Origin of the sequence: Catenulispora sp. GAS73 (assembly GCF_041262085.1) — a bacterium.
Lineage (GTDB): Bacteria > Actinomycetota > Actinomycetes > Streptomycetales > Catenulisporaceae > Catenulispora.
On the sequence record NZ_JBGCCM010000006.1, the window covers coordinates 57,672 to 114,635 of the forward strand.

At 70.4% G+C, this 56,964-nt stretch carries 48 protein-coding genes and 2 pseudogenes (2 of these 50 running past the window's edge); 31 read left to right on the forward strand and 19 right to left on the reverse strand.

Features of this window, described 5'->3' with window-relative positions; all coding sequences use genetic code 11:
• From ABH935_RS10655 to ABH935_RS10670, 4 genes are all read left to right on the forward strand, one after another.
• A protein-coding gene (locus ABH935_RS10655; RefSeq protein ID WP_370377667.1) for a carbohydrate ABC transporter permease crosses the window boundary here: on the forward strand, positions 1–432 show its end. The gene continues 507 nt to the left of window position 1, outside the view; the window shows 432 of its 939 coding nt (coding positions 508–939); its start codon lies off the left edge, out of view; it ends in the stop codon at positions 430–432.
• A complete protein-coding gene (locus ABH935_RS10660) occupies positions 429–1,322 on the forward strand; it encodes a carbohydrate ABC transporter permease (RefSeq protein WP_370377668.1) in 894 nt (297 codons plus the stop codon). The genes ABH935_RS10655 and ABH935_RS10660 overlap by 4 nt, the downstream gene beginning before the upstream one ends.
• 139 nt (positions 1,323–1,461) lie before the next feature.
• Positions 1,462–2,070, forward strand: a complete 609-nt coding sequence (locus tag ABH935_RS10665; protein ID WP_370377669.1) for a Crp/Fnr family transcriptional regulator — start codon at positions 1,462–1,464, stop codon at positions 2,068–2,070.
• 45 nt (positions 2,071–2,115) lie between these two features.
• Positions 2,116–3,000, forward strand: a complete 885-nt coding sequence (locus ABH935_RS10670) for an NADP-dependent oxidoreductase (protein WP_370377670.1) — start codon at positions 2,116–2,118, stop codon at positions 2,998–3,000.
• A gap of 1,208 nt (positions 3,001–4,208) precedes the next feature.
• Here the strand turns inward: ABH935_RS10670 and ABH935_RS10675 are convergent.
• The 4 genes from ABH935_RS10675 to ABH935_RS10690 all read right to left on the reverse strand — a co-directional run bounded on the left by ABH935_RS10675 (position 4,209) and on the right by ABH935_RS10690 (position 9,340).
• Positions 4,209–5,189 (reverse strand): acyl-ACP desaturase, encoded by a 981-nt coding sequence (locus tag ABH935_RS10675; protein ID WP_370377671.1) that lies wholly within the window; start codon positions 5,187–5,189, stop codon positions 4,209–4,211.
• A 193-nt stretch (positions 5,190–5,382) separates the two neighbouring features.
• Positions 5,383–7,005 carry an acyl-CoA synthetase gene (locus tag ABH935_RS10680; RefSeq protein ID WP_370377672.1) on the reverse strand — a complete coding sequence of 541 codons (1,623 nt, stop codon included), beginning with the start codon at positions 7,003–7,005 and terminating at the stop codon, positions 5,383–5,385.
• Between the two features lie 13 nt (positions 7,006–7,018).
• The gene (locus ABH935_RS10685) at positions 7,019–8,140 is read right to left on the reverse strand and encodes an acyl-CoA dehydrogenase family protein (RefSeq protein ID WP_370377673.1); all 1,122 of its coding nucleotides are present in this window, start codon (positions 8,138–8,140) and stop codon (positions 7,019–7,021) included.
• A 9-nt stretch (positions 8,141–8,149) separates the two neighbouring features.
• Complete coding sequence (locus tag ABH935_RS10690; RefSeq protein ID WP_370377674.1) at positions 8,150–9,340, reverse strand: acyl-CoA dehydrogenase family protein; 1,191 nt, start codon at positions 9,338–9,340, stop codon at positions 8,150–8,152.
• Between the two features lie 588 nt (positions 9,341–9,928).
• Between ABH935_RS10690 and ABH935_RS10695 the strand changes: the two genes are divergently transcribed.
• Positions 9,929–10,393 carry a DUF5336 domain-containing protein gene (locus tag ABH935_RS10695; RefSeq protein WP_370377675.1) on the forward strand — a complete coding sequence of 155 codons (465 nt, stop codon included), beginning with the start codon at positions 9,929–9,931 and terminating at the stop codon, positions 10,391–10,393.
• Between the two features lie 8 nt (positions 10,394–10,401).
• Here the strand turns inward: ABH935_RS10695 and ABH935_RS10700 are convergent, their stop codons facing one another.
• Complete coding sequence (locus ABH935_RS10700; RefSeq protein ID WP_370377676.1) at positions 10,402–10,857, reverse strand: pyridoxamine 5'-phosphate oxidase family protein; 456 nt, start codon at positions 10,855–10,857, stop codon at positions 10,402–10,404.
• A 27-nt stretch (positions 10,858–10,884) separates the two neighbouring features.
• On the opposite strand from ABH935_RS10700, the gene ABH935_RS10705 reads away from it, so the two are divergent.
• The gene (locus ABH935_RS10705; protein WP_370377677.1) at positions 10,885–11,862 is read left to right on the forward strand and encodes an oxygenase MpaB family protein; all 978 of its coding nucleotides are present in this window, start codon (positions 10,885–10,887) and stop codon (positions 11,860–11,862) included.
• 50 nt (positions 11,863–11,912) lie between these two features.
• Here ABH935_RS10705 and ABH935_RS10710 read toward each other — a convergent pair whose 3' ends face one another.
• Positions 11,913–12,917, reverse strand: a complete 1,005-nt coding sequence (locus ABH935_RS10710) for a sigma-70 family RNA polymerase sigma factor (protein ID WP_370377965.1) — start codon at positions 12,915–12,917, stop codon at positions 11,913–11,915.
• A gap of 141 nt (positions 12,918–13,058) precedes the next feature.
• On the opposite strand from ABH935_RS10710, the gene ABH935_RS10715 reads away from it, so the two are divergent.
• A complete protein-coding gene (locus ABH935_RS10715; RefSeq protein ID WP_370377678.1) occupies positions 13,059–13,781 on the forward strand; it encodes an SDR family NAD(P)-dependent oxidoreductase in 723 nt (240 codons plus the stop codon).
• Between the two features lie 175 nt (positions 13,782–13,956).
• On the opposite strand, the gene ABH935_RS10720 is transcribed toward ABH935_RS10715, so the two are convergent.
• The gene (locus ABH935_RS10720) at positions 13,957–14,841 is read right to left on the reverse strand and encodes a TIGR03619 family F420-dependent LLM class oxidoreductase (RefSeq protein ID WP_370377679.1); all 885 of its coding nucleotides are present in this window, start codon (positions 14,839–14,841) and stop codon (positions 13,957–13,959) included.
• Between the two features lie 87 nt (positions 14,842–14,928).
• The gene (locus ABH935_RS10725) at positions 14,929–16,551 is read right to left on the reverse strand and encodes a Rieske 2Fe-2S domain-containing protein (RefSeq protein WP_370377680.1); all 1,623 of its coding nucleotides are present in this window, start codon (positions 16,549–16,551) and stop codon (positions 14,929–14,931) included.
• Positions 16,552–16,656: 105 nt separating this feature from the next.
• On the opposite strand from ABH935_RS10725, the gene ABH935_RS10730 reads away from it, so the two are divergent.
• The 3 genes from ABH935_RS10730 to ABH935_RS10740 all read left to right on the forward strand — a co-directional run bounded on the left by ABH935_RS10730 (position 16,657) and on the right by ABH935_RS10740 (position 20,537).
• Positions 16,657–17,730: an LLM class F420-dependent oxidoreductase gene (locus ABH935_RS10730; protein ID WP_370377681.1), complete on the forward strand. Its 1,074-nt coding sequence runs from the start codon at positions 16,657–16,659 to the stop codon at positions 17,728–17,730.
• Positions 17,731–17,808: 78 nt separating this feature from the next.
• A complete protein-coding gene (locus tag ABH935_RS10735) occupies positions 17,809–19,365 on the forward strand; it encodes an acyl-CoA carboxylase subunit beta (RefSeq protein ID WP_370377682.1) in 1,557 nt (518 codons plus the stop codon).
• A gap of 14 nt (positions 19,366–19,379) precedes the next feature.
• Positions 19,380–20,537 (forward strand): acyl-CoA dehydrogenase family protein, encoded by a 1,158-nt coding sequence (locus tag ABH935_RS10740; protein ID WP_370377683.1) that lies wholly within the window; start codon positions 19,380–19,382, stop codon positions 20,535–20,537.
• Between the two features lie 87 nt (positions 20,538–20,624).
• Here the strand turns inward: ABH935_RS10740 and ABH935_RS10745 are convergent, their stop codons facing one another.
• Positions 20,625–21,914, reverse strand: coding sequence for a hypothetical protein (locus tag ABH935_RS10745; protein WP_370377684.1), 1,290 nt, complete (start codon positions 21,912–21,914; stop codon positions 20,625–20,627).
• Positions 21,915–22,167: 253 nt separating this feature from the next.
• Between ABH935_RS10745 and ABH935_RS10750 the strand changes: the two genes are divergently transcribed.
• The 3 genes from ABH935_RS10750 to ABH935_RS10760 all read left to right on the forward strand — a co-directional run bounded on the left by ABH935_RS10750 (position 22,168) and on the right by ABH935_RS10760 (position 27,040).
• Positions 22,168–23,295: an FAD-dependent monooxygenase gene (locus ABH935_RS10750; RefSeq protein WP_370377685.1), complete on the forward strand. Its 1,128-nt coding sequence runs from the start codon at positions 22,168–22,170 to the stop codon at positions 23,293–23,295.
• Between the two features lie 212 nt (positions 23,296–23,507).
• On the forward strand, positions 23,508–25,781 hold the full coding sequence (locus tag ABH935_RS10755) for a BTAD domain-containing putative transcriptional regulator (protein WP_370377686.1): 2,274 nt from the start codon (positions 23,508–23,510) through the stop codon (positions 25,779–25,781).
• 35 nt (positions 25,782–25,816) lie between these two features.
• Positions 25,817–27,040: a cytochrome P450 gene (locus ABH935_RS10760; RefSeq protein ID WP_370377687.1), complete on the forward strand. Its 1,224-nt coding sequence runs from the start codon at positions 25,817–25,819 to the stop codon at positions 27,038–27,040.
• 275 nt (positions 27,041–27,315) lie between these two features.
• Here ABH935_RS10760 and ABH935_RS10765 read toward each other — a convergent pair whose 3' ends face one another.
• A complete protein-coding gene (locus ABH935_RS10765; RefSeq protein WP_370377688.1) occupies positions 27,316–27,861 on the reverse strand; it encodes a MarR family winged helix-turn-helix transcriptional regulator in 546 nt (181 codons plus the stop codon).
• 155 nt (positions 27,862–28,016) lie between these two features.
• Here ABH935_RS10765 and ABH935_RS10770 point away from each other — a divergent pair, with 155 nt between their 5' ends.
• The 3 genes from ABH935_RS10770 to ABH935_RS10780 all read left to right on the forward strand — a co-directional run bounded on the left by ABH935_RS10770 (position 28,017) and on the right by ABH935_RS10780 (position 30,619).
• Entirely contained in the window at positions 28,017–28,955 is a 939-nt protein-coding gene (locus ABH935_RS10770) for an NADP-dependent oxidoreductase (protein WP_370377689.1), read from the forward strand.
• A 118-nt stretch (positions 28,956–29,073) separates the two neighbouring features.
• Complete coding sequence (locus ABH935_RS10775; protein WP_370377690.1) at positions 29,074–29,754, forward strand: O-methyltransferase; 681 nt, start codon at positions 29,074–29,076, stop codon at positions 29,752–29,754.
• A 1-nt stretch (position 29,755) separates the two neighbouring features.
• Complete coding sequence (locus ABH935_RS10780) at positions 29,756–30,619, forward strand: BTAD domain-containing putative transcriptional regulator (RefSeq protein WP_370377691.1); 864 nt, start codon at positions 29,756–29,758, stop codon at positions 30,617–30,619.
• Positions 30,620–30,640: 21 nt separating this feature from the next.
• Here the strand turns inward: ABH935_RS10780 and ABH935_RS10785 are convergent, their stop codons facing one another.
• Complete coding sequence (locus ABH935_RS10785) at positions 30,641–31,981, reverse strand: hypothetical protein (RefSeq protein ID WP_370377692.1); 1,341 nt, start codon at positions 31,979–31,981, stop codon at positions 30,641–30,643.
• Positions 31,982–32,273: 292 nt separating this feature from the next.
• Here ABH935_RS10785 and ABH935_RS10790 point away from each other — a divergent pair, with 292 nt between their 5' ends.
• Entirely contained in the window at positions 32,274–33,536 is a 1,263-nt protein-coding gene (locus tag ABH935_RS10790; protein WP_370377693.1) for a cytochrome P450, read from the forward strand.
• A 77-nt stretch (positions 33,537–33,613) separates the two neighbouring features.
• Here ABH935_RS10790 and ABH935_RS10795 read toward each other — a convergent pair whose 3' ends face one another.
• A complete protein-coding gene (locus ABH935_RS10795; protein ID WP_370377694.1) occupies positions 33,614–35,035 on the reverse strand; it encodes an FAD-binding oxidoreductase in 1,422 nt (473 codons plus the stop codon).
• A gap of 177 nt (positions 35,036–35,212) precedes the next feature.
• Here ABH935_RS10795 and ABH935_RS10800 point away from each other — a divergent pair, with 177 nt between their 5' ends.
• The 4 genes from ABH935_RS10800 to ABH935_RS10815 all read left to right on the forward strand — a co-directional run bounded on the left by ABH935_RS10800 (position 35,213) and on the right by ABH935_RS10815 (position 39,089).
• The gene (locus ABH935_RS10800) at positions 35,213–35,803 is read left to right on the forward strand and encodes a MarR family winged helix-turn-helix transcriptional regulator (protein ID WP_370377695.1); all 591 of its coding nucleotides are present in this window, start codon (positions 35,213–35,215) and stop codon (positions 35,801–35,803) included.
• A gap of 67 nt (positions 35,804–35,870) precedes the next feature.
• Positions 35,871–37,070 (forward strand): type III polyketide synthase, encoded by a 1,200-nt coding sequence (locus tag ABH935_RS10805; RefSeq protein WP_370377696.1) that lies wholly within the window; start codon positions 35,871–35,873, stop codon positions 37,068–37,070.
• Positions 37,067–38,059 (forward strand): methyltransferase dimerization domain-containing protein, encoded by a 993-nt coding sequence (locus tag ABH935_RS10810; protein WP_370377697.1) that lies wholly within the window; start codon positions 37,067–37,069, stop codon positions 38,057–38,059. Before ABH935_RS10805 ends, ABH935_RS10810 begins: the two co-directional genes overlap by 4 nt.
• A gap of 100 nt (positions 38,060–38,159) precedes the next feature.
• On the forward strand, positions 38,160–39,089 hold the full coding sequence (locus ABH935_RS10815; RefSeq protein ID WP_370377698.1) for a BTAD domain-containing putative transcriptional regulator: 930 nt from the start codon (positions 38,160–38,162) through the stop codon (positions 39,087–39,089).
• Between the two features lie 44 nt (positions 39,090–39,133).
• On the opposite strand, the pseudogene ABH935_RS10820 reads toward ABH935_RS10815, so the two are convergent.
• Positions 39,134–39,823, reverse strand: a pseudogene (locus ABH935_RS10820) (BTAD domain-containing putative transcriptional regulator); the annotation flags it as partial.
• Between the two features lie 364 nt (positions 39,824–40,187).
• Here ABH935_RS10820 and ABH935_RS10825 point away from each other — a divergent pair.
• The 6 genes from ABH935_RS10825 to ABH935_RS10850 all read left to right on the forward strand — a co-directional run bounded on the left by ABH935_RS10825 (position 40,188) and on the right by ABH935_RS10850 (position 47,139).
• Complete coding sequence (locus ABH935_RS10825) at positions 40,188–41,252, forward strand: methyltransferase (RefSeq protein WP_370377699.1); 1,065 nt, start codon at positions 40,188–40,190, stop codon at positions 41,250–41,252.
• Between the two features lie 71 nt (positions 41,253–41,323).
• Positions 41,324–42,373, forward strand: a complete 1,050-nt coding sequence (locus tag ABH935_RS10830; RefSeq protein WP_370377700.1) for a methyltransferase — start codon at positions 41,324–41,326, stop codon at positions 42,371–42,373.
• A gap of 6 nt (positions 42,374–42,379) precedes the next feature.
• Positions 42,380–43,591 carry a methionine adenosyltransferase gene (gene metK, locus ABH935_RS10835; RefSeq protein ID WP_370377701.1) on the forward strand — a complete coding sequence of 404 codons (1,212 nt, stop codon included), beginning with the start codon at positions 42,380–42,382 and terminating at the stop codon, positions 43,589–43,591.
• 21 nt (positions 43,592–43,612) lie between these two features.
• Positions 43,613–44,647: a carbohydrate kinase family protein gene (locus ABH935_RS10840; RefSeq protein WP_370377702.1), complete on the forward strand. Its 1,035-nt coding sequence runs from the start codon at positions 43,613–43,615 to the stop codon at positions 44,645–44,647.
• 174 nt (positions 44,648–44,821) lie between these two features.
• Positions 44,822–45,985, forward strand: a complete 1,164-nt coding sequence (locus ABH935_RS10845) for a damage-control phosphatase ARMT1 family protein (RefSeq protein ID WP_370377703.1) — start codon at positions 44,822–44,824, stop codon at positions 45,983–45,985.
• A gap of 47 nt (positions 45,986–46,032) precedes the next feature.
• Positions 46,033–47,139, forward strand: coding sequence for a pentapeptide repeat-containing protein (locus ABH935_RS10850; protein ID WP_370377704.1), 1,107 nt, complete (start codon positions 46,033–46,035; stop codon positions 47,137–47,139).
• 65 nt (positions 47,140–47,204) lie between these two features.
• Here the strand turns inward: ABH935_RS10850 and ABH935_RS10855 are convergent, their stop codons facing one another.
• Complete coding sequence (locus ABH935_RS10855; RefSeq protein WP_370377705.1) at positions 47,205–47,774, reverse strand: NADPH-dependent FMN reductase; 570 nt, start codon at positions 47,772–47,774, stop codon at positions 47,205–47,207.
• Positions 47,775–47,958: 184 nt separating this feature from the next.
• Between ABH935_RS10855 and ABH935_RS10860 the strand changes: the two genes are divergently transcribed.
• Positions 47,959–48,363, forward strand: a complete 405-nt coding sequence (locus ABH935_RS10860) for a winged helix-turn-helix transcriptional regulator (RefSeq protein ID WP_370377706.1) — start codon at positions 47,959–47,961, stop codon at positions 48,361–48,363.
• 75 nt (positions 48,364–48,438) lie between these two features.
• Positions 48,439–50,448, forward strand: a complete 2,010-nt coding sequence (locus ABH935_RS10865; protein ID WP_370377707.1) for an acetoacetate--CoA ligase — start codon at positions 48,439–48,441, stop codon at positions 50,446–50,448.
• Between the two features lie 309 nt (positions 50,449–50,757).
• Here ABH935_RS10865 and ABH935_RS10870 read toward each other — a convergent pair whose 3' ends face one another.
• Both ABH935_RS10870 and ABH935_RS10875 read right to left on the reverse strand, forming a co-directional pair.
• Positions 50,758–50,919 (reverse strand): hypothetical protein, encoded by a 162-nt coding sequence (locus tag ABH935_RS10870; protein ID WP_370377708.1) that lies wholly within the window; start codon positions 50,917–50,919, stop codon positions 50,758–50,760.
• Between the two features lie 119 nt (positions 50,920–51,038).
• On the reverse strand, positions 51,039–51,818 hold the full coding sequence (locus ABH935_RS10875; protein WP_370353621.1) for an HAD-IIA family hydrolase: 780 nt from the start codon (positions 51,816–51,818) through the stop codon (positions 51,039–51,041).
• Between the two features lie 388 nt (positions 51,819–52,206).
• Here ABH935_RS10875 and ABH935_RS10880 point away from each other — a divergent pair, with 388 nt between their 5' ends.
• Positions 52,207–52,434 carry a hypothetical protein gene (locus ABH935_RS10880; RefSeq protein WP_370377709.1) on the forward strand — a complete coding sequence of 76 codons (228 nt, stop codon included), beginning with the start codon at positions 52,207–52,209 and terminating at the stop codon, positions 52,432–52,434.
• Positions 52,435–52,569: 135 nt separating this feature from the next.
• On the opposite strand, the gene ABH935_RS10885 is transcribed toward ABH935_RS10880, so the two are convergent.
• Positions 52,570–53,304, reverse strand: coding sequence for an MgtC/SapB family protein (locus ABH935_RS10885; protein WP_370377710.1), 735 nt, complete (start codon positions 53,302–53,304; stop codon positions 52,570–52,572).
• A gap of 174 nt (positions 53,305–53,478) precedes the next feature.
• Here ABH935_RS10885 and ABH935_RS10890 point away from each other — a divergent pair, with 174 nt between their 5' ends.
• Positions 53,479–54,141 carry an acyltransferase gene (locus tag ABH935_RS10890; RefSeq protein WP_370377711.1) on the forward strand — a complete coding sequence of 221 codons (663 nt, stop codon included), beginning with the start codon at positions 53,479–53,481 and terminating at the stop codon, positions 54,139–54,141.
• Positions 54,142–54,335: 194 nt separating this feature from the next.
• On the opposite strand, the pseudogene ABH935_RS10895 reads toward ABH935_RS10890, so the two are convergent.
• Together ABH935_RS10895 and ABH935_RS10900 are read right to left on the reverse strand one after the other, a co-directional pair.
• A pseudogene (locus ABH935_RS10895) lies at positions 54,336–55,148 on the reverse strand (glycosyltransferase 87 family protein); the annotation flags it as partial.
• A gap of 153 nt (positions 55,149–55,301) precedes the next feature.
• A protein-coding gene (locus tag ABH935_RS10900) for a GMC oxidoreductase (RefSeq protein WP_370377712.1) crosses the window boundary here: on the reverse strand, positions 55,302–56,964 show its 3' portion. Its footprint extends 62 nt past the window's final position; 1,663 of the gene's 1,725 nt are visible here — the last part of the coding sequence; the start codon falls outside the window, past its right edge — the gene reads right to left on this strand; it ends in the stop codon at positions 55,302–55,304.

Consider the following 56,964-nt stretch of genomic DNA (forward strand, 5'->3'; position numbering starts at 1 on the left):
CTGGGGCATTCCACCTCCGGGTTCATCTGGGAGATGGGCGTCGCGGTCTTCGTGTCGATCCCGTTCGCCAGCTACACGGTGATCGCCGGCCTGCAGACCGTCCCGGCCGAGGTCTACGAGGCGGCCAGGGTCGACGGCGCGTCGAAGGTGCGCACGTACTTCTCGGTCACGCTGCCGCTGCTGCGGCCGGCGCTGCTGGTGGCCACCGTCATCAACGTGATGAACGTGTTCAACAGCTTCCCGATCATCTGGGAGATGACGCACGGCGGACCGGGCTACGACACCGCGACGACCACGGTCTTCATGTGGATCCTCAAGCGCCAGAACATCGGCGAGTCCGCGGCCCTGTCGGTGGTGAACTTCGCGCTGGTGATCGTGATCGTCTTCGCCTTCCTGAAGGTGAGCAAGTGGAACAGTGAGGTCGACGCATGACCGCAGTCACGACCTCGTCGCCGACCGCGCGCCGGGACCGCGTGCCGGGCGCGCCGAAGCCGCCGCGCGGCCTGCCCGGCGTGCGCAAGATCGCGCTGATCGGCGGCGCGTACCTGATCGCGCTGATCTTCATCACCCCCTACATCGAGATGTTCCTGACCGCGCTGCGGCCGGTGAACGAGACCTCCGATCCGACGATCATCCCGAAGCACCTGCAGTGGTCGAACTTCACCACGGTGTTCTCCGGCGACTCCAGCTTCGGCACCAACATGCGCATCACCCTGGAGGTCGCCTTCGGCGCGACGTTCCTGGTGCTGCTGGTGGCGCTGCCGGCGGCGTACTACACGGCCCGTAAGAAGTTCCGCGGCCGTAAGGCGTTCCTGCTGCTGGTGCTGGTCACGCAGATGTTCCAGCCCACCGCGATGGTGGTCGGCATCTACGGCGAGATGCGCGACCTGGGCGGGATCAACTCGGTCTGGGCGCTGGTGGTCGTGGACGCGGGCTTCAACCTGGCGTTCGCGGTGTGGATCCTGTCGGCGTACTTCGCGGCCATCCCGGTCGAACTGGAGCAGGCCGCGATGATCGACGGGGCCACGCGCCTCGGCGCGTTCCGGCGGGTGACGATCCCGCTGGCGATGCCGGGGATCGTGACCGCGTTGATCTTCACGTTCATCGCGGCGTGGAACGAGTTCATCGTGGCCCTGACACTGACGACGAGTCCGGACAAGGCCCCGTTCTCGGTGGCGGTGGACAACTACATCGGGCAGTACACCGTCGACTACGGACATCTGTTCGCGAGCACGCTGATCGCGACGATCCCGGTGATCGTGCTGTTCGGGCTGATCGAGCGCAGGGTCGTCGACGGGCTGACCGCGGGGTCGATCAAGTAGCTCCCCGCGCCTGTCGTTATCCGGTGGGAGCCCGCCGACGCGTCCTGAGCTGCGTCGGCGGGCTTTCTGCTGTGCGGTGGGAATCGCGGGCGGTCGGCAGGGCCTTCTTAGTGGGGAAGTTGTCACGGAGGAGGCTTGGATGTCTGGTGCGCCGGTCACGTCTGCCGCGTTCGAGCAGTTCGCCGCCTTCGCCCGGCGGTGGGCTCCGGGGATGACCGACGCCGAGCTGGAGCCGGCGCGGCGCTTCCGGGTGGCCGAGGCCGCCAAGGGCGAGTACCTGGCGCGGATCGGGGACTCGGACTCGCGGTCGAGCTTCATCCTGCGGGGGCTGGTGCGGCAGGTGTTCGTCGGCCCGGACGGACGCGAGCGCGTCAACACGTTCGCCTCCGACGACGCGCTGGTGTGCACGTACCGCGCGCTGCTGACGGTGGAGATCTCCGACCTGGCGATCCAGGCCCTGGAACCGACGCGGTACCTCGCGATGCCGCCGGGCGCGATCCCGGAGCTCATCGAACGCCACGCGGGCTGGCGGGAACTCACCGCACGGCTGACGGAGCACAAGTTCGTCGCCGCGGAGCTCCGCAACCGCACGCTGCTGCTCGACGACGCCGCCGAGCGCTACCGCACCTTCCTCGACGACTTCGCGGCGATCGCGCCCCGCGTGCCGCTGTCGCAGGTCGCGGCGTACATCGGCGTGACGCCGGAGGCACTGAGCCGCATCCGTCGCAGGCTTCTGGTCACCGCTTGATCCAGGTCAAGGCGGCCCCGGCCGATCGACCATAGCGTCAGTCCCATGACGACGATGAACGCCATGGCGGTCCACGAGTTCGGGCCCGCCGAGAACCTGATCCCGACGAAGCTCGCCATCCGCGACCCCGCCCCCGGCGAGGTCCTGATCCGCGTGCGCGCCGCCGCCGTGAACCCCGCCGACATCGGCATGCGCGAGGGGCGCTACGTGTGGCCGGAACCGCTGCGCATGCCGATGGTGCCGGGGTACGACGTGGCCGGGGTGGTGGAGGTCGGCACCGAGGCCTTCCCGGCGGGAACGGCGGTGATCGGCTACACGGCGCACTCGCGGACGCAGATCGGCGGCTACGCGGAGTACGTGATCCTGCCGGAGCGCCTGGTCGCGGCGGCCCCGACGAAGCTGGACTGGGCCGAGGCAGCAGCGCTGCCACTGGCGGGGCTGACGGCGCAGACGGCGCTGCACCAGCTCGCGCTGGCCCCAGGGGAGACGCTGCTGGTGAACCGCCCCGGCAGCGCAGTCGGCGGCTTCACGGTGGAGCTGGCGCGGGCGCGGGGCATCGAGGTGGTGACCGGACCAGACGAGGTCCCCGACACCCCCGGCACAGGCCCCGCAGTCGACGCAGCCCTGGACGTCGCCGGAGGCGCTATGGCACTCGCGGCGTTCGCCAGGGTCCGCGACGGCGGCCGCTACGCCACAGTCGTACCGGAGTTCTGGATCCCCGGCGGCCAGTTCACCCCGGCGCGCGGAATCGACCCGGTGACAGTGTTCGTGGACGAGGCCGTCGGCGACCTGGCAGAGCTCTCCCACCTCGCGGACGCCGGCACGCTCACCCCACACATCGCGGCGACGCTACCCCTGGCCTCGGCCGCAGAGGCCCACCGCCGGATGCAGCGGGGCGGCGCGCTCGGGAAGCTGGTGCTGCTGCCCTGACGGGCCCTGGTGCGGCGCGTGCCTGCCTGGCACCGGCTGCGGCGGCTCGCGTGGTCGGGATGCTGCGCTGCTGCCTTGACGGGCCTTGATGCGGGGCGAGCCAGCCCTGGCACCGGCTGCGGCTGCTCTCGCCTGGCCGGGATGCTGTGCTGCTGCCTTGACGGGCCCTGATACGGCGCGAGCCGGGCTGGCACCGGCTCCGGAGGCTCGGGGCCGGGATGCTGCGCTTCTGCCCTGACGGGCCCTGATGCGGCGCATGCCGGCTCTGGCGCCGGCTGCGGCGGCTCGCGTGGCCGGGATGCTGCGCTGCTGCCCTGACAGGTCCTGATGCGGCGCAAGCCCGCCCTGGCACCGGCTTCGGCGGCCTCGTCTGGCTGGGATGCTGTGCTGCTGCCTTGACGGGCCCTGATGCGGCGCGAGCCTGCCTGGCACCGGCTGCGGCGGCGCTCGCGTGGTTGGGATGCTGCGCTGCTGCTCTGACGGGCCCTGATGCGGGGCGAGCCGGCCCTGGCACCGGCCTGCGGCGACTCGCCTGGCCGGGATGCTGCGTTGTTGCTCTTGATGGGCCCTGATGCGGCGTGAGCCGGCCCTGGCACCGGCTGCGGCGGCTCGCCTGGTTGCGACGCTGTGCTGCTGCTCCGATACGGCTCACACCACTTGTCGCCGCGAGCTTGTTCCGGCGCGGCCGCAGAGGCTCGCCGGGAAGCTGGTCTGCTGCGGTGGCGGGTCCTGATTCAGCTCAGGTCGCCGGTGGTCGCGGCTGCCCCGGCGCCGGCGCACGCCCCCAAAGCAACGCCGTGATGATCTGCGGGTGCTGAATTCCGCAGATCATCACGGTCGAAACCGGTCCCCGACAGGCCGGGGGGCAACCGGCCGGCGACCTTCTACCAGGAGGCGGGTCCGGCGGCGGCGCGCTCGCGGAGGGCAGGAACGCGGGCTACGCCGGGGCCGGGCCGCTTACTAGATGTATCGGCAGATCGCCCGGAGGACTTTAGGGTTCTGTTTCACTTTTTTCGGCGCGCGGGACCACGCGCCTCTTACATCAACAAGCTGATTCGACTCGGGCGGGTGGGGCGCTCGCAGGCGCCCTTGGCAGCGGCACTCGCGAGCCGCCCCGGCTGCTTGGGCTCCCCGGCGGCTCCGGTCGCCCGGTCGCCTGGACTTCGAGCCGCCGCCGCCCGGCAGCGCCAGCCGTCCCCCCGGCCGTCCTACTTCTCGCGCCGCGCCGCCTGCTTCGCCAGCAGCGCCTCGCGCCGCTCGCAGAAGCGCGATGCGGCGGTGTCCAGGCCGTCCATGAACTCCACCAGTTCGGTGCGGGCGATCTCGCCCTCCGCGCCGAGGTCGTCGCGCTCCAGGGCGCGGGTCTGGCGCAGGATCGGCATCAACACCTCGTCGTGGTGGATGCGCAGGTCGTAGATGCCGGCCTTGGCGATCATCACCGACTTGCGGTTGAAGTCCTGCAGGCCCGAGCCCGGCATCTGGAACTGCTGGACCACGTTCGTCACTGCGCGCATGGTCTGGTCCGGGTCGAGTTCGAAGGCCGCGCTCAGCAGGTTGCGGTAGAAGAGCATGTGCAGGTTCTCGTCCTGCGCGACGCGGGCCAGCAGGCGCTCGCAGTCCGGGTCCTGGGAGACCTTGCCGGTGTTGCGGTGCGCGATGCGGGTCGCCAGCTCCTGGAAGCTCACGTACGCCACCGAGTGCACGGCGTCGTAGCTGTCCGGCTGGCTGTAGCCGTTCGACATGTGCGTCATGCGCTCGCGCTCCAGCGCCACCGGGTCGACGGCGCGGGTGGTCAGCAGGTAGTCGCGGATCGCGATGCCGTGCCGGCCCTCCTCGGCGGTCCAGCGGTGCACCCAGGTGCCCCAGGCGCCGTCCTGGCCGAACTGCACCGCGATCGCGCGGTGGTAGCTGGGCAGGTTGTCCTCGGTCATCAGGTTCAGGACCAGGCTGATGCGCGCGATGTCCGGGATCCGGGACTGGTCCGGGCTCCAGGGCTTGCCCTGCAGGACGCCGTCGAAGTTCTCGCCCTCGCTCCACGGGACGTACTCGTGCGGGAACCATTCCTTGGCGGTGGACAGGTGGCGGTTCAGGTTCTCCTCCACCACCTGCTCCAGCTCGCTGAGCAGCGCCGCCTCTGACATGGCGGGCGACGGGCGGGTGCCCTGTCGGGGCAGGTCGGTGACGGTCATGGGAAGAGCTCCTACACGCTCAGGCCTGGGGAAGCGGGCCTTGGGGGACGGACCTACGGACCCGAAACTTACGGGTTCGTAGGTTACGTTAGCGTAAGTAGCGTAAGTCACCGGGTCGGCAAAGGTCCAGTGGTGGCAGCCCGCAGACTGTCAACTCATTTCCGGCGCAAGAGGGTTTCGTGTGACCCGCGTCTCATTTTCCGCCGCGCGCCGCTTCGGTGACCAGCTCTTTCGCCCAAGGGTAGTCGGGTTTTCCACTGGGTGAACGGCGGATATGCGACACCCTCACCAGCAGCCTGGGCACCTTGTAACCAGAAAGTCTGCCACGGCAGAACTCCTCCAGCTCGCCGTCCGTCGGGGCGTCGTCCCCGTCCGAACGCGGCTGGATGACGGCCGCCACGCGGTTCCCGAACCGCTCGTCCGGCGCCCCGGCGACGATCGCGTCGAAGACCCCGGGGTGCGACTTCAGCACCGCCTCGACCTCCTCGGGGAACACCTTCTCCCCGCCGGTGTTGATGCACTGCGAGCCGCGTCCGAGCACCGAGACGGAACCGTCCGCCTCCAGCGTCCCCATGTCGCCGAGCAGCACCCACCGCCGGCCGTCGTGCTCGAAGAACGTCTCGGCGGTCTTCGCCGGGTCGTTGTAGTACCCCAGCGGTACGTTGCCGTGCTGCGCCACCCGCCCGACCCGGCCGTCGCCGGGCGTGGCCGGCCGGTGTTCCTCGTCGAGGAACACGGTGGTGCGCTCGTTGACGGTGAAGCGCATCCCGCCCGCCGGACCGCTGCCCGGCGCGGCGTCGCCGTTGAAGCCGCTCTCCGTGGAGCCGAAGTTGTCCCGGATCAGCACGTTCGGTAGCTGCGCCTGGAGCTGTTCGCGCACCGCCTCGGACAGGATCGCGCCGGCCGAGCTGAGCACGAACAGGCTGCTGACGTCGGTCCCGGCCAGCGGCCCGGCCAGCGCTTCGGCCAGGGGGCGGCCCATCGCGTCGCCGACCATGGAGATGACGTTCGCCTTCTCCTGCTCGACGGTGCGCAGTACCTCGTGCGCGTCGAACTTCCGGTTCAGGACCACCTTCTGGCCCATGTTGAAGCTGATGAACGTGGCGAGCTGCGCGGCGCCGTGCATGAGCGGCGCTACAGGGAAGGTCGCCATCTGGCCCGCCGCAGGGTCGATCCCGTCGGCGATCTCCGACGGGTCCTTCATGGGTTCGCCATAAGGACGTCCCCCTGCCATCCCCGCGTAGAAGATGTCCTCATGGCGCCACATGACGCCCTTGGGCATCCCTGTGGTCCCGCCGGTATAGATGATGTAGAGGTCGTCTGCAGAGCGCTCTCCATGGGGAAGTAGTCCGTCGCGCTCCTCGGACTGCCCACGTACCGCGTCCTCATAGGTAACAGAGGGCAGATCCTCTATAGAGCCGCCGACGGAGACGATCGTCTTGAGCTTCGGGGAGTCGCCGGCGACCTCGCGCACCCGATCGCCGAACTCCGCATCCACTACTACGGCGACCAGATCGGCGTCCCTGTAGAGGTAACGGAGTTCGCCGGCCACATAGCGGTAGTTGATATTGATCGGCACTGCACGGATCTTCAGGCACCCCAGGACGGCCACCACGTACTCCGACCCGTTGTACATGTGCATCCCGACGTGGTCGCCCACCCCGACGCCCCGCGCCAGCAGGAAGTGCGCCACCCGGTTCGCCTCGCGGTCCAGCTCCCGGTACGTCCACCGCCGCACGTCGGAGACGACCAGGGCTTCTTTCTCCGGGATCTTGTCGACGACGCTCTCGAACAGGTCCGCGAGGTTGAACTGCATGGGGAGGAGTCCTTTACTCTGCCAGGTGTGCGCCGATGCGGAGGAGCTGCCGGGTGGCGGTGCCGAGGGTCTGCTCGATCTGCTGGCCCCGGACGAAGTAGCGGTGCAACGGGTAGTCCGTGTCCACGCCGATGCCGCCGTGCAGATGCTGCGCGGCGTGTAGGACACGGGAGCCGGCGTCCCCTGCGTGGAACTTCGCTATAGCGACGTCTGCAGAGGCCTCTGCAGGGGTGGAGGCGTTGCCTCCGCGCGCGGCGTCGTCCATGAGCCACGCGGCGTGCAGCATGCACAGGCGAAGAGCTTCGGCACTGATGAACGCGTCGGCGGCGCGCTGGGCCACGGCCTGGAAGGAGGCGATCGGCTCGCCGAACTGCTTGCGGGTGCTGGTATAGCGCGCGGTCATGGCGACTGCTTCGGTACACACGCCGGACGCCTCGGCGGCGTAGGCGATGGTGCCCAGATCGCGGAGCCAGTCGAGAGCCTCTGCGCCGCGGGCTAGAAGCGCCTCTTGAGGAACGGTTACCGCGTCTAGTTCCAGTTCCGCATAGGGCTGCCGTCCAGTGGCCAGTAGCGGCGTCACCTTAAGGGCGGAGCGCGGGACGACGAACAGCGCTGGCGCGTCGTCCAGCGCGGCCGGGACGAGAACGACGTCGGCCAGGTCGCCGTACGGGACCATGGACTTCGCGCCGTCCAGGACAAAGGTGTCGCCGTCGCTACGGCGCGCGGTGGTGATGAGGGAGTCGGGTTCTCCGGGCTCTTCCAAGGCGGCGGTGGCCAGCTTGCCGCCGGAGGCGACGTCGGCGAGCAGATCCTCGTGGCCGCCGAAGCGCGCCAGGGGAAGGGCCCCGAGGGCGATCGCCGCCACGACGGGGACGTAGGCCGTGTGCTTTCCGGCGGTTTCGGCGAGGAGCGCCAGACCCATGATGCCCAGGTCGCCGTCGGCGGGGAGCAGCGCGGTGACGGCTCCGGCGGCGGCGAGCGCGCGCCAGGCCTGTGCGTCGTGCACGGAGCCGATTCCGCTGCCGCGCGCGTCCTTCTCCAGCTCGGCCAGGCGCTCGTGGCCGCAGTGGTCGGCGAGGATCCGGTCGACGAGGTCGACCAGGGCCCGCTGTTCCTCGGTCAGCTCGAAATCCATGGCGGGCTCCTAGTGGCGGGGGATGCGGGGCATGTTGAGCCCGAACAGGGCGATCAGGTCGCGCTGGATCTCGTTGGTGCCGCCGCCGAAGGTGAGGATCAGGACGCCGCGATAGGCGCGCTCGACGCGGCCGGCGAGCAGGGCGCCGGGGGACTCCTTCTTCAGCGCGCCGGCCGCGCCGAGGACTTCCAGGAGGAGGCCGTACGCCTCGCAATAGAGCTCGGTACCCCAGACCTTGGTCGCGGAGGCGTCGGCGACGTCCAGTTCCGCGGAGGCGGCGACCTTCCAGTTGAACAGGCGCAGCGCGGCAAGCTTGGCCTGGATGCGGGCCAGGTGGACGCGGACCCACTCGCGGTCGATGACGCGGGTGCCGTCGGCGAGCTTGGTCTGCCGGGCCCACTCCACGACCTCGGCGAAGGGGCGCTCCAGGGATCCGGAGGAGCACAGCGCGACGCGCTCGTGGTTGAGCTGCGTGGTGATGACGCGCCAGCCCTCGCCGGGCTCGCCGATGACGTTCTCCGCCGGCACGCGCAGGTCGGTGTAGTAGGTGGCGTAGGTGGAGGCCTCGCCGATGGTGTGGATCGGGGTGTAGCTGAAGCCCGGGTCCGAGGTCGGGACCACCAGGATCGAGATGCCTTTGTGCTTCTTGCCGGTGCGCTCGGGCGCCCCGGGGTCGGTGCGGCAGGCGAGCCAGACGTAGTCGGCGTGGTCGGAGAGCGAGGTGAAGATCTTCTGGCCGTTGACGACGTAGTGCTTCCCGTCGGGCTCCAGGACGGCGCGGGTCTTCAGGCTGGCCAGGTCGGTCCCGGAGTCCGGCTCGGAGTAGCCGATGGCGAACATGCACTCGCCGGCGAGGATGCGGGGCAGGAACTCCGCTTTCTGCTTTGCGGAGCCGAACCGCATGATGGCCGGCCCCACGGCGTTGATGGTGAGGAACGGCACCGGAGCGCCCGCACGCTGGGCCTCGTCGAAGAACACGAACTGCTCGACGGGAGTGAACCCCTGGCCCCCGTACTCCTTGGGCCACCCGACGCCCAGCCACCCGTCCCGGCCCATCCGCCGCACCGCCTCCCGGCTGCGCGGCCCGCCGAACTCGCCGCCGGACATCTCCTCGGCGACCTCGGGGGTGACCAGCTCGGTGAAGTAGGAGCGGAGTGTGTCGCGCAGCTGCGCCTGCGCCTCGGTGTACGCGATCCGCATGAGGTGAATTAGAACGTGTTCCATGTGCGATGGCAAGAGTTTCTGATGGATCATCAGATCCGCACACCGCGTCGCCCGAACGGCGCCGGCAGCGGGCGATCATGCACGGCGGCTGGTCGGCTGAGGAGTCGGAGAACGCGGCGGGCGGGCCGCCGAGCCGGGAGCCGACCTGGGAACGGAGCGCCGATGAGCATGCCGAGCGGAGCCAGCGGGGGCGGCCAGGGCGGCGGGGCCGGCGGGGGTTCGGTGCCGGACGCGCGGGGGCAGCAAGCGAATCAGTCGCCGCAGCAGGCCGAGCCGCCGCACGCGCCGAGCCAGCCGCCACCGCATCAGCCTGCACAATCGCAGCCCGGTCCGCCGCATCAGGTGCCGGAGCCGCCGGTCCAGCCGCACGCGCCGAGCCAGCCCGCGCCGCAGCAGCAGGCGCCGGGCGAGTCTGCGCCGCCTGAGCCGAACCAAGGGCCCCCGCCCGCGCCGGGTCAGCCGCATCCGCCCGCGCCGGCACCGCCGCCCGCGCCTGGTCAGCCGGCGTATCAGCAGGCATCGAGTCAGCCTGCGCAATCAAGGCCGCACCAGGCGCCGCTGCCCGTGCCAGGCCAGCCGCCGCATGCCCAGCCGCCGCTCGCGCAGGGCCAGCCGCCGCACCACCCCCCGCCCCCGCGAGCCGCCGTCACCGTCCCGCTCGGCAAGATGCTCTACCTCTGCGTCGCGGCGCTCGGCGTGATCAACCTCTTCCTCGGCTACGTCAGTGCGGGCGGCGGCGACTCCATGAACCTGTACAAGGTCGGCGTCGCCATCTATGCGCTCGCGCCGACCATGTTCTTCCTCGCCGGGCTGGTCGCGGTGCGGGGGTTCCTGCCGCGGGAGCGGGCGCCGGGGGCGTTGCCGGCGATGATCACCACGGCCATCTTCGTGACGTTGGTGCTCTCCGCTATCAGCTCCGACGGGGCCGGTGACCTGCAGACGTTGTTCCTCGTCTTCGGTGCCGTGCAGTTCGTGCTCGCCTGGTTGGCGTACGTGTTCGACGTCGGCGTCATCGGCGCGCGTCGGTAGGCGTCACCTCACGTCTTCGAGTGGTCCCAGGACGCCGTCCGCTTCGCCCGCACCCGCACCACCACGCGCTTGGCCGCCTGCTGTTCCACGAACGGTCGCATCGCCTCGGCGTCGGGGCCGAAGACCTCGGGGTAGCGCGCCGTGAGGTCCATGCCGAAGGCCACGACCCGGTCGAAGTCCTCGATCAGCTCCACCTCGCCGTAGACCGTGACGCCGCGCAGCTCGTCGTAGGCGATCCCGTCCTCCAGCAGGCACGTGATCCGCGGATCCCGCCGCAGGTTCACCGCCTTCTGCGACTTCCCGTACGTCCAGAACGCCAGGTCGCCGTCCAGCAGCGCGTAGTACATCGTCACCAGGTGCGGGGTGCCGTCGGCGTTCGCCGAGGCGATCTGGAGCTTGCGTGCGGCGGCGAAAAAGGTTTCGATCTCATCATCGGACATTCGGATGCGGTCCCGCTGGCTCATGGGGAAAAGTAGAACAGGTTTCGATTGATGACGGCAAGGCTCACCGCCCTCCCCGCGTTCTCCAGCCCCGCCCGCGGGCTGAAGGCGTTCGTCCGACGCGAGGTGAACACCAGCGTCCACGGCTCGCACGGCCTCCGGTTGCAGGAGCGCTACGCCAACCCGCCCGGCGATCCGGGGCTGTTCGGGCCGGGCTCGGTGACCTGGCGCGTGCACTCGGACGCGCCGGGCATGCTGATGGGCGGGTTCGCCTCGTTGATGCTCCAGTCGCTGCATCCGCTGGCCATGGCCGGCGTCGACCAGCACTCCGACTTCCGCACCGACGCGATCGCGCGGCTCAACCGGACCGCCGCCTACGTGATGTCCACGAGCTTCGGCTCCACCGAGGTGGCCGAGGCGGCGGTGGCGCACGTTCGCGACCGCGTCCATCCCCGCATCAACGGCACCGCCCTCGACGGCCGCCCCTACAGCGCCGCCGACCCGCACCTGCTGACCTGGGTCCACGTCGCCGAAGTCCGCTGCTTCCTGGCCGGCTACGAGCGCTTCGGCGCACCGCCGCTAACCCCCTCCGAACGCGACCGCTACTACCGCGAGGTCGCGGTCCCGGCGCGCATGCTCGGCGCCAAGGACGTGCCGGAAACGGCGTCCGAGGTCGCGCGGTACCTGCACGACATGCGGCCCGAGCTCCAGGCCACCGAGGCTGCGATCGAGGGCATCCACTTCATCCGGACCTACGGCGAAACGCCGGGGGAGCGCGCGGCGGTCCGGCTCCTGATGAACGGTGCCGCCGCGCTGCTCCCGGACTGGGCGCGCGAGCCGCTGCGGCTCGGCCGCCCCGACGTCGTCCGCGTCCTGGTCGACCGTCCGCTCGCGCAGGCCGCCGGGCGGTTCATCCGGTGGGCGTTGCAGCCCTCGGAGATCGTCGGCACCGCCTACGAGCGGATGGGCATGACGCCGCCGCCCCAGCACCTCGGGTGGCGGTCGGCGCCGGGCACCTCGCGCGACTAGCGACTACGCGACTAGCGACTAGCGACCACCGACCAGCAGTCACTGGCGAATCAACCCTCCCCCAACACCCGCGGCAGCCCGAACGAAGCCGCGATCCCGGCCTCGAAGTGCGTCAGCTCGTCGACCCGGTCCCCGGAGTACCGCGCCACCAGGATCCCGACGCAGTGCAGCTGGTCGGTCATCCGGTCCCGCGCGTACTCGCCCCACGCCGGCTGGCCGTTGGCGCGCGTCGGCACCAGCCGGCAGATCGAGCGCCGGTGCGCCTCGATGGCGGTGAAGAAGTCGCGGACGGTCGCGATCCCGTGGTACTCGAACGGCATCGGGGGCATCCGCACCCAGACGTCGTCGGTCATCAGCGCGAGCAGCGCCTCGACGTCGTGCGACGTGAACGCCGCGACGAACCGCTCGGTCAGCTCGCGCTCCTCCTGGCTCCCGGGGACCGGCCCCGGACGCTCCGGCCCCCGCGCCGTGGCGTCCAGCGTCGACCGCGCACGCTTCAAAGCACTCGTCACCGCGCTCTCCGTCAGCCCCAACAGATCCGCGGCCTCGGCGGCCCGGTATCCAAGCACATCCCGCAGCAGCAACACAGCACGCTGATTCGGCGGCAGCAGCTGGAGCGCGGTCAGGAACGCCAGGGAGATCGCCTCGGCCGACTCGTACCGCGCCTCCGGCCCCGGTTCCCCGTCCGGCAGCCGGTCGAGCAGCAGGTCCGGGTACGGCTGGAGCCACAGCACCTCGTTGCGCCCCGAAGGCTCCGGGACCGGTTCGGAGAACCCGGCCATGGGCTGCGGCCGCCGCCCGGCCGACCGCAGGGCGTTGAGACAGCGGTTCGTCGCGATGCGGTGCAGCCAGGTCCGCAGCGAGGCGCGCTCCTCATACCCGGCCAGGCCGAGCCAGGCTGCCAGCAGCACCTCCTGAAGCGTGTCCTCGGCGTCCTGGAAGGACCCGAGCATGCGGTAGCACAGCAGGTGCAGCTCACCCCGGTACGGCCCGACCAGCTCGGCGAACGCGTCGCGGTCGCCGGAGCGGGCGCGGTGCAGCAGATCCGCGGACATCTCCATCTCGCCACCTCCTCTCACCCTGATCCGACACCGTGCGGCCCGGAAACTGGGCGCTCCGCGGGCACCCAGTTTCCTGCCGGGCCCGTGTCAGTGCAGGTGTCAACGTAAGAACGACTCCGATCGGAGTGAGACACCATGACCACGAACGCCTTCCTCACCGACAAGACCGTGCTGGTCACCGGCGCCAACCGCGGCCTGGGCCGGGCCCTGGTCGACGCCGCGCTGGACCACGGCGCCAAGCGCGTCTACGCCGGGGCGCGCCAGCCCTTCACCCACCCGGACGAGCGCGTCGTCCCGCTGACGCTGGACGTCACCGACATCGAGCAGATCAAGCTCGCGGCCAAGACGGTCGAGGAGCTGGACGTACTGATCAACAACGCCGGCGTCGCCTCCTACGCCGAGATCGGCGACCGGGCCGAGCTGGAGCGGATGCTCGCGGTGAACCTCTACGGCTCCTACGACGTCTCGCACGCCCTGCGGCACCAACTCCTCGCCTCCCAGGGAACGCTGGTGAACGTGCTGTCCACGAGTGCGGTCGCGGCGGTCCCGGTGCTGCCCGGCTACTCGATCTCGAAGGCGGCGGCCTACTCGCTGACGCAGGTCCTGCGGGCACTGCTGACGCCGAAGGGGGTGCGGGTGCACGCGGTGCTGGCCGGGCCGCTCGACACCGAGATGTCGAAGGACCTGGACATCCCCAAGACCGCGCCCGAGGCGGTCGCGGCGGAGATCATGGCCGCGGTGGCCGACGGAGTCGAGGACATCTTCCCGGACGCCGGCGCCGCGGGGCTGGCCGCGGGGTGGTTCGACGCGCCGGCCACGGCGATGCAGCGGGAGCTGGCCGGGATGATCGCGGCCTGAGCTCGCGCCCGGGCCTGAGCACGACTGCGCCTGAGGTTGAGCTTGAGCTTGAGCCTGAGCCCGCAGCTCCGACCCGCAGGCCTGAGCCCGAGTCGCGACACCGGCCGGTCATGACAGCGCCGCCGCTCCCGGACCTTCACTCCGAGGGCGGCGGCGCCACACATGTCCCTACCCGCTAAGCGCCGGCCTTCGCCGAGAACGCGTCCCAAGCAGCCGCCACCACGGCCAGATCCCGCCAAGCCTCCTCCGGCCGCTCCAGCTCCGCCGGATCCCCGTGGTACGGATCCAGCACGACGACCTCCGACCCCAGCGCGCGCAGCCGGTCCAGGTCGTCGAGCACCTGCTCCAGGCTGCCGATCCCGGCGTCGCGCTCCGGATCCGTGACCGGCTCGGCCGTCACCCGCAGCTTGATCCGCGGCGCCAGCGTCGGTACCGCGCGCCCGGCCTCGTCGGCGAACGCCTTCAGCCGCCCGACCGCGTCCGTGATCCAGTCCATCGTGAAGCCCAGCGGGTGCCAGCCGTTGCCGGACACCACCGCGCGCCGGATACCCGCGTCGCTGTTGCCGCCGATCCACACCGGCGGTCCCGGCAGTTCCTCGGGCGTCAGCGCGGGCATCACGCCCTCGACGCCGCCGCCCCAGATCTGGTGCATCTCGTCCAGGTGCTCGTCGGTCAGCGTGCCGCGGCGGTTGAACGGGACCTCCAGGGCCTCGAACTCCTTGCGGGCCCAGCCGACGCCGACGCCGAGCACGAACCGCCCCCGCGACAGCCGGTGCAGGCTCGCCGCCATCTGCGCGGTCAGCGCCGGCTGCCGGTACGGCATGATCAGCACCGTCGTGCCCAGCCGGATGCGCGAGGTGCGGCCGGCCAGCCAGGCCAGCGTCGTGAAGGGGTCGTGGAACGGGCCCGGGTAGGCCTTGGCGACGTCCTCGGTGACCAGCACGTGGTCCGACATCATCAGCAGGTCGAAGCCGAGGCCCTCGGCGACGTGCGCCCAGCGCTCCAGCACGTCCACCGAAGTGGCGGGCCCGAAATTCGGGACGTTGACCCCCAGCCGCACGGGCCTGTTCCTTCCGTTCGCCTACGGTCCGTTCGCCGGACCAGTCATGCAAACTACCGCGCTGGGGGCCACTGTTCCCGCGCGAGCTCAGACCTCAGTGGGAATCTGTGTCGGAATCTCCGGCAGCTCGCCGTCCTCGGCGGTCAGCGGCCGGGCCACCAGCTTCCGGTCGTCGCTGGTCAGGCAGCGCCCGGAGGCCAGGTCGAACTGCCAGCCGTGCATCGCGCAGGTCAGCACGCCGTCCGCGACCGTGCCGAAGCGCGTCAGGTCGGCCTTCAGGTGCGGGCAGTGCCGCTGCACGGCGTAGCCCTCGGCCTGGGCCAGGTCGGTGACGTCGCTGGACTCGGCGTAGTACCCCTCGACGTACGTCATGTGCTCTTCGGAGAGCGACTTGAAAAACGTGTAGATGTACTCGTTGTAAGGGCCCTTGCGAGAGGCCTGGAACCGGCAGGACAGGAACAGCTCGTTCACCCAGTCCGGGGTCCGGGTCCGCACCAGGTGCTCGATCAGCGGCCGGTCGGTGCGGAACTTGTAGCGGCACTCCGCCTCGCCGTCCCACGTCCCGATCGTGCGGGTGAGGAAGTCGAAGACGATCTGGTCGTCCACCTCACCGCTCGCCGGGTCCACGGTCTCCAGCAGGATCCGGCCGTTCAGCCCGGCGCAGGTGTGGTCGGCCCACTCCAGCAGCGGTTCGATCCACTCCTTGAGCTGGCTGACCAGGTCGGACTTGTCCTGCGGCAGACCGGCGTGCATCGCGTCGATCTGCGGCCGCGCGCGCTTCTGGTAGTTCGTCAGGTAGGTGCGGCGGTCGCCGTAGATCTCGTCGATCTGCGCCTGCGGGACCTGCTCGATCTCGCACTTGCCGCCGGCGCCGAGGACCACCGTGGTGCCGGGGACGAACAGGTGGCCGTTGTCGTGGCCCTGCTCCCGCATGAACTCCAGGAACGCCAGCTGGCTGGGGAAGACGTTCGTCGGGTCGTCGTCGAAGTCGTTGATGGCGAACAGGCCGTCGCGCTCGTCCAGGAAGCAGGGCGGGCCGGCGAAGGGGAAGACCTGCCCGGCGCCGTACTGCTCGACGTAGCGCAGCGCGCGGGCCATGCCGTTCTCGCGCTTGCGGCGGCCGACCGTGGCCTTCATGCGGTCCGGGAAGTCGTAGACCATCGGGTACCAGATGGCGCCGGAGTACTGCAGGAAGTGCGCGTCGTACGGACCGAACGCGGCGACCGGGCCGTCCTCGACCGGCCGGGCGTCGTTCTGGTTGAAGATGCGGACCTCGCCGTCGTCGATGGCGATGCCGCTGTCGCCCAGCGGGCCGTCGGTCGGGGTGATCAGCGCGTCGATGAGGATCTTCAAGCCGCCGGGAAGCTCGGTGACCTCGCGGTTGCGGGTCTGCACGAAGTTCCGGAAGCCCAGCTTCTCCAGCTCGTCGCGCAGGTCCGGGACCTGGTAGTCGGGCAGCAGGACCGTGGTGTCCTTCGACATGTTGGCGGACAGCCAGTGCGGGTCGAAGTGGTCGTGGTGCAGGTGCGAGACGAACAGGTACTCGGCGTCACGGATCCCGGCCGGGTCGGCCTGGGAGCCGAAGGCGGAGTTGTCCGGGAAGGGGAACCAGGACGCGAAGTACGCCGGAGTGAACCACGGGTCGCAGACGATCCGGCCGGCGGCGGTCTCCACCAGCATTCCGGCGTGACCAATCGACGTGATGCGCATCGATCCAACGTATCGCACCGCGAGACCCCCGAACGGTACTCTGCCACCGGGGCGGATCATAGGCGGTCGGCTCAAGCGGGCTATAGCGGGCTACACCAGGGGGCAGTGAGTCAAGTGATCGTGGACGGGGTTCTTCTCGGCAACCGCACGGACAGCGACCCGGCGCTGACCGTACGGCTGGCCGGCCTCGCCGACGAGCTCGGCTACCAGGAGATCTGGCTGGGGGAGTCGACCGGGCACGACGCCTTCGCGCTGGCGGTCGCGGTCGCCGCGGCCGCCGGAGAGCTGCCGTCGGCCAGTCCGGATCCCGATTCCAGGGCCCGGCCGCCCGGCGCGAACCCGGCCACCGCCGGGGAGTTCCACCGCAAGAATCCGGCCCGGCCGCGCGCCTCTCTCACGCTCGGGCCGTTGCCCGCAGCCGTCCGCGACCCGGTCACCGCGGCCCGGGGTGCCGCCAGCGTGGCCGCGCTCACCGGCCGGGACATCGGCCTGGCGCTGACCGCCTCCACCGGCCTGGTGGTCGTGGACTGGCACGGCCGGCCGCGCACCGATCCGGCCACCGCGCTGGCCGAGAGCCTGTCGGTGTTGGGTCCGCTGACGCGGGGCGAGCCCGTCAGTTTCCAGGGTGTGTCGGTCCGCTCCCGGGGCTTCCGCTCCCGGCTGGAGCCCTCGCACGCCTCGCTGACCGTGCTGGCCTTCGGGCTGGAGGCCTGCGAGGTCGCCGTCGGCCGCGCCGACCGGGTCGCGGTACCGCTGGCCACGGTCGAGCACGCCGCGCGGATCAAGGCGCGCCTGGCGCTGACCTCGGACCGGATGAACCGGGCGGTGCCTCGTTTAGCCGTCTTCCTGCCGACCGTCGTGGACCCCGACGCCGAGTCCCTGGACTGGATCCGGCGCTCCCTGCTGCCCTACCTGGATGCCGACGGCTTCGGCCGGATGTTCGCCGAGGCCGGGCACGGCGAGCTGATCGACCTGGCGCGCGGCGGGGCTCATGAGCGGTCGCTGCTCGCGGCCATGCCGCTTGACGTGCTGCGTTCCATCGCCGCGATCGGCGACCTGAACCAGGTGTGCTCGGCGTTCGAGGACTATCGGCAGGCCGGGGTCGACGAGATCGTGATGTTGCCGGAGTCCTACGACGCAGGTGTGATCGAGCACACCATCCGGGCACTAGCGAAGTAGAGACTCGCTGGCAGAATCTTTGATGCGAGCGTGTCCTTGCGCACACGTGCACAAATAGCAACAAAGGAGTTGCCACATATGACGGAACCAGGCGTGCCACCGCACACCCTTCCGCACCATGACCTGCCCGAGCTGACCGCGGAGATCCTGCGCGGCGGGGCGGAGAAGTACCACGCGGCGAACGAGAAAAAGGGCAAGCTGTTCGCCCGCGAGCGGGTCGCGCTGCTGGTCGACGAGGGGTCGTTCGTCGAGGACGGCCGGTTCGCCAACGCCATGGCCGGCGACCTGCCCGCCGACGGCGTGGTCACCGGGACCGCGCGGATCGACGGCCGGCCGGTGTGCCTGATGGCCAACGACTCGACCGTGAAGGCCGGGTCCTGGGGCGCGCGCACCGTCGAGAAGATCATCCGGATCATCGAGACCGCGTACCGCACCGGCGTGCCGATGGTCTATCTGGTGGACTCCGCCGGCGCGCGCATCACCGACCAGGTGGACCTGTTCCCGGGCCGGCGCGGCGCGGGCAAGATCTTCCACACCCAGGTCCGGGCCTCCGGCTCGATCCCGCAGGTCTGCGCGCTGTTCGGGCCCTCGGCGGCCGGCGGGGCGTACATCCCGGCGTTCTGCGACGTGGTGGTCATGGTCGAGGGCAACGCCTCGATGTACCTGGGCAGCGACCGGATGGTCGAGATGGTGACCGGGGAGAAGACCACGCTGGAGGAGATGGGCGGCGCGCGGGTGCACTGCGCCGAGTCCGGCGTCGGGCACTTCCTGGTGAAGACGGAGCAGGACGCGCTGGAGACCGTCAAGCGGTACCTGTCCTACCTGCCCTCGAACTGGCAGCAGGACGCGCCTTCGGCCGAGGCGGCGGACTCGCCGGCGAACATCGACCTCGCCGCGCTGGTCCCGGTCAGCGAGCGCCAGGCGTTCGACATGCGGCGCTTCATCAAGGGCCTGGTGGACGCGGACTCGTTTTTCGAGATCCACGCGCTGTGGGCCCGGGAGCTGACCGTCGGGTTCGCGCGGCTCGACGGCAAGCCGGTCGGCATCGTGGCGAACAACCCGATGTTCAAGGGCGGCGTGCTCTTCGTCGACTCCGCCGACAAGGCCACCCGGTTCATCCAGCTCTGCGACGCGTTCAACGTGCCGCTGCTGTTCCTGTCCGACGTGCCGGGCTTCATGGTCGGCACGGCCGTGGAGAAGCAGGGCATCATCCGGCACGGCGCGAAGATGATCACCGCGGTCTCCGAGGCCACCGTGCCGAAGATCTGCGTCGTGGTCCGCAAGGCCTACGGCGCCGGCCTCTACGCCATGGCGGGACCGGGCTTCGAACCCGACGCCACGATCGCGCTGCCCACCGCGAAGATCGCGGTGATGGGTGCCGAGGCCGCCGTGAACGCCGTCTACGCGAACAAGATCGCGGCCATCGAGGACCCCGCCGAGCGCGAGGCCTTCGTCGCCGACAAGCGGGCCGAGTACGAGACCGACATCGACTTCGTGCGCCTGGCCAGCGAGCTGGTGATCGACGACATCGTCGAGCCGGCCGCCCTGCGGTCCTCACTCGTGGCGCGCTACCGCGCGGCCGAGGGCAAGGACCGCTTCTTCTCCCGCCGCCGTCACGGCGTCACCCCGGTCTGAGCGGAGGAACTCCCATGGATCACCGTCTGAGTGAAGAGTACGAAGCACTGCGCGTCACCGTCGAGGAGTTCGCCCACGACGTCGTGGCCCCCAAGATCGGCGCGTTCTACGAGCGCGAGGAGTTCCCCTACGAGATCGTGGCCCAAATGGGCCGCATGGGCCTGTTCGGCCTGCCGTTCCCCGAGGAGTACGGCGGCATGGGCGGCGACTACTTCGCCCTGTGCCTGGCCCTGGAGGAGCTGGCGCGCGTCGACTCCTCGGTGGCCATCACGCTGGAGGCGGGCGTGTCCCTCGGCGCGATGCCGGTGTACCGCTTCGGGACCGAGGAGCAGAAGCAGGAGTGGCTGCCGCGCCTCTGCTCCGGCGAGATGCTCGGCGCGTTCGGCCTCACCGAGCCCGGCGGCGGCTCCGACGCCGGCGCCACCCGCACCACCGCGGTGCTGGAGGGCGACGAGTGGGTGATCAACGGCACGAAGTGCTTCATCACCAACTCCGGCACCGACATCACGGGCCTGATCACCGTCACGGCGGTAACGGGCACGAAATCCAATGGCGGCAAAGAGATCAGCACGATCATCGTCCCGTCCGGCACCCCCGGCCTGACGGTGGCCCCGAAGTACAGCAAGGTCGGCTGGAACGCCTCGGACACCCGCGAGCTGTCGTTCGCGAACGTCCGCGTCCCGGCCGCGAACCTGCTGGGCGAACGAGGCCGCGGCTACGCGAACTTCCTCCGCACCCTGGACGAAGGCCGCATCGCCATCGCAGCCCTGTCCACCGGCCTGTCCCAAGGCTGCGTCGACGAATCGGTGAAGTACGCCCACGAACGCGAAGCCTTCGGCCACCCCATCGGCGCCAACCAGGCGATCCAGTTCAAGCTCGCGGACATGCGCCTGCGCGCCCACACCTCGCGCCTGGCGTACTACGACGCCGCCAGCCGCATGCTGCTCGGCGAGCCCTTCAAGGCCGAGGCCGCGATGGCGAAGCTGTACTGCTCCGAGGCGGCGGTCACGAACGCCCGCGAGGCGACGCAGATCCACGGCGGCTACGGCTTCATGAACGAGTTCCCGGTCGCGCGCATGTGGCGGGACTCGAAGATCCTGGAGATCGGCGAAGGCACCTCGGAAGTCCAGCGCATGCTGATCGCGCGGGACATGGGGCTGCCCGGCGCCTGACGCCTGCGGGTGGTTGCGGGGTTTGAGAGGCGGTCTTCGGCTGTCGTCGGCTATTGGCTGGCGACAGCCGGGGACCGCCTCTGGCCGTTAGGCGCGTTCTTCCGTCGCGATGTAAATGTCCTGGGTGGCTACCTCCAGGAAATCACGTTGCGATGGTTGATCCGAGGCGGGGATGGTCTCGATGAGCGACTCCCATGACGGCTCCTCACCTCCGAAGCCTTCAGCCAACGCACCTACGAGCATGTCGAGGTCGTGTTCGCCGTACAGAACTCTGTCTCGCAAGCGCTTTGGGATTCGACGACGTCGGCCGGCCAAGAGCCGTTGTACCGTGACGAACAGGCCACATGTCTCGTACAGCCTGCTGGAGATGCCCACCTTCAGATCTGACCCGGGCAGCGTGCCGACCAGCATTTCAATGTCGGAGCGGTTGCCATCGGGTTCGCTTTCCATCGGCTGCGCGATGACAGCACGCTGGTATTCGGCGCCGGCTTGTGGAGCATTCACGGTGACCATCGCCAGGCGTTCATGAGGTAGCGACGAAAGTGCGAGGTAGATAAGGGTTCCGCTGTTCACCAGGGCCAGGTCTGGAGTCACGTCCAACTGAATGGCGGAGAGGTTGGTCGGCCTTCCCGGCTTGCCCTGCGGTGCTCGGTTGTCGATGTCGATCATCATGGAAAGTCGCTTGGTCATGCCGGTAGCACAAAGCGCACGGGTGTGTCTGCCGGGGAGGAGCGCTCCGACATCCAGCTGCGCCGCACCTTTCCGGCGGCTTGAGACGTTGAGAGTACGGCCGCCCTTGGCCTCCACCAACCACGTATCCGAGGTCTGACGATGGTAGGCGAAAAGATCCGGCAGGCTCTTCGTCCGGGACCAAGTCGGTGAAGCGCCGTATGGGACGCCGCTCTCGGCGTGTGTGGTGGGCCCCAGGTCGAGGAGTCTGCGGCCGGCCCAGTCGGCCATCGTCATTCCGAGCAGATAGCTGAACGCGCCGCGCCCCGAGCGTTCGATGGCGCCGTCGTGATATTTGCTGCGCGCGAACTCGAAGCCCGTAGCGTGCGCAGGCGGGGCGGGGTCGGACGTTTTCGGCGTGGGCCGCCGCTCAAGGCACGCTTCCAGGAGGAACCGGCGCGAGATGATCTCGCGTACGGCCAGATCCGGCATGGACCTGATCCACGGTGAGAGGTCGCGACCGACGCAGAACGCGGACAAGAGGAGCTCTCGCCAGGTCGTCGGGATCAGGTAGTCGCCATGGTCTGGAACTGATGTCCACTTCTCGCGCGCGTACGGTTCGGCGGGAAGCCCGGGTTGCCACGACGTGTCCAACGACGTGTGTCGGATGACCACGGGGACGTCGACGGTATCGGAGGTGCGTGTCACCGGAGCGAGTCTGCCAGGATTCGACACAGGTCAGGCGGTATCCCGCGGCGTGTCGCCGACGGTTTCCACATCGTCCCGGTCGCTCTCACGGCGCGTATACGTAACCTGATTCGCTGCCCGCGACAAACTTCGTCCCCTGACTCACTGGCTATGCTGGATCACGCCGAGAACGACCGTAAGTGCGGGTTGCGCGTCTTGCCTCCTACACCCGGATTCGCCGGGCGCGGCCTGCTTCGAGCTGGAGGGGACTCGTATGGCGTCCGAGCTGGTGGGTCGGGTTTTGATCGTCGGGGCGGGGATCGCGGGGATGGCGGCGGCGATCTCGTTGCGGCGGGTGGGGGCTGAGGTCGACTTGATCGACGTCGATCCGGACTGGAAGGTCAGCGGGGCTGGGTTGACCATCACCGGGCCGACGTTGCGGGCGTTCGGGCAGCTCGGTGTTTACGACGAGGTCGCCGCGCAGGGTTATGTCGGCGAGGGCATACGGGTCTGCGGCGTTGATGGTGAGCCCTTGCGCGACGTCCCCACGGCGATGCCGCCCGGCTCCGGGGTCTGCGGCTCCGGCGGTATCGCGCGGCCGGTGCTGCACGGCATCCTGTCCGCTCGGGTGCTCGCCGCCGGTGTCAAGCCGCGCCTCGGGGTGGCCGTCGAGCGCCTCGACCAGGACGCGGATGGGGTCGACGTCACCTTTGACGACGGCTCGGCCGGCCGCTACGCCATGGTCGTCGGTGCCGACGGCATCAGCTCGCGTACCCGTGCGCAGATCCTGCCCGACGCGCCCGGCCCCGTGTACACCGGGCAGAGCGTCTTCCGCATCATCGTGGCGCGGCCGGCGTGGGTGCATCAGCGCCATTACTTCCTCGGCGGGGTCGCGAAGGTCGGGTGGACGCCGATCTCGGACACGCAGATGTACCTGTTCGCCGTCGAGCGGACGCCGCGCCGCATGCGTGAGCCCGCCGAGCTGCGGCGCGGCCTGGTCGATCTACTCACGCCCTATGGCGGCCACGTGCGGCGGATCCGGGAGTCGATCGACGAGGCCACCGCGATCGTCTACCGCCCGCTGGAGTCCTTCCACCTGCCCAGCCCCTGGCACGTCGGCCGGGTCATCGTGATCGGCGACGCCGCGCACCCCACCACGCCGCAGCTGGCCTCCGGGGCCGGGATGGCGGTGGAGGACGCGCTGGTGCTCGCTGAGGAGTTCGGCGCGCGCGGCAGCGTCGCCGAGGTGTTCGCGGCGTTCACCGCGCGGCGCGGTGAGCGGTGCCGGTTCGTCGTCGAGAGCTCGATCGAGATCGGGCGGCTGGAGCAGGAGCAGGCGCCCCCGCAGGAGCAGACGGCGGTGGTGGAGCGCGCGCTGGCCAAGCTCGTCGAACCCATTTGAGAGCCGTGTGAGGCGTGGTGGCCTCAGTTTACTGACTCAGGATAATGACATGCCCGGTGTGTCAGGGGGAGAGTTAAGGGAATTTTGAGCAGTCGTTCCTAGATTCGAACCGGTGCTGACCGTGTTCGGAGTGTGACGGCCGGCGATGAGAACGACGAGAATCGGGAGGCTCGATGTCGACCGGCGCGTCAGCTGTCGGACCCTCGCATCCGGTGAGGTTCCGCGCGTTGGGGCCCATCGAGGCGACCGTCGCCGACCGCCCGGTGGACCTCGGGGCGCCCAAACAGCGGGCGCTGGCCGCGCTGCTCGTGAGCCGCGTCGGACAGCCGGTGGCGGTGGACCTGATCCTGGACGCGCTGTGGGCCGACCGGCCGCCGGCCTCGCCGCTGGCCTCGCTCCAGGCGTACGTCGCCAACCTGCGACGTCTGCTGGAGCCGGACCGCCCGCCGCGCGCGCCGGCCACCGTCCTGCGCACCTCGCCCCGGGGCTACCTGCTGGACGGCGGCGTCGTCGACGTCGACGTCAGCCGCTTCACCGAGCACGCCACGGCCGGCTGGCAGGCCTGGGACCGCGACGACCCGCAGCGCGCGCTGCGCGAGTTCGAGGCCGCGCTGGCCCTGTGGCGCGGCCAGGCGTACGAGGACGTGGCGGGCGCGCTCGGCGTCGCGCCGGACGTGGCACGCCTGGAAGAACTGCAACTGGCGGTCTTCGAGATGCGCTGCGCGGCGCTGCTGGCAGTCGGCGCCCACGCGCGTGCCGTGGCCGAACTCGGCGCTTTCATGAAGGCGCATCCCTTGCGCGAGTACGGATGCGAACTTCTGAGCCGCGCGCTCTACCGCTCGGGCCGCCAGGCCGAAGCCCTCGACGTGCTGCGGACCATCGAGGTCCAGCTCACCGAGGAACTGGGCCTGGACCCCAGCCCGAACCTTCAACAGCTCAAGGTCGAGATCCTGAATCAGGCCCCGACGTTGGACTGGCGGCCGACTGCCGCCGAACCGATCCCGCCGACGACGACACCGACTGCGATGCCGACACCGACACCGACTGCGGCGCTGATGCCTGCGGCGCAAACGCTTACGACGCAGCCTCCTGCGACACCAACTCCCGTCGAGAGCGCGACTGAGCAGCGCATCGCCGAGCACCCGCCGCAGCCCGCACCGGAACCAGACCCCGACGGCGACGTCTTCGTCGGCCGCGAACCGCTCCTTGCGCAGCTCACCGACGCCCTGGCAGCGGCACGCGCAGGTCGCGGCCGAGTCGCGGCCGTCTCCGGCGAGCCAGCGGTCGGCAAAACCCGACTGCTGCACCGATTCGCCGACCTCGCCGCGGTCCCGGTCCTCTGGGGCAGCTGCCCCGAGCACGTCACAGCGCCGCCGCTCTGGCCCTGGGAGCAGGTGCTCCGCGCGGCCGCCGACGCCTTCCCGCAACGCCCCGTCCCCGCGCTCGTCGGCGAACTGCTCGACGTGCCGGAACAGAGCGACGGTGTAGAGGCCGCAGCCACCGCTACCCTCCGCAGCTTCGAAGCGATCGTCCACTACCTGACCGGCGCGACCCGCACCGAACCGCTGGTGGTGGTGCTCGACAACCTCCACCGCGCCGACGCCTGCTCGCTGCGACTGCTGGCGCACCTCGCCGAGTCGGTGGCCGCGAGCCGGCTGCTGCTGGTCGTGTCCTACCGCTCCGACGAGGCGCCGGTGCTGGCCGAGACCCTGGCCGCGTTGGCCCGCCGTGAGACCACTCGCATTGCCGTGGCCGGTCTGACGGCGTGGGACGCGCAGCGCATGGCCGGCGCGATCCTGCGGCGGGACATCAGCGAGCGCGCCGCCGAGGCGTTGTGCGCCCGGACCGACGGCAATCCGTTCTACCTGCGCGAGTTCATCAAAGCCCTGACCAACGAGCACGCCCTCGACGACCCCGGTGCCGTGCCGGTGCCGACCTCCGTCCGGGAGGTCGTGCTGCGGCGCGTCGCGCAACTGCCGCCCGTGGTGGGAGAAGCGCTGTCCGTCGCGGCCGTGGTCGGCCGGCACTTCGAGATCGAGGTCGTCGCCGGCGTGCTGGGTATCGAGATCGACGCCGCGCTGGAGCTCCTGGACGCGGCGGTCGCGGCCGGAGTGGTCGTGGAGGACCGGCAGCGTCTGGGCTGGTTCCGCTTCGCGCACGCCCTGGTCGCCGAGGTGCTCTGCGAGACCACCGGCCACCTGCGGCGGGCCCGGCTGCACCGGCGGATCGGCGCGATGGCTGACCCGGCGGGCAACCATGCGCCGGCCGGCTACGCGTCGACGAGCCACGCGCCGGCCAACTACCCGCCCGCCAACTACCCGCCGGCCGCCGCCCCGCCGACGGTCCGCTGGCCGCATCCGCGCGTGCACCCCTCCGAACCGCTGCGCCCCGTGGCGCAGATCCCTGAGGACCCCGCTGCCGCGCCGAACCCCGGGTGCCGCCCGAGGCGTGCGGCGGCGATCACCGCGATCGCCCGCGCCCGATGACGTCTCCCCACGACTGATCGAAGGAAGTGAGTACGGTGACGGCCCAGAACATTTCACCCACATCCACCGACATCCCGTTCCTGAACGTCCTGGACCCCGACTTCGACTTCGGCTCGCCGCAGGTGATGGCGGCCCAGGAGCGGAGCTGGTACGCCGAGAGCCCGATCGGCCTGCTGGTCCTGCGCTACGCCGAGGCCCAGGAACTCCTGCGGGACCAGCGCCTGGACCACAACGGCCGCGGCTACATGGAGCAGAGCGGCGTGGTCGCGGGTCCCATCTACGAGTGGTTCGTGCCGATGATCAACAACCACGACGGCGAGGATCACCGCCGGCTGCGCAACCTGGTCTCCAAGGCCTTCACCCCGCGCATGATCGAGCGCATCCGGCCGTTCGTGCGCGCCGCGGCCGAGCGCATGGCCGACGCGATGGCCGGCGGCGAGGTGCACGAGTTCGTCGAGAGCTTCGCCGATCCGCTGCCGCTGTCCGTGATGTGCGAACTGCTCGGCGTGCCGAGCGAGGACTACGACACCTTCAAGCTCTGGACCAGCGACATCGGCCTGGTCTTCAGCCTGGTGCACGGCGGCGACATCGTGGACCGGGTGGAGAAGAGCGTCCTGGGGCTCAACGAGTACGTCGCGGGCCTGATGGAGGAGAAGGCGAAGGACCCCGGCGACGACCTGATCTCCACACTGGTCACCGCGCAGCGGACCGAGGGCCAGGTCAGCACCGAGGAGCTGCGCAACCTGCTGGTCACGCTGGTGTTCGCGGCCCACGACACCACCTGCCACCAGCTCTCCAACGCGATGGTGGTGTTCGCCGACCACCCCGAGCAGTGGAACCTGCTCGGCGAGCGCCCGGAGCTGGCGGCGCAGGCCGTCGAGGAGATCATCCGCTGGGTCCCGTCCACGCCGATCATCTACCGGTGCGCGACCGAGGACTTCGAGTATCAGGGCTTGAAGGTCGCCAAGGGCACGTTCCTGACGATGTGCGCGCAGACCGCGCAGCGCGACCCGCGCGTCTTCGCCACCGGTGGCACCTTCGACATCACCGCGACCGGCCTGCCCTCCCCGCTGCTGTTCGGCGCGGGCCCGCACTACTGCCTCGGCGCCCCGCTGGCGCGCACCGAGATGGTCGAGGCACTGGCCGCGCTCGCGCAGCGGCTGGGCCCGCCATCGCTGTCGGGCTCGGTGACCTGGCGGCCGCCGACCGGGATCCACGGCCCGAACGAGCTGCCCCTGCGTTTCGCGACCCGGTCCTGAGCAGCCGACGCGGCGGCGCCCCGGCGAGAGAGTGGCGAACCGGCGCCACGGTGAAGCGGCGCGGTCGGCCGGCGGAAACGCGGCGCGGCGGGTCGGTGAAGCGGCGGGGCGGGTCGGCGGAAAGGCGGTGCGGCGGGTCGGCGAAGCAGCGCGGTCGGCTGGCGGAAGGGCAGCGCGGCGAGCCGGTGAAGCGGCGCGGCGGGCCGACGCAAAGGCGGCGCAGCGAGCCGATGAAGCGGCGGAGCAGCAGGCGGGCAGATCGGCGTGGTCCCGGGTCAGGACTCTTCCGCGACCTCCGCCACCGGCTCCCGCCGGCGCTTGCGCGGCGCCGCCGACCGTGGCGGCTGGGTCCGCATGTGGTCGCGGACCCGCGGCATGATGTCGCCGAGCTGCTTCACGTCCTCGGCGGACAGTGGCTCGAACAGCAGCCGCTGGATCACCTCGACGTGCCCCGGCAGCACTCGGCCGACCAGGGCGGCGCCGGCCTCGGTGATCGACACCAGGGTCGCGCGCTCGTCGTCCAGGCTCGGTACGCGGGTGATCAGGCCCGCCTGCTCCAGCAGGCCGGCCTGGTACGTCAGGCCGCTGCGGCTGTACACGACGCCGTCGGCGAGCTGCGTCATGGTCAGCGGGCCGTCGACGGTGGTCAGGCGCGCCAGCACCTCGAACTGCACGTAGCTGAGGTCGCCCTCGGCCCGCAGCTGCCGTGCGACCTGGTGCTGGAGCAGGCTGACGGCTTCCATGAGCGCGAAGTAGGCGCCGAGCTGCTGGGGTTCGAGGCCAGGAACGCCGTCCATCTCTGCTGGATCCGAGCCGTCCATTCCTTGAGCGTACAGGGAACCGGGGAGAAGAACAGTGGTTGTGCTTCAAAATCGAAGCAGCTACAGTGAAGCTTCAAGGTCGAAGCATCTGCTTTGAGCTTGAAGCACATGGGCTTGAAAGACAACGAGCTTGCGGGACACGAGAGAGGCTGATCATGAAAGCGGTGCGCTTCCACTCCTACGGCGCGACTGACGTCCTGGTCCACGAAGACGTGGACCGTCCGGCGGCCGGCCCGGGTCAGGTCGTGGTGAAGGTCGCGGGCGCCGCGTTCAACCCGGTCGACCTGCCGATCCGGGAGGGCTTCGTGACCGAGGCGTTCCCGATCGTGCTGCCGCACATCCCGCTCTACGACGTGTCCGGCACCGTCGCCGAGCTCGGCGCGGGCGTCACCGGCTGGAGCGTCGGGGACCCGGTCGTGGCCTGGCTGCCGATCCCGGCGCCCGGCGCGGCCGCCGAGTACGCCGTCGTCGAGGCCGACATCCTGGCTCCCGCCCCGAGCACCGGCGAGCTGGCCGACGCCGCGGCGCTGCCGTCGGTCGCGCTGGTCGCGCTGCAGGTCGTGGTCGAGCACGCGGCGCTCAAGCCCGGCCAGACCATCCTGGTCAACGGCGCCGGCGGCGCGGTCGGCGGCTACCTGGTCCAGCTGGCGGCGGCGGCCGGCGCGGTGGTCACCGCGACCGCGAGCCCGGCCAGCCGGCAGCGCGTCGAGTCCTACGGAGCGAGCCGGATCGTCGACTACACCGTCGAACCCGTCACCGAGGCGCTGGCCGGGGAGCGGTTCGACGTGGTCGTGAACGTCGTGGCCTCGGCCGGCGAGGCCGAGCTGGCGCCGCTGGCCGAGCTGGTCGCCGACGGCGGCGTCTTCGCCACCATCGTGCCGCCGGGGCTGCGCAAGGAGATCGGGCGCGGCGTGCGGAACCTGGTCGTGTTCGGGCGCAGCGACGGCGCTCAGCTCGCGGAGCTGACCGCGCGCGTCGACGCCGGGGAGCTGAAGATCCACGTGGCCCAGCGCCGCCCGCTGGCCGAGCTGCGAGCCGTGCACGACGACGCCGCCGCCGGCCGGCTGCCCGGCCGGACCGTCCTCGTGCCCTGAACCGTCTCGCCGGGCCGGGCCGGCCGTACGCGCGCCGGCCCGGTCTCACCCGTTCCGCCGATCGCCTGCCGTCAGTCCGCCGTCAGTCCGCCGTCACGAGCTTGAGGAGAGTTCCCCCATGCATTCGACGTTGTCCTCCGAGGCGGTCGCCGCGACGCTGAGCCGGCTGCAGGCCGCCGAGGAGAAACAGGACCTGGTGGCCGCCTTCAAGGCGGCCGGGGTCGACATGGCCGGCGAGTACCCCGTCGACCTCCCCGCCGACGAGCTGGCCGAGCGCACCAAAGACCTGATCATGTCGGTGAGCGAGGACGGCGGGCGCCTGCTCTACCTGCTCGCCCGCTCGGCGCGGGCGCGCACCGTGGTCGAGTTCGGCACCTCCTTCGGGATATCCACGCTCTACCTGGCCAGCGCGGTCCGCGACAACGGCGGCGGCACCGTCATCACCACCGAGCTGCAGGCCGACAAGGCACGCGCTGCGGAGAAGAACTTCGCCGAGGCGGGCCTGGACGACCTGATCGAGCTGCGGCTCGGCGATGCCCGCGAGACCCTGCGCGAGCTGCCCGAGCCGGTGGACCTGCTGCTCCTGGACGGCTGGCTGGACCTGCGGCTGCCGATCCTGGAACTGGTCGCGCCGCGGCTGCGGCCCGGCGCGCTGGTGGTCGTGGACGACGTGGACCTGGAGATCGGCCGCGGCGTCTACCAGGAGTTCCTGGACCACGTGACCGATCCGGCCAACGGGTACTTCTCCGTGCGGCTCCCGGTCCACATGGGCGTCCAGGTGTGCCTCAAGCTCGGCTGAGGTGCCTGACGAGCCGATGGACATCAAGGTCCTGGGTCCGCTGTCGATCCAGCACGGCGCCGCCGCGGCCACCCCGGTCGCCCAGAAGCCGGGCACGGCGCTGGCGCTGCTGCTGCTCAACGCGATGCGCGTGGTGCCCGTCCCGGTGCTGATGGACGAGCTGTGGCGCGAGACCCCGCCGAAGAGCGCGCGCGCCGCTTTGCAGATCTACGTGCTCCAGCTTCGCAAGAAGCTGACCTGGGCCACCGGGCTCACCCTGGCCGAGGTGTCCGAGCACGTGCTGCAGACGGTGCACAACGGCTACCGCTTCGTCGTCGAACAGGGCCAGCTGGATCTGCAGGTTTACCACCGGCTCCAGCGCACGGGGATCAAGGCCATGGACGCCGGGGACTACCACTCGGCGGCCCGGGACTTCCGGCACGCCCTGAACCTGTGGCGCGGGCCCGCGGTCGCCGACGTGGAGCCCGGGACGCGGATCCGGGCCGAGGCGGCGGCGCTGGAGCAGTCGCGGATGACGATGCTGGACTACCGCATCGAGCTGGATCTGCGCCTGGGGCTGCACCGCCAGATCCTCGGCGAACTGGCAGTGCTCACCTCGCGCAACCGCTTCCACGAGAACCTGCACGCGCAGTTCGTCGTCGCGTTGTACCGGTCGGGCTATCGCATCCGCGCGCTGGAGGCGTTCCACCAGGTGCGGCACAACCTGCGCAGCGAGTTCGGGCTGGAGCCCTCCGGCAAGCTCAAGAGGTTCCACCAGGCGGTGCTGACCCAGGATCCGGTGCTCGATGAGGCCGAAGTGGTGCCGCTGCCGCGGGGATCGGCAGCGGACCTGCTGGAGGCGCCCGCGCTGGCGAGCTCGTTCTGAGCGAGAATCAGCAGTCGAGACTCAGGACCCTGCGACCGCCGCCGTGAGCACGGTCTTGACGCTGTCGTCGGCGATGCGCTCGGCGCGCTCCCGGGACACCGCGTCGGCGATGTGGGTGAAGTTCCACGACAGCTGCCCGTGGCTGGTGGCGACCGACGAGGCCAGGTATCCGACCACTGAGATGCCCCCGACGAACTGCGCGCCGGACAGCCGCCAGCCGCCGACCTCCGCCGGGAAGTCGAAGCGGCCGATGTTGGAGATGAAGAAGTTGAACGAGCCGTGCTCCTCGATGTACCGGACCAGCGGCTCGCTGTCCACGATGCCGGCCGGGCCCTGCGTGGCCAGCAGCGTGAACACCGGGTACTGGTCGCCGCGCTCCCGGCGCTCGGTGAGGTCGCGGTTGACGAAGCGCGCCATCGACCAGAGGTCGTCGGGCTGGTAGGCGACGACCGAGTGCACGGCCGAGACGAAGCAGCCGACCTCGTCCTCGGAGACCGGGCGTTGGAGCTCGTCGCGGAAGGAGACCGGGGAGCCGACCGCGAAGTGCGAGCCGGGCGCAGCCTCGGCGTCCCGGGCGACGGCGCTGGCCAGCGCGGCAGCCAGGACACCGTGCAGTGTGACGCCTTCGCGCTTGCAGGCCGCCGTCAGGTCCGCCAGCGCGTCGGCGGGCAGGCAGCGGTGCAGGAGCCGGGTCCGGCGCTGGTCGAAGGGGACGAAGATCTCGGGTTCGAGGCGGCCGGCCTCCGCGGACTCGTCCGCTGTGGGGTCGGCGGCCTCGCGGTCGGGGAGCGCGCCCGCGGTGGTGCGGTGACGCTCCGGGAAGAGGTCTTCCACCGGGACCGGGATCGGCGTTTCGGACGCATCGGCAGCGTCGGCAGCCTCGGCCGTGCCGGGTTCGGCCGCGAGCAGCACGCACTGCCGCAGCAGAGCCAGCGCGGTCGTCCCGTCCGAGATGTAGTGCGGGACGGAGAGAATCAGATCATTGATCCCCTCCGGCTGCCGGATCACGACCGCGCGCGCCAGCGGCCCGGTCCGCCAGTCGACGGACTCGGCGAACTCGTGGGTGTCGATCTCCCGCGCCCAGCGCTCTTCCTCCAGCCGGGTCACGGTGACCTCGCGCAGCGGGATCGGCTCGTTCGTCGGGACGAAGCGCGGGTCGATGCCCGAGGGTTCCGTCGCTATGGCCAGGCGCAGCAACGGCTGCCGGGCCTGGAGCGCGCGCAGCCCGCCGAGCAGCGCGTCGGTGGACACGGCGCCCTCGACGCGGACCCGTGCGCAGACGTTCAGCGTGGAGAGCTGATCGATGATCCAGTACCAGCGCTCCGCCGGGCTCAGCGCCCGCGACGTGCCGTGAATGCTCATTGTCGCCTCGACCCCCATCAATGCGTGAAATGCGATGAATGAATACCGGAATTGATCATCGGCAGCGCGCTCGCGATGATGCTAGCAAATAGCCGGGGGTGGACACCATGAATTCTTGGTGATAATAGTGTGCCATCGCTCTGAGCAGGGCTATGAGTCGGATTTAGTCGATTCTCAAGTGCGCCGTGATGGTATTCCAGTGAGCCGTCGGCCGCCTTGCCGGCGTCATTTCTCTTGACATCTGATGGGCCGGCTCCGCCGATGGCCGAACCGGCCCGGGGGAGGAGTTCCCGTGTCCGACTCCGTGCTTGCCCAGACCGTTCCACCGCTGATCCGCATCGATCCGTCCGGGGCCGACCGCCACGGCGAGGCGGCGCGGATGCGCCAGGCCGGTCCGGTGATCCGGGCCGAGCTGCCCGGCGGCGTGCGGATGTGGGTCATCACCGACTACGGCCTGCTCGCCGAGCTGGCCGCCGACCCGCGCGTGGGCCGGGACTGGCGCAACTGGGAGGCGCTGAGCCGCGGCGAGGTGCCGGGGGACTGGCCGCTGCTGAGCATGATCCGGCTGAACAACGCGATGGCCCGGGACGGCGGGGAGCACCGCCGGCTGCGGCGTCCGCTGACCAAGACCTTCACCCGCAACCGGGTCGAGGCGCTGCGTCCGCGGATCGGCGAGATCGTGGAGCGGATGCTGGACGAGCTGCCCGCGCTGGCGGACTCCGACGGCGTCGTCGATCTGCGCAAGCACTACGCCTATCCGTTCCCGATGCAGGTGATCTGCGAGCTGATCGGCGTGCCGGAGGAGTGGTGGCCGAGGTTCCGGCAGCTGATCGACACCGTGGTGCGCGCCGACACCACGGCTGAGGAGTACATGGCCACCCAGGAGGAGCGGCACGAGCTGTGGCAGAAGCTGTTCGCCATGCGGCGCGCCGAGCCGGCCGACGACCTGACCAGCGCGCTGATCGCGATCAACGGCGAGGACGGCGAGACGCTCACCGACGAAGAGCTCGAAGACACGCTGTGGATGCTCATCGGCGCCGGCCACGAGACCTCGATCAGCCTGATCGTCAACGCCACGCGGGCCCTGCTGACGCATCCGGAGCAGCGCGCCAAGGTCCGCGAGGGCGGCGAGGAGGTCTGGGCGAAGGTCATCGAGGAGACGCTGCGCTTCGACGCGCCGGTCGGGAACTTCCCGGCCCGGTTCCCGACCGAGGACGTCACCGTCGCCGGGGTGACGATCCCCAAGGGCGAGGCCATTCTCGCGCCCTGGAGCGGGGTCAACCGCGATCCGGCCCGGTACGGCGAGGATGCCGACCAGTTCGACATCGACCGGCCGGCCGGCAGGCACCTGGCGTTCGGGGCCGGGCCGCACGTGTGCATCGGCCCGAACCTGGCGCGGCTTGAGGCGGCGATCGCGTTGCCGGCGCTGTTCGCGCGGTTCCCGGAGCTGCGGCTCGCGGTCGAGGACGACGCGCTGACCGCGGTGCCGTCGATCTTCTCCAACTCGGTGGTCGGTCTGCCGGTGTTCCTCGGGGCGCAGGCGCAGGGCGGCTGAAACGGCTCCATACGTAAATGGATCGGTGGCCGCCCCGGGGGAGGCGGCCACCGATCCCGGCGGCGGCACCCGCCGGTCTATGAGCCCTGAGACGTCGCGGGCGGGATGTTGTGGTTCAGGCGGAACAGGTTCTCGGGGTCGTACGCGGCCTTGATCTCGGTCAGCCGCTGGTAGTCCTTCGGCTCGTAGGCGGAGCGCACGTACTTCGCGTCGTCCGCGCCGTTCAGGAAGTTCAGCGTGCGGCCGACGACCCAGGGCTCCAGCGCGGTGAAGATGCGCTCGTGCGCCGGCCGGATCTCGCTCAGTTCGGCGCGCTCCAGGCGGGAGATGACGTTGATCGCGTACCGCGCGTGCCGGCCGCCGACCGCGTTGCCGACCGCCGGCGGGTTCGCCAGCTGCCCGCCGAGGTGCCGCAGCTCGATGACGTGCGGTACCGGAGCCTGCGGCCCGGCCAGCGCGAACAGCGCGTGCACGCCGGTGCTGTCGAAGTCGTGCAGCAGGGCGGTGAAGGACTCGAAGGCGCCCGGGACCGGGGGGTCGTTGTGGATCGTGCCGCCCGCGGTGTACGGCATCTCCTTCACGGTGTCGATGAAGGGCTCCAGCTCGCGCAGCGGGGCCACCAGGTCCGCACCGGGACGCAGGTCGTCGGCGGAGTAGGTGATGCGCACGTGGGCCACGTAGCGGCCGCGCAGCGGCGGCGGGAGCATCGGCGCGTCGGGGAAGGCGATCATCGCGATCGAGGAGGTCATCTCGTCGGGCAGGTGGGCGGTCCACCGGACGTAGGCGTCGAAGACCTCGGTGATGGAGTCCGCCGGGAAGAACAGGCCGCCGCCGTAGATCGTGGTCACCGGCATCAGGTCGATCTCGATGCCGGTGACCACGCCGAAGTTGTCTCGGCCGCCGCGCAGCGCCCAGAACAGGTCCGGGTCGGCCTCGGCGCTCACCTGGCGCAGGCGGCCGTCCGCGGTGACGACGTCGAGGCCGCGCACATGGTCGGCGGCGAAGCCGTAGCGGCGGGAGAGCAGGCCCAGGCCGCCGCCGAGGGTGTAGGAGACCACGCCGACGCCGGGGGCCGAGCCCGACAGCGGGGCCAGGCCGGCCGCCGCGGCCTCGTGGATCACCTGGTCCCAGCGCGTCCCGGCGGCCACCCACGCCGTTCCGGTGCCGGGGTTCACGCGGATGCCCTGCATGCGGGAGGTGGTGATGAGCAGACCGCCGTCGGCGGCCACCGCGGCCGAGGCGTGGCCGGTGCCCTGCACGGCGACCGGGAGGCCGTGCTCCTTGGCGAACGCCACGGCGGCCTGCACGTCGGCCGCACCGGTGGCGCCGACGATGACGTCGGGCCGGTGCCGGCGGGCGGTCTGGTTGCCACTGCGCTCGGCGTCGTACGCCTCGTCGGCGGGGGTCAACACCGGACCCTGGATCCGCGTGGCCAGTTCCGTGACCGTCTCGGGGTCGATCGGGGGATCTATGGTGGCGGCTCGGTCCACGCTGCTCATGGCTGCCCTTGTCCGTGCCGGGTGGCCGGCACTGTCGCGGTTCCGGGTGATCACGAAGAGTAGTAAGGTAACCGTACGTCCCGGATACCTGATAGTCAAGCACCCTGACCAATGTCGAGCACTTAGCAAGCACACCAGTACCGAGCACACCGATGTCGAGCAGAGAGGCCGCTCCAGGTGACGAAGCGAACCGATGGCCGGGGCGAGGCGGCCGACCGCGCCGAACCCGCCGAGGCCTCCGCGCACGCCGATACCGCCGGCCGTGCCGACACCGGCCGTGCCGACACCGGCCGTGCCGACACCGGCCGTGCCGACACCGAACCCGGCCCGCCGCTGCCCACCCTGCTGACCCAGGCCAAGGACCTCACCGTCGAGCTCCTGCACCGCCGCCTCGCCGAGCAGGGATTCGCCGGCGTCCGCTACCGCCACGGCTCCGTCTTCCGCTTCATCGACCCCGAGGGCTCGCGCCTGACCGAGCTGGCGGAGCGCTCGAAGCTGAGCAAGCAGGCCATCGGCGAGCTGGTCGACGAGCTCGAACGGCTCGGCTACGTCGAGCGGGCCCCGGATCCGCGCGACCGCCGGGCGAAAATCATCCGGCTGACCGAGCGCGGCGCGCAGGGCCAGGCCGCGGCGGCGGCGATCGTTACCGGCATCGAACAGGAATGGGCCGCGCACCTCGGCGCGGAGCGCATCGTCGAGCTGCGGCGCACGGTGCAGGACATCATCGCGTTACACGGCCGGTGGGAAGACCAGTCCGCGCCAAGCTGACGGCAAGCGGGATGGACGAAGGTGTCGTCCGAGCACCTTGCAGACAACTTCGACAGAAGGCTGTCATATGTCCACGCTTTGCAAACCTTCGGTGAGCGTGCCGGACCATGTCATCACCCTGGCGGACACCCTCGCGTTCGCCGAGCAGGCGCACGCGGGCAAGCCGCAGCTGGGGCTGGCGCTGCGGTTGATCAGGAACACCGGCGTGCAGAAGCGCCACATCGTCCAGCCGATCGCCGAGACGCTGCGCCATCCCGGGTTCGAGGAGCGCAACCGCATCTTCGAGGTCGAGTCCAAGCGGATGCTGCCGCCGGTCATCGCCGAGGCGCTGGCCAACGCCGAGCTGACGGCGCCGGACATCGACGCGATCATCTTCGTGTCCTGCACCGGGTTCCTGATGCCCTCGCACACCGCCTGGCTGATCAACACGATGGGCTTCCGCTACGACACGCGGCAGATCCCCATAGCCCAGCTGGGATGCGCGGCCGGCGGGGCCGCGATCAACCGCGCGCAGGACTTCTGCACCGCCTACCCCGGCAGCAACGTGCTGATCGTCTCCTGCGAGCTGTGCTCGCTGTGCTACCAGCCCACCGACGACGCGGTCGGCAACCTGCTGTCCGACGGGCTGTTCGGCGACGCCGTCGCGGCGGCGGTGGTCCGGGGCAGCGGCGGGGTCGGAGTGCGGCTGGAGCGCAACGCCGCCTACCTCATCCCGGACACCGAGAGCTGGATCTCCTACGCGGTGCGCTCGACCGGCTTCCACTTCCAGCTGGACCGGCGCGTGCCCGGCACCATGGAGCCCCTCGCCCCGGTGCTGAGCGGCCTGGCCACATCGCACGGCTGGGACATCGCAGACCTCGACTTCTACATCATCCACGCCGGCGGTCCGCGGATCCTCGGCGACCTGAGCAAGTTCCTTGGCGTCGACGACAAGATGTTCCGGCACAGCTGGTCCACCCTGGTCGAGTACGGCAACATCGCCAGCGCCGTGGTCTTCGACGCGCTGCGCCGGCTGTTCGAGGAGCAGTCGATGACGCCGGGCGCCACCGGGGTGATCGCGGGGTTCGGCCCCGGCATCACCGCGGAGATGGCGGTGGGCCGGTGGTCCGTGGCCGGCACGCCCCCGCCGGCGGCGCGGGTCCAGGCGGACCACGGCCGGCCGAACCACGGGGAGCCGACCCACGGGGAGCCCCATCATGGCCGGCCGAACCACTCCCGGCCCGCCCACGTCCAGCCGAACCACGTCCAGACCTTGGAGACAGCGTGAGCGACGAGCAGTTGCGCCCCGACCGGATCATGGAGATCGCGAACGGTTACTGGGCCACCGGGGTCCTCGGCGTCGCGGCGCGGTATTCGGTGTTCACCCACCTCGAAGCCGGCGTGGACACCGCCGAGGCGCTGGCCGCCAAGACCGGCCTGGCCGAGCGCGGCACCCAGACGCTGCTCGACGCCCTCGTCGGGCTCGGCCTGGTCCAGGTGCGCGACGGCTACCGCAACAGCCCCGAGGCGTCCGCCTTCCTGGTTGAGGGCGAGCCGGCCAGCCTGGTCGGCTACGCCGGGCTCAAACTCGGCGAGATGGTCAAGATGACGGTGCTGCCCGAGGTCTTCTCCGGCGGCGGGCCGCTCACCGAGCCGATGGTCGAGGTCGTCGACAACCCGCACTGGGAGCACGTCGTCCCGGCCATCGCCGCGCAGTCCGTGCCGGTGGCGCACACCGCCGCGGAGCTGCTGAAGCTCGCCGACGCCGGCGCGATCTCCATCCTGGACGTCGGCGGCGGCTCCGGCGTCTTCTCCGGGACCTGGCTCGCCGCGAACCCGGCCGCGCACGCGACCCAGCTCGACTGGGCGCCGATCAACGCGATCGCGCGCCGCCTGGTGGGGCCGGAGGTGGCCGACCGCTTCGACGTCATCGACGGCGACTTCCACACGGTCGAGCTCGCCGCCTCGGCCTACGACGTCATCGTCTACTCCCACGTCGCGCACCAGGAAGGGCCGCAGGACAACGCCGCCAACTTCCTGAAGCTGCGCGCCGCCCTCAAGCCCGGCGGCACACTGGTCATCTGCGACTACGTGGTCGACGACGATCGTGGCGGGCCGCCCTTCGCGCTGGCCTTCGCCTCGGAGATGCTCCTCAAGAGCAGGAAGGGCGGGACCTGGCGGCGGGCCGACTACACGGCCTGGCTGGAGGCCGCCGGATTCACCGACGTCTCGTTCCACCTGACGCCTTCGCCGACCACCATCGTCCTGGGACGGTGACCCCGCGCCGCCGGACGGTTTCCGTCCGGCGGCGGACGGCTCACATCTCAGTGAGCTGACAAAGTGGCGCGCGCGACTTCCGTGGTGCACCGTACTGACTATGCGCGGTGACATGGAGTTCCGGGTGTTGGGATCGGTGTCGGTCCGGCGGGACGGTGCGGAGCTGGTCCAGGCCACCGGCAAACCGCGCCAGGTGCTGGCCCTGCTGCTGATCAACGGTCCGCACCGGGTGTCGGCCAAGTCGCTGATCACCGAGCTCTGGGACGACGCGCCTCCGCGGCGCGCCATGACCACCTTGCAGACGCACGTCCTCCAGCTGCGCAAAGAGCTCGCGCGCAACCTCGGGGTCGGACGCGACACCGTCGCCCAGGATCTGCTCCAGACGCACGACGGCGGCTACCGCGTCGCCCTGGGCGCGGCGGAGTTCGACCTGCCGGAGTTTCACCGCCTGCGGTCGATGGCGCAGGCCGCGCTCACCGCCGGCGATTCGATGGTCGCCAGCCGGGTGCTGAGCGAGGCGCTGGGCCTGTGGCGCGGCCCGGTCCTGGCCGACGTCGAGCACGGCCGGCTCCTGCACGCCGCGGCCGCCGAGCTCGACCGGGCCCGGCTGGAGACGCTGGTGCTGTTCTTCGACACCCGGCTGAGCATGAACCGGCACCGCGAGATCCTCAGTGAGCTGACACGCCTGGTGGTCCGCCATCCGCACCACGAGGACCTGCACGCCCGCCTGATGCTGGCCCTGTACCGGTCGGGATACCGGGTCCGGGCCCTGGAGGTGTACGAGGAGCTGTGCCGGAACATGCACAACGACCTCGGTGTGCGCCCCTCGGCGTCGATCGCGCGGCTGCGCGGCCGGGTGGCGGCCGATCCGGCGGCCGGGGACGGCTGCGCCGATCAGGCCGACGTGCTCCACGTACTCCACGGTCCCCAGGAGACGTCGCGCGGCGGTGGCGGCACGCTGGGCTCGCCGGGCAGCGGCAGCACCGGCATTCTGTCCGGCAACGGATCGGAGTTGAGCACCGCCTGGTAGCACTGCTGGAGCTTGGGGGAGGGTTCCAGGCCGAACTTGCCGACCATCTCCCGGCGTAGACCGTGGAACGCCTCCAGTGCGCGGGTCCGTTCGCCGGAGCGGTACAGCGCGATGATGAACTGCGCCTGGAGCTCCTCGTTGAACCGGTCGTGGGACGCCAGATCGGTCAGTTCGCCCAGGATCTCGCGGTGCCGTCCGGCGCGCAGCTCCAGCTCGATCCGGTGCCCGAGCATCATCGCCCGGGACTGCTGCAGGCCGGCCAACTCGGCGCGGATGCCCGGGCCGGGGTCGACGTCGGCCAAGGCAGGGCCCTGCCACAGGGCGAGCGCGGCGCGGAAGTTGTGGGCCGCGGTGGCCAGGTCGCCGTCGGCCATCGCCACCGCGCCGGTCTGCTCCAGCCAGCGGAAGGCGCGCAGGTCGAACTGGGACAGGTCGGCGACGAAGACGTAGCCGTTGCGCGTGGTGCGCAGGATCTGCTCGCCGACGGCGTCCGTGCTGCGGCCGGTGGCCCGCGCGAACTTCTTGCGGAGTTCGAAGACGTAGGTCTGGACCGCGGCGCGCGCGGTCTTCGGCGTGTGGCCGTCCCACAGCTCGTCGATCAGCGTCGACAACGGGACGACCTGGGCGTGGTTGAGCAAGAGCAGCGCGAGGATCTGTTGCGGTCGCCGGGCCACCGGGGTGATCGCGATGCCCGCGTGGGAGACATGGAGTGGCCCCAGCAGCCGAACCCGCATGCCGATGCTCCTCTCACGACGTGCGCGCACCACACGGTGCGACGGCGTGTGCCGGAGAGGAGTTCCCCGAAGCGCGGATCGCCACAGGCGATCCGGTGTGCCGTCCGCTGTGTGTTTGTCCGCGCTCTTTCGGTGCCCCGCAGTCGGCGCGGATCAGCCGACCCGCGCCCACCGTACTGAGAAGTATGTTCGGGTTCTGATACTAAGGCGCAGCTCATCGTGCCGTCAAGGTGCTTGACCTTTGCCTGGCACCAGGAATCGCCAGGCTCGCTCCCGCCCCAAGCCGATCCCAAGCGGGCGTCGGGGTCCGGCCCAAGGCCGGTGCCCGACGCTGGGCCGGAACAGACTTGGAAGGGATGAGTGCATGTCCGCTGAAGCCACGCTCGCCCGGTTCCGCGAATACATGGTGGGGCCGGCCCGGTTCATGAATCTGCTGTCCTGCTTCGAACTCGGCGTGGTCGACGCGCTGCAGGCGAAGCCCGGTCTGACCGCCGCCGACCTCGGCGCCGCGGTCGGGGCGAAGCCGGACGCGATCGAGCAGCTGTTGTTCCTGCCGGTCAAGGAGGGCTTCATCGGCCACGATCCGGCTACCGGCGGCTATCACCTCGCCGCTCTCGCCGAGCTGACGGAGCTGGATCTGCGCCGGGTCCTGGAGTTCATGGACAAGATCAAGGTCACCACGCTGCGGCAGCTGTTCTGGCTCACCGAGAGCGTGCAGACCGGGACCGTGGTCGGGCTGCGCGAGCTGTACGGGTTCGACGGCGACCTGTACGCGGCCATGGGTGTGCACGCCGAGCTGCGCGAGTCGTGGTCGCGTCTGATGGACACGGTCACCGAGCGCATCGACCCGTGGTTCTTCCAGAACATCGACGTCCCCTCCGGATCGCGGGTGCTGGACCTGGCCGGCAACACCGGGCTCGGCGCCATCCACACGCTGACGCTGACCGGTGCCACCGGGCTGCACGTCACGACCTTCGACCTGCCGGAGAAGGAAGCGGAGTGCCTGAAGAACTTCCGGGAGGCCGGCGTCGCCGAGCAGACCGCGTTCGTCGGCGGCGACGTGTTCGTCAGCGTGCCCACGGGCTTCGACGTGGTGTTGGTCAAGCACTTCCTGAACATGTTCGACAAGTCGGAGGCGGTGAAGATCCTGCAGGCCGTCCACGAGGCGCTGAAGCCGGGCGGGCACGTCCACATCCTGGTGCCTGTGTACACCGAGGACCTCACGCAGTCCCGGACGGTCGACTACTACCCGACGTTCTTCCTCGGCGCGGCCATCGCTCAGGGCGGGCCGCAGAAGGTGTCGACGTTCAGCGCGTGGCTGGCCGAATGCGGCTTCACCGATATCCGGGCCATCACCCAGGACCTCGCCGAACTGCCGCCGGACGCGCTTCCGCTGCACGGGATCCTGACCGCCGCCAAGCCTGCCTGACCCGGTTGCGACAATCCGAAGGGATCAGTTCCTTGAGCTCCGATGCCACTCTCGCGCGGTTCCGTGAATACATGGTGGGACCCACGCGGTTCATGAACCTGCTGTCCTGCTACGAACTCGGCGTCGTCGACGCCCTCCGGGACACCCCCGGCCTGACCGCGGCCGGCCTCGGCGCCGCGGTCGGCGCCAAGCCGGACGCGATCGAGCAGCTGCTGTTCCTGCTGATCAAGGAAGGCTTCGTCGCCTACGACGAGGCCACCGGCGCCTACCGGCTCGACGCGCTCGCCGAGCTGTCGGACGCCCAGCTCAGCGGAGTCATGGCCCTGATGCACTTCATCAAGACGGTCACCCTGCGCCAGCTGTTCTACCTGACCGAGAGCATCCAGACCGGCTCGCTGGTCGGGCTGAAGGAGTACTACGGCTTCGACGGCACGCTGTACGAGGCCGCGGCCACGCACAAGGACCTCGGCGAGGCCTGGGCGCTGGCGATGAACACCACGACCCAGCGCATCGACCCCTGGTTCTTCGAGAACATCGACGTCCCCGCCGGCGCGCAGGTGCTCGACCTGGCCGGCAACACCGGCCTCGGCGCGATCCACACCTTCCAGCACAAGAACTCGCCGGGGCTGCGCGTCACCACCTTCGACCTCCCGGAGCGGGAGGAGGAGTGCCTGAAGAACTTCCGCGAGGCCGGCGTGGCCGAGCACTGCTCGTTCATCGGCGGCGACGTCTTCGACGGCGTGCCGAAGGGCTTCGACGTGGTGCTGATCAAGCACTTCATCGACATGTGGGACAAGGCCGAGGTGCTGCGGATCTTCGAGGGCGTGCACTCCTCGCTGCCCGTCGGCGGGCAGGTGCACATCCTGGTGCCGATCTACCCGGAGAACATCGCGGACACCGACAACTACACCATCGACTTCTTCCCGAGCTTCTTCCTGGGCTGCTCGATGGGGTACGGCGGACCGCAGAAGCTGTCGACGTACCGCGCGTGGCTGGAGGAGGCCGGGTTCACGGTCACCCAGACGCTCGCGAAGGACCCGGCCGACCTGCCCCGGTACGCGCTGCCGGTGCAGGGCATCCTGTCCGCGACCAAGACCGACTCTGCGACAGAGACCGGGTGACGCGGCATGCCCGCGCGGTTGTTCACGTCCGAGTCGGTGACCGAGGGACACCCCGATAAGATCGCCGACCAGATCAGTGACGCCATCCTGGACGAGCTGCTGAAGCAGGACCCGAATTCGCGGGTCGCGGTGGAGACGCTGATCACCACCGGGCAGGTGCACGTCGCCGGGGAGGTGGCCACCGAGGGGTACGCCGACCTGACGGCGGTGGTCCGGGAGAAGATCCTGGCGATCGGGTACGACTCGTCGAAGAAGGGCTTCGACGGTTCCTCGTGCGGGGTGTCGGTCTCGCTCGGGTCGCAGTCCCCTGATATCGCGCTGGGGCTGGAGCGATCGTACGAGGCCCGGCTGGATGGGATCGTGCCGGAGGAGCTGGATTTTCAGGGCGCTGGAGATCAGGGCCTGATGTTCGGCTACGCGTGCGGCGAGACTCCGGAGCTGATGCCGCTGCCGATCGCGCTGGCGCACCGGTTGGCACGGCGGCTGGCCGAGGTGCGCAAGGACGGCGTGCTGCCGTTCCTTCGGCCGGACGGCAAGACGCAGGTCACCGTCGAGTACCGCGGGTCCGAGCCGCTGCGGTTAGACACGGTGGTGGTGTCGACGCAGCACGCGGCCGACGTCGATCTGGACGGGCTGCTGACCCCGGATGTGCGGGAGTTCGTGGTCGAGCCGGAGCTGGCGGGCCTGGGGGCGGCGGGTCTCGGGCTCGACGTGTCCAGCTACCGGCTGCTGGTGAATCCGACCGGCCGGTTCGAGGTCGGCGGGCCGATGGGCGACGCCGGGCTGACCGGGCGCAAGATCATCGTGGACACGTACGGCGGGATGGCCCGGCACGGCGGCGGGGCGTTCTCCGGCAAGGATCCGTCGAAGGTGGACCGGTCGGCGGCGTACGCGATGCGGTGGGTGGCCAAGAACGTGGTCGCCGCCGGCCTGGCCGGGCGCTGTGAGGTGCAGGTCGCGTACGCGATCGGGATGGCCGAGCCGGTGGGCGTGTTCGTGGAGACGTACGGCACCGGTGTGGTGCCGGACGTGAAGATCCAGGAGGCGGTGCTGCGGGTCTTCGACCTGCGGCCGGCCGCGATCATCCGCGACCTGGACCTGCTGCGGCCGATCTACTCGGCGACCGCGGCCTACGGCCACTTCGGGCGGGAGCTGCCGGACTTCACGTGGGAGCGGACCGACCGCGCCGAGGCTCTGGCCGCGGCCGCGGGTGTGTGAGCGACGAACGGGATCAGGACCATGAATCGCAGTACGGCAGCTCTCGCCGCCGGAACCCGCGTCACCGGTCTGGCGGTGACCGGGTCGATCGCGACCGACCATCTCATGACCTTCCCCGGCCGGTTCGCCGACCAGCTGGTCGCGGACAAACTGCACGCGGTGTCGCTGTCGTTCCTCGTGGACACGCTCGACATCCGGCCCGGCGGCGTGGCGCCGAACATCTGCGTCGGCCTGGCCGCGCTCGGGGTGCGTCCGCTGCTGGTCGGCGCGGCCGGGGCGGACTTCGCGGCGCACAGCGGCCGGCTGGCCGAGCGGGGCGTCGACACGTCCGGGGTGCACATCTCGCCGACGCTGCACACGGCGCGGTTCCTGTGCACGACCGACGCCGACGGGAACCAGATCGCGTCGTTCTTCTCCGGCGCGATGAGCCAGGCGCGGTCGATCGCGCTGGCGCCGCTGGCCGCCCGGGCCGGCGGGCTGGACCTGGTGCTGATCGGCGCGAACGATCCGGACGCGATGCTCGCGCACACGGATGAGTGCCGCGAGCGGGGGTATCCGTTCGCGGCGGACCCGTCGCAGCAGGCCGCGCGGATGAGCGGTGAGGCGCTGAGACGGCTGATCTCCGGGGCGGCGTACCTGTTCACGAACGAGTACGAGGCGGCGCTGATCGAGCAGAAGACCGGATGGTCGGCGGCGGAGATCCTGGGGCGGGTCGGGATGCGGGTGACGACGCTCGGCGCTCGCGGCGCCCGGATCGAGAGCGGTGATGCGGCGCCGCTGCACGTGGCGTGTCCGAAGGAGGACGCGCGGGTCGATCCCACCGGGGTCGGCGACGCGTTCCGCGCGGGGTTCCTCGCCGGGCGCGCGTGGGGGCTCGGGGCGGAGCGCTCCGCGCAGGTGGGGTGCATGTTGGCGACGGTGGTGGTCGAGGCGATGGGGCCGCAGGAGTACGAGGTGGACCGGCGGCGTTTCTTGGAGCGGTTCGGCGCGGCTTATGGGGCGTCGGCGCGGGCTGAGGTGGAGCCTTGGTTGGCGGCGGTGGCGCAAGGGGTGTGATGGGGTGAGCTTGATGCTGAGGCTGTGATGCCGGGCTTTGATGCCCGGGGCTGTGTTGGGGCGGCTGTGGTGTCGGGCTTTGATGCCGCGGCCGTGATGCGGGAGCAGCTGTTTCAGTGTTTCCATTGCTGGAGCGCCGTGTCGACCGGTGCTCTTGCGAGAGGAGCTCCACAGGTGACGAGCGATGGTGCGGCGGCGGCGATCGTGTCGGACCAGCCGGGGTCTTTCGCGTGGGGCGTGTGGAACAAGCGGCATCCGATTCTGATCAAGCAGATCCGCGACGCGTACCCCTACCCGCCCGAGATCCAGCAGGCGCTTGAGGCGCTGCTGGAGGAGACGATCTCCGGCGACATCCAGCGCCTGCCGCCCGACGCGCATGACTACGCGCTCTGGCAGGAGTGGGACCGCGGCTGGTACGGCGGCTCGTGGCTGTCGGCACCGTTCCTGTGGGCCGAGTCGTACTTCTACCGCAGGCTGCTGGAGGCGGTCGGGTACTTCCGCCCGGGGCCGTGGCACGGGGTCGACCTGTTCGGCCCGGCGAAGCACGCCGAGTTGGCGACGCCGGTCGTGGCCTCGGAGCTGGCGGCGCTGGACGAGGTGGCGCGGATGCCGCTCGCCTCGCAGCGGCGCGCGCTGCTGGAGGCGGCGCTGTGGGGCAACCGGGCCGACCTCGGGTTCCGGATCACCGCCTCGCCGGAGGGGCCCGCCACCGAGCTGGTGGCCGACGACAGCGCGCGGATCTGGTCGCTGCTGGACGCATCACCCGCGCCGACCGTGCACCTGATCACCGACAACGCCGGCCGCGAACTCCTCGCCGACCTGATCCTCGTCGACCACCTGCTGACCACCGGCGCCGCCACCCGCGTGGTGCTGCACGTGAAGCCGCAGCCGTACTACGTCTCGGACGCGACCGGCTCCGACGCGGTAGCCGTCCTCCGCCGCATCATCGCCGCACCCGGCACCGCAGCCGCCACCGGCCACCGCCTCTGGACAGCCCTCACCGACGGCACCATCACCCTCCGCACCCACGCGTTCTGGTGCGCACCCCTGTCATTCCGCCACCTGCCACCCGACCTGGCCGCCGACCTGTCCCAGGCGACCCTGACCGTCCTGAAGGGCGACCTGAACTACCGCCGCCTCATCGGCGACCGAGCCTGGCCCCCGACCACGCCCTTCGCGGAACTGACCGCCTACTTCCCATCGCCGGTGGCAGCCCTCCGCACCCTGAAGTCCGACGTGGCCGTCGGCCTCACCCCGGAAACCGTCGCCAAGCTCGACGCCACCGGCGGCGCGTGGCGGACGAGCGGCGAGCACGCCTTGATCCAGATGCGGCCGTAGCCGGTTCTTCTTTACCGCGGCTGAACTCGGGTGCTGAGATAGCCGGCATGACGGGGTTCAACCCATCGCCCGCACTCCAGCGCGCAGTCCGCGAGCACCGACGTCGGCGGGCGCTGCGGATCGCGGCCGGCGTCGGCGGTGGCGCCGCGGTGCTGATACTGCTGGGGCTGGTCGTGGGCCCAGTGACCTGGCTGGTCGCGGGCGGCTCGGTACGGCGGCTCTCCGGCAAGGAGCAGGCCGACGCGCTCAACGCGGTACGTCAGACGCTGCTGGCGGCTCTGGTCGGGGTGGCGGGTCTGGGCGGCCTGGCGTTCACGGCCCGTACCTACTACCTCTCGCGGCGAGGGCAGGTCACCGACCGCTTCAGCGTGGCGATCGGGCACCTCGCGTCCAAGGAACTGGAAGAACGGCTGGGCGGGATATACGCGCTCGAACACATCATGGCCGAGTCGGCGCGCGACCACGGGACGGTGCTGGAAGTGCTCTGCGCCTTCGTCCGGGGTCGAGCACCACGCGATCCGTCTTCGGCGCACAAAGGGCCGCTGGCACCGCCGGGCGGGGCGTCGCAGCTCGGGGGAGCGAACAGCTGGACGCGCTGGCCGGAGCCGCCGGCCGACATCGACGCGGTGCTCACCGTGCTGGCCCGTCGGCCTCGGCGTCCGGAGCCGAACCGTCCCGACCTGCGTGCGGTGGATCTTTCCGGTCTGATCCTCCGCATCTTCGAGTTCACGGCGCCGCCGAACCTGACCAGGGTTTTCCTGACCGGTGCCGACTTGCGTCACGCGGACCTGCGCGGGTTGGACCTGAGCCTGACGGTCCTCACCTCCGCCGATCTCGACGACGCGGATCTCCGCCAGGCCGACCTGACGAACGCGACCTTCTATCGCGCGGCTCTCCAGGACACGATGCTGGCCGGCGCGATCCTCACGGGTGCCGACTTCAGCGGAAGCGATCTGAGCGCGACGCAGGGCCTGACCGCGGAGCAGCTGGCAGACGCGGTCATCGACGCCACTACTGTGCTGCCCGACGTCTTGGCCGACGACCCCTGGGTCGCGGCCCGCTTGGCCGACTGCCTCGCCTGGTTCCGCGCACCGCACGAAGACGGCGTCCATCGCGGCCCGGCCAGGACCCCGCGTCCCGTGATCGCCCCCTAATCCCGAACCTACGCAAAAAGGGCCCCGCCGCACCCGCGGCAGGGCCCACCCTCAAAACCTCAGCGTCAGGCGTTCGCCTTGACCTTCTCGGTCTCCTCGATCAGCACCACCAGCGCGGCGATGAGGCCGGCGACCAGGTTGCGCGAGGTCTCGTCGACCAGGTTGCCCTCGCCATCAAAGCGCTCCCAGTTGTTGCCGACGTGCACCTCGGGCTTGGTGACGACCTTCGCGTCCAGCCAGTGGAAGACGTCGCGGAGGTGATTCTGGGCGCGGACGGTGCCGAAGCCGCTGCCGGAGGCGCCCATGACGGCGACCGGCTTGCCGGTCAGGACCGACTCGCCGTAGGGGCGGGAGGCCCAGTCCAGGGCGTTCTTCAGGACGCCGGGGATCGAGTAGTTGTACTCCGGGCTGGCGATCAGCACGCCGTCGGCGGCGGCGATCTTCGCGCGGAACTCGGCCACGGCCGCCGGGACGTCGGCTTCGAGGTCCTGGTCGAAGAAGGGCAGCTGGCCGATGCCGTCGTAGATCTCGATCTCGACGCCCTCGGGCGCCAGCTGCTTGGCGGCGCGGACCAGCGCGGTGTTCGTGGAGGCCTTACGGAGGGCGCCGGAGAAGGCGAGGATCTTGGTGGTCACTTCTGAGCTCCCGGGGTCTGGGTTCTGGGGGGACTTACACGTCTGACATGGGGTGATGCGGGCCGGGACCGGTCCGCATCGGAGTACGTCGGTAACCCTGCGTGAGCCGGTTACCTTTCGTAAGGTCGAAGGTAGGCGGCACGCTTACGGTTGTCAAGTCGCCTACGGAAGGTAAGCTTGGGTCATGGCCGACAACACCGCGAAGCAGCACGAGGAGCACCTGAGTTCCTTTTGTCCGCGCTTCCACACCGCGGTGGAGATCATCGGGCGACGCTGGTCCGGGGCGATCCTCCGGGCCATGCTGGCCGGCTCCACCCGCTACACCGACATCGCGTGCTCCGTCCCGAAGCTGTCCGACCGCCTCCTGTCCGAGCGACTGAAGGAGTTCGAGCAGGTGGGCATCGTCGAACGCGTCGTGATCCCCGAGACCCCGGTCCGCGTCGAGTACCACCTCACCCAGAAGGGCGCGGAGCTGGAACCGGCGTTCCAGCAGCTCGCCGAGTGGGCCGAGAAGTGGATCGAGCTCCCGCCGCTGCCCGAGGGCGTCGAGTGCCAGGAGTCGTTTTTGGAGCCCGGCGAGGGACGCTAATCTGACGCTTGTCAGGCGTGATCACGGCCACAAGCCGGCCGCACGCAGCAGCCACCGCGAAGTTGGGGGACGACGATGTCCGCAGCCGACCAGCCCGCCGCGTTCGGGGAACTCCTCTGGACGCCGACCGAGGCGCAGCGTCTGGGCTCGCCCCTCCAGCGGTACCTGGACTGGCTCCCCCAGCAGGGCGTCGGCCCCTTCCCGGCCTACGCCGACGCCTGGCAGTGGTCCGTCGACCATCCGGCGGAGTTCTGGGAGAGCCTGTGGCGGTACTTCGACGTCCACGCCGCGACCCCCTACACGGCCGTCCTCCCCGACGCCGCGATGCCCGGCGCGCGCTGGTTCCCCGGCGCCACCCTGAACTTCGCCGAGCACGTCTTCCGCGCCGCCTCCGACGAGCGCCCGGCCCTGCTGTTCGTCGAGGAGGGCGCCGAGCCGGTCGAGGTCTCCTGGGCCGAGCTGCGCCGCCAGGTCGCCGGACTGGCCGCCACGCTGCGCGCCTGGGGCGTCGGCGTCGGCGACACCGTCGCGGCCTTCCTGCCCAACACCCCGCACGCGATCGTCGCGCAGCTGGCTGTCGCCTCGCTCGGCGCCGTGTGGTCCGCCTGCGGCCCCGACTTCGGCACCCAGGGTGTCCTGGACCGCTTCGCGCAGATCGAGCCGAAGGTCTTCATCGGCGTCGACGGCTACCGCTACGGCGGCAAGCGCATCGACCGCCGCAACGAGTGCATGGAGGCGCGCGACGCGCTGCCGACGGTCGAGCACACCGTCTGGGTGGACTACCAGTTCCCGGAAGGCCCGGCGTGCGCGGAGAGCATCCGCTGGGCCGAGGCCGTCGCCGGGCCTGAGGGTGACGCGAGCACGCAGCCGGAGCTGGTCTTCGAGGCCGTCCCCTTCGACCACCCGCTGTGGATCCTCTACTCCTCCGGCACCACCGGCGTGCCGAAGGGCATCGTCCACGGCCACGGCGGCATCCTGCTGGAGCACTACAAGGCCATCGCCTTCCACATGGGCGTCGAGGAGGGCGACCGGTTCTTCTGGTACTCCTCCACGAGCTGGATGATGTGGAACATCGTCCTGGGCTCGCTGCTGCTCGGCGCGACCGCCGTGCTCTACGACGGCAGCCCGGCCTACCCGGACGTCAGCGGACTGTGGCAGCTCGCTGAGAAGACCGGCGCGACCCTGCTCGGCACCAGCGCCGGCTACCTGATGGCCTCGCAGAAGGCGGAGCTGCACCCGGGCCGTGACCTGGACCTGTCGGCGCTGCGCGCGATCGGCTCCACCGGCTCCCCGCTGCCCCCGACCGGCTTCCGCTGGGTGTACGACGCCGTGGGCTCGGACATCTGGCTGAACTCGCTGTCCGGCGGCACCGACGTCTGCACCGCGTTCGTGGCCGGCAACCCGCTCCTGCCGGTCTACTCCGGCGAGATCCAGTGCCGCGCGCTCGGCTGCCGCGTGGAGTCCTGGGACCCCGAGGGGCACCCGCACGTCGGCGAGGTCGGCGAGCTGGTCCTGACCGCGCCGACGCCCTCGATGCCGGTGAAGTTCTGGAACGACCCGGACGGCCACAAGTACCACGACGCCTACTTCGACGTGTTCCCCGGCGTCTGGCGGCACGGCGACTGGTGCACCATCACCGAGCGCGGCGGCGTCATCATCCACGGCCGCTCCGACTCGACGCTGAACAAGCAGGGCGTCCGCATGGGCTCCGCGGACATCTACGAGGTCGTGGAGAAGCTGCCGGAGATCCGCGAATCGCTGGTGATCGGCGTCGAGCTCCCGGACGGCGGCTACTGGATGCCGCTGTTCGTCCACCTGGCCGCCGACGCGATCCTGGACGACGCGCTCAAGGCCCGCGTGGCCGCCGCGATCCGCGCCGAGCTCACGCCCCGCCACGTCCCCGACGAACTCGTCGAGATCCCCGGCGTCCCGCACACCCGCACCGGCAAGCGGCTGGAGATCCCGGTGAAGCGCCTGCTGACCGGAGCCGACCCCGCGAAGGCGGTGAACCTCGGGACGGTCGACGACCCGGCGCTGATCGCGTGGTTCGTTGAGTACGCGAAGCAGCGTGACGCAGGGGACTGAGTAGCAGCCGTCCTCGGCATCCCGACCGCCGCTCTGATGGCGTTGAGCGTGCTGGTCGGGCCCGTGATGCGTGGCAGCCGCGAGTCCGGGCCGGGGCACGTCTGCCGTGGCCTCGCTCCCAGCGGCCTCTACGCCGGCCGGCTGGTCGGCATCCTCGGCTTCGGCGGCCCGCCGGCCATCGTCCTCGTACTGAACCGCGTCCACCGGCGCGCGTGGCGCTGGTTCTGGGCGCGGGCCTCAGTGCTGCTGCCGGTGCTCGCCATGGTGGTGGCGCTCGGGGTCAGCCGGCACGCGTGTGCCGCGCGCCGCTCAGAGCCCGCCGCGGCCCGCCGGCAGCCCGTACCGGTCCGAGGTCACCGAGAGCTCGGCGAACCGCGGTGCGGGCTGCGGCGACCACGGATCCCCGGGCACCGTGCGGAAGTTGGCCCGGAACTCGACGACCAGCGCGTCGAAGACCGGTGTACCGCTCATGGACGCTGCGGCCGCCCTGCCGGCGCCGCCCCTGCTGTTCTCATACATTGTCAAACCACTGTCTTCCGGCCGACGTGCGGCGGGAACGAAGGTGTTCACCGTCGGGACCCTGCTCTTGCTCAGACCTCGTCGACCAGGTCGGCGATCGACTTCACGATCCGGGAGGGCCGGAAGGGGAAGCGCTCGATCTCGTCGGCCTGGGTCACGCCGGACAGCACCAGGAAGGTCTCCAGCCCCGCCTCGATGCCGCACAGCACGTCGGTGTCCATGCGGTCACCGATCATCGCGGTCACTTCCGAATGCGCCTTGATCTGGTTCAGACCCTCGCGCATCATCAGTGGGTTGGGCTTACCCACGAAGTAGGGCTCCACACCGGTCGCCTTTGTGATGAGCGCCGCAACCGCGCCGCAGGCCGGCTGCGGGCCGTCCGGCGTCGGACCGGTGGCGTCGGGGTTGGTGGCGATGAAGCGCGCGCCGTTGGTCACCAGGCGGATGGCCCGGGTGATGGCGTCGATGCTGTAGGCCCGGGTCTCGCCCAGGACCACGTAGTCCGGCTCCGCCTCGGACAGCGTGTATCCCACGTCGTACAGCGCCGTGGTCAGCCCGGCTTCCCCTATGACGTAGGCGGTCCCGTTGGGCCGCTGGTTGTCCAGGAACTGCGCGGTGGCCAGCGCCGAGGTCCAGATGTGCTCCTGCGGCAGCGGGATGCCCAGGTTCGTCAGGCGCGCCGACAGGTCGTGCGGGGTGTAGATGGAGTTGTTGGTCAGCACCAGGAACGGCCGGTCCTTGGCCCGCAGCCGGCGGATGAACTCGTCCGCGCCGGGGATCATGTGTCCCTCGCGGATCAGGACGCCGTCCATGTCGGTCATCCAGCACTCGACTGGCTTGCGGTCATGCACTTCGATCTGCTCCTGGAATGGAAGGGAACATTGCGATGGTGGTGACCATCATTCCAGAAGTGAAAAGGTTTAGCGCCGGTGCGCGTGTCGCCTCGCGGCGGAAAGCTCGCCGCGGCTCCAGCCGAACGGTATTCCGCGACGGCGTAAATTGAGGCCCGGGGACATCTTCTACGCACCGGCGAGCACGAGGGTAGCACGGACGATCAGCATATTGTCCAAAGCGCCAGGTCACGGGGCTGCCGAGCGGACCCGGCGAAACGCTTCAAGAGGGCGATCGCCGCGAACGTGATCAACCGAACAGCGCAGGACCGTTCGCGCCCCGGGTTGATCTTGCGGAACCTACTGAAGGGCCCCGCGCATCGCGGGCCGTATGAGGAGGAGCACGACTATGAAGAGCCGTCTCGTGAAACTCACCGCGACCGCGGGTGCCACCGCACTGCTCGCCGGCTTCGGCGCCGTCGCGGCCACGTCCGCCTCCGCGGCGGCCTCGCCTGCCGCCGTCGTCACGCACTCGGCCACCGTGCCGATGAGTGCCCCGGTCTCGGTGCAGCAGCCGCACTGGTGGCCCTGGTGCCAGATCGACCTGCTCGGCCCGGTCCTGTGCATCAACCTCTAAGAGCCGACCGAATCTGTTGAGGGGCCACGGGGATTCCCCGGCAGCGGACGACCGGGGCCGGACGACGTCGCGTCGTCCGGCCCCGCCGCGCTTGTCAGAACTCTGTCTCGCTTGCCGTCGTGCCCGCCGGCCCGCTCACTGCTTCCCGGCCGGCGCCGGCACGCCCGCGTCGGCCGGGGAGACGTCGGTCACCGCCCCGGACACGTCCGGCTCGACCGTCGCCGCGGTGGCCGCGGCCGCCTGCTGAGCGGCGATCACCGGGTTGATCAGCACCACCGCGTCGCTGTCCGCGGTGTCCGCGGTCGCCACCCGCGCCTCGACCAGCTCCGAGGGGATGGCGTTGCCGTGCCGGAAGAAGGGCGAGTGCACGTGTTCGTCGTGGTGCACCAGGCCGTTCCAGCGGCGCGCGTCGAGCGTGCGGATCAGCGGGATGTGGCGCAGCTCCAGGGTGAGCAGCGTCGCCGCGGTCGCCGCGATCGACTCCTTCACCAGTCCCAGGCCGCACGCGGCGCCGATCGCGGAGCAGGCGAAGATGCTCGCCGCGGTCGTGATGCCGTGCAGCACCTCGTGCTCCTCGACGGTCTGCCGGAAGCACAGCCCGCCGCCGATGAAGCCGATGCCGGTGACCGCACCGGCCAGGATCGTGCTGGCGCCGTTGCCGGCCAGCACGCCTATCAGCGCGGTGGCCGCGCCCAGCAGCGAGAACGTCCGGTCGCCGGCCATCGCGCCGCGGATCTGCCGCTCGAAGCCCAGCGCGAAGGTGAGAACCCAGGCCATGGCGATGCGGCCGACCGCGTCCCAGTGGGTCGGGACGTGGATGTTCTCGGCCGACGGCGCGGCCGCCAGCAGGACCGCCCCCACTGCGTGCATTTCTGTCGTCCTCCCCTGATTTCCTCTGCCGATCCAACGGAACGATAGAGGTACGCGGCCCGGGGCCGGTACCCGAAGTCTGAACACTTGCCGGCCGTGATCGAACAGTTATGCAACGCGATGGCGCACGATACCGCTGCGGGAAGATCACAGGTAGGGGGTACCGTAGCGGCCATGGTGTCAGCGCTGGGCAACCGGCTGGCCGCCGGCGTGTGGGGCTGGCTGGCCAGGGCCGGGAAGGTGCACGCGGGCTCGCCGGCCGCCCGCCGTTTCGCCGCGTTCGGCGAGGGATCGACGATGGCGTTCCCGCCGGGCACGGTCTTCGGGGAACGCTACGTATCCGTCGGTGCGCACGTGCTGATCGGTGCCAACGTCACCATCTCCGCCGGTTTCGTCCCGGGCCTGGACCTCGGCCCGGACACCCTGATCCGGATCGGCAGCGGCGTGGTGCTGGGCCGCGGCAGCCATGTGGTCGGCCACCGCTCGATCGACATCGGCGACGACGTGTACACCGGCCCCAACGTCTACATCACCGATCAGAACCACGGCTACGACGATCCCGACGTCCCGATCGGCAAGCAGTGGCCCAGCGAGGCGCCGGTGCGCATCGGCCCCGGGTGCTGGATCGGCACCAACGCGGTGATCCTGCCGGGCACGGTCCTGGGCCGCAACGTGGTCGTGGCGGCGGGCAGCGTGGTCCGCGGCGAGTTCCCCGATCACTGCGTGGTCGGCGGCGTCCCGGCCAGGATGCTGCGCCGGTACGAGGCCGAGACCGGCTGGGCCCGGGTGGACTCGCTCCAGGCCCAGACCAGGAACGCCAGCCCCGCCAACGGATAGAGCGAACTGAGCAGCATCTGCAGCGGGTTCAGGTCAGGGGAGGGCCCGACGACCTTGTGCGGGACGGCCCAGATCAGGAACGACAGGAACACCGCGCACCACGCCACCGCGAGCTTCGGCGCCCGCGCCGCGAGCAGCATCGCCACCGGGACCGCCCACACCCAGTGGTGGGACCAGCTGATCGGCGAGATCAGCAGGCCGGTGACAGCGCACGTAAGCGCGCCGAGGGCATTGTCGCCCCGCTTCGAGTTCTGTGCGGCCACCCACAACCCCGCCGCGAGCACGACGACCGCCGCGACCGCCCACAGCGCCTTGGGATCGTCGATGTGCGTGATCCGCGCGATCATCCCGGACAGCGACTGGTTGTCGGTGATGTAGGTCTTGCCGACCTTGTCGGTCTCGAAGACCTTGTGCAGCCAGAACTTCACGGACGCGTGGGGGAGCAGCACGAAGCCGACCGCCATGGTCCCGACCGCGCTGAGCGCCGAGACCGCCGCCTCGCGCCGTCGGCCGGCCAGCAGGAACCACAGGATGAAGACGCCGGGAGTCAGCTTGATGCCGGTGGCCAGCCCGATGCCCAGACCGCGCGGCCATCTGCTGCTCGGTGCCCGGGTGAGATCGAAGAGGACCAACGCGATCAACGCGAGGTTGATCTGGCCGTAGCGCAGCGTTGTCCACACCGGCTCGAACCACAGCCCGAGTCCGGCGATCGCGGCGACCAGGGCCCAGCGCTCGGCGAACGTCGGCCGGTCCAGCCAACCGCCGACGAGCTTCGCCGCGAGGTGGACGACGAGCGCCAGCAACGCGATGTTGGCGGCGGTCACCAGGACCTTCAGGACGCCGACCGGGATCCAGCTGATCGCGGCGAAGAGCAGGGCGGCGAAGGGGGGATAGGTCGCGGGCAGCTGGTTGCCTCCCGCCGTCGCGACGTTCACCCCGGCGCCATAGAGGTCGCGGCCGTGCAGGACGGCCTGGCCCTCGAACCGGTAGACGACCATGTCGATCATCGTCGGGTGCGCGAGGACGCGGATGACGAGGTAGCCGGCCAGGCTCAGGGCGGCGAAGACGCCGAGCAGGACGGTGAGTCGTCGTCGATCCGGGAGGCGCACCACGCAGGAGACCTTACGGGATCGGCCCGTGTCTCCTTGATGACCCGTGCGCTACCGGATCTCCACGATCGGCAGCCGCAGCGCGCCCGGCGCCGCCTCCGGAACGGCGGGCTGCTTCGGTCGCACATACGGGATCCGCTTGTACGGTTCCCCCATCGCGGGCCGCGTGTCCTTCTCGCCCTTGTTCGGCCAGAACGCCGCCGCGCGCTCGGCCATCGCCGTGATGGTCAGCGAGGGGTTCACGCCGAGGTTCGCCGAGACCGTCGAGCCGTCCGCGACGTACAGGCCCGGGTGCCCGAACACGCGGTGGTAGGGGTCCACGACGCCGTGGTCGCGGTCGCGGCCGATGACGCAGCCGCCGATGATGTGCGCGGTCATCGGGATGTTGAACAGGTCGCCGACGGTGCCGCCGGGGATGCCGTCGATCCGGGCCGCGGTGCGGGTGACCGCCTCGTTGCCGGCCGGGATCCAGGTCGGGTTCGGCAGGCCGTGGCCCTGGCTGGTGGTGAGCTTGTTCTTGCGGAACAGGCCGCGCTTGCGGGACACGGTCAGCGAGTTGTCGAGGGCCTGCATGACCAGCAGGATGATCGACCGCTCCGCGAACTTGCGGCTGGGCAGCATGCGCGGGACCCAGGAGGGGTGCTTGACGCCGATGCCGAGCAGCTTGATCCAGCGCGGGGTGCGGCCCTCGCCGTCGGTCAGCCCGGTCTTCAGCAGCCCCATGGCGCCGCTGCCTCGGCCGTAGCGCACAGGCTCGATGTGCGTGTGCTCGTCGGGGTGGAAGGAGGAGGTGATGGCCACGCCTTCCGTGAAGTCGTACTGCCGCGGCTTCTTGGCCATCGCGCCGAGGAGCGATTCGGAGTTCGTGCGGGTCAGTTCGCCCAGGCGCGGGGACAGCGACGGCAGCGACCCGTCACCGGCCAGTTTGTGCAGCAGGCGCTGGGTTCCCAGGGCACCGGCGCTGAAGACGACGTGTTCGGCGGTCAGCGTGCGGCGGCCCTTGGCGAACCACTTGCCCGTCGAGGACGTCGTCACGCGGTATCCGCCGCCGTCCGGCAACGGGGTCACGCTCTCGACGGTGGTCAGCGGATGCACCTCGGCGCCCAGCTTCTCGGCGAGGTACAGGTAGTTCTTCACGAGGGTGTTCTTGGCGTTGTGGCGGCAGCCGGTCATGCACGCGCCGCACTGCAGGCAGGGGTTGCGGTCCGGGCCCGCGCCGCCGAAGAAGGGGTCGGAGACGGTGGTGTTCGGGGTGTTCGGTCCGGCGTCCGGGTCGCCGAAGAACACGCCGACCGGCGTCAGGTGGAAGGTGTCCCCGACGCCCATCTCCTCGGCGACGGCCTTCATCTGCACGTCCGCCGGCGTCATCGTCGGGTTCTGCACCACGCCGAGCATCCGCTTGGCCTGGTCGTAGAACGGTGCCAGCTCCTCGCGCCAGTCGGCCACGTCGCGCCAGTGCGGGTCGTCGTAGAACGGGTCCAGCGGCTCGTAGAGCGTGTTCGCGTACACCAGCGAGCCGCCGCCGACTCCGGCCCCGGCGAGCACGACGACGTCCTTGAGCCGGTGGATGCGCTGGATGCCCTTGCAGCCGAGCTTCGGCGCCCACAGGAAGGAGCGCAGCCGCCAGGAGGTCTTGGGGAAGTCGCCGTCGGCGAACCGGCGGCCGGCCTCCAGCACGCCGACCTTGTAGCCCTTCTCGGTGAGCCGCAGGGCG

Excerpts from the sequence above, each read along its gene's own strand:
- ABH935_RS10660 (WP_370377668.1), top strand. The coding sequence starts at position 429 with ATGACCGCAGTCACGACCTCGTCGCCGACCGCGCGCCGGGACCGCGTG.
- ABH935_RS10665 (WP_370377669.1), top strand. The coding sequence starts at position 1,462 with ATGTCTGGTGCGCCGGTCACGTCTGCCGCGTTCGAGCAGTTCGCCGCC.
- ABH935_RS10670 (WP_370377670.1), top strand. The coding sequence starts at position 2,116 with ATGACGACGATGAACGCCATGGCGGTCCACGAGTTCGGGCCCGCCGAG.
- ABH935_RS10675 (WP_370377671.1), bottom strand. The coding sequence starts at position 5,189 with ATGACCGTCACCGACCTGCCCCGACAGGGCACCCGCCCGTCGCCCGCC.
- ABH935_RS10680 (WP_370377672.1), bottom strand. The coding sequence starts at position 7,005 with ATGCAGTTCAACCTCGCGGACCTGTTCGAGAGCGTCGTCGACAAGATC.
- ABH935_RS10685 (WP_370377673.1), bottom strand. The coding sequence starts at position 8,140 with ATGGATTTCGAGCTGACCGAGGAACAGCGGGCCCTGGTCGACCTCGTC.
- ABH935_RS10690 (WP_370377674.1), bottom strand. The coding sequence starts at position 9,340 with ATGCGGATCGCGTACACCGAGGCGCAGGCGCAGCTGCGCGACACACTC.
- ABH935_RS10700 (WP_370377676.1), bottom strand. The coding sequence starts at position 10,857 with ATGAGCCAGCGGGACCGCATCCGAATGTCCGATGATGAGATCGAAACC.
- ABH935_RS10705 (WP_370377677.1), top strand. The coding sequence starts at position 10,885 with ATGACGGCAAGGCTCACCGCCCTCCCCGCGTTCTCCAGCCCCGCCCGC.
- ABH935_RS10710 (WP_370377965.1), bottom strand. The coding sequence starts at position 12,917 with ATGTCCGCGGATCTGCTGCACCGCGCCCGCTCCGGCGACCGCGACGCG.
- ABH935_RS10715 (WP_370377678.1), top strand. The coding sequence starts at position 13,059 with ATGACCACGAACGCCTTCCTCACCGACAAGACCGTGCTGGTCACCGGC.
- ABH935_RS10725 (WP_370377680.1), bottom strand. The coding sequence starts at position 16,551 with ATGCGCATCACGTCGATTGGTCACGCCGGAATGCTGGTGGAGACCGCC.
- ABH935_RS10735 (WP_370377682.1), top strand. The coding sequence starts at position 17,809 with ATGACGGAACCAGGCGTGCCACCGCACACCCTTCCGCACCATGACCTG.
- ABH935_RS10740 (WP_370377683.1), top strand. The coding sequence starts at position 19,380 with ATGGATCACCGTCTGAGTGAAGAGTACGAAGCACTGCGCGTCACCGTC.
- ABH935_RS10750 (WP_370377685.1), top strand. The coding sequence starts at position 22,168 with ATGGCGTCCGAGCTGGTGGGTCGGGTTTTGATCGTCGGGGCGGGGATC.
- ABH935_RS10765 (WP_370377688.1), bottom strand. The coding sequence starts at position 27,861 with ATGGACGGCTCGGATCCAGCAGAGATGGACGGCGTTCCTGGCCTCGAA.
- ABH935_RS10770 (WP_370377689.1), top strand. The coding sequence starts at position 28,017 with ATGAAAGCGGTGCGCTTCCACTCCTACGGCGCGACTGACGTCCTGGTC.
- ABH935_RS10775 (WP_370377690.1), top strand. The coding sequence starts at position 29,074 with ATGCATTCGACGTTGTCCTCCGAGGCGGTCGCCGCGACGCTGAGCCGG.
- ABH935_RS10785 (WP_370377692.1), bottom strand. The coding sequence starts at position 31,981 with ATGAGCATTCACGGCACGTCGCGGGCGCTGAGCCCGGCGGAGCGCTGG.
- ABH935_RS10795 (WP_370377694.1), bottom strand. The coding sequence starts at position 35,035 with ATGAGCAGCGTGGACCGAGCCGCCACCATAGATCCCCCGATCGACCCC.
- ABH935_RS10805 (WP_370377696.1), top strand. The coding sequence starts at position 35,871 with ATGTCCACGCTTTGCAAACCTTCGGTGAGCGTGCCGGACCATGTCATC.
- ABH935_RS10815 (WP_370377698.1), top strand. The coding sequence starts at position 38,160 with ATGCGCGGTGACATGGAGTTCCGGGTGTTGGGATCGGTGTCGGTCCGG.
- ABH935_RS10825 (WP_370377699.1), top strand. The coding sequence starts at position 40,188 with ATGTCCGCTGAAGCCACGCTCGCCCGGTTCCGCGAATACATGGTGGGG.
- ABH935_RS10830 (WP_370377700.1), top strand. The coding sequence starts at position 41,324 with ATGGTGGGACCCACGCGGTTCATGAACCTGCTGTCCTGCTACGAACTC.
- metK (WP_370377701.1), top strand. The coding sequence starts at position 42,380 with ATGCCCGCGCGGTTGTTCACGTCCGAGTCGGTGACCGAGGGACACCCC.
- ABH935_RS10840 (WP_370377702.1), top strand. The coding sequence starts at position 43,613 with ATGAATCGCAGTACGGCAGCTCTCGCCGCCGGAACCCGCGTCACCGGT.
- ABH935_RS10850 (WP_370377704.1), top strand. The coding sequence starts at position 46,033 with ATGACGGGGTTCAACCCATCGCCCGCACTCCAGCGCGCAGTCCGCGAG.
- ABH935_RS10860 (WP_370377706.1), top strand. The coding sequence starts at position 47,959 with ATGGCCGACAACACCGCGAAGCAGCACGAGGAGCACCTGAGTTCCTTT.
- ABH935_RS10865 (WP_370377707.1), top strand. The coding sequence starts at position 48,439 with ATGTCCGCAGCCGACCAGCCCGCCGCGTTCGGGGAACTCCTCTGGACG.
- ABH935_RS10870 (WP_370377708.1), bottom strand. The coding sequence starts at position 50,919 with ATGAGCGGTACACCGGTCTTCGACGCGCTGGTCGTCGAGTTCCGGGCC.
- ABH935_RS10880 (WP_370377709.1), top strand. The coding sequence starts at position 52,207 with ATGAAGAGCCGTCTCGTGAAACTCACCGCGACCGCGGGTGCCACCGCA.
- ABH935_RS10885 (WP_370377710.1), bottom strand. The coding sequence starts at position 53,304 with ATGCACGCAGTGGGGGCGGTCCTGCTGGCGGCCGCGCCGTCGGCCGAG.
- ABH935_RS10890 (WP_370377711.1), top strand. The coding sequence starts at position 53,479 with ATGGTGTCAGCGCTGGGCAACCGGCTGGCCGCCGGCGTGTGGGGCTGG.